At 59.4% G+C, this 57671-nt stretch carries 43 protein-coding genes (1 of these 43 running past the window's edge); 24 read left to right on the plus strand and 19 right to left on the minus strand.

Features of this window, described 5'->3' with window-relative positions; all coding sequences use genetic code 11:
* Positions 1–597 precede the first annotated feature (597 nt).
* Both ACWKWM_RS15270 and ACWKWM_RS15275 read left to right on the plus strand, forming a co-directional pair.
* Positions 598–1707 (plus strand): WD40/YVTN/BNR-like repeat-containing protein, encoded by a 1110-nt coding sequence (locus tag ACWKWM_RS15270; protein WP_483846940.1) that lies wholly within the window; start codon positions 598–600, stop codon positions 1705–1707.
* A gap of 26 nt (positions 1708–1733) precedes the next feature.
* Complete coding sequence (locus ACWKWM_RS15275) at positions 1734–4115, plus strand: efflux RND transporter permease subunit (RefSeq protein ID WP_483846941.1); 2382 nt, start codon at positions 1734–1736, stop codon at positions 4113–4115.
* A gap of 330 nt (positions 4116–4445) precedes the next feature.
* Here ACWKWM_RS15275 and ACWKWM_RS15280 read toward each other — a convergent pair whose 3' ends face one another.
* From ACWKWM_RS15280 to ACWKWM_RS15290, 3 genes are all read right to left on the minus strand, one after another.
* Complete coding sequence (locus ACWKWM_RS15280; RefSeq protein WP_483846942.1) at positions 4446–5639, minus strand: alkaline phosphatase family protein; 1194 nt, start codon at positions 5637–5639, stop codon at positions 4446–4448.
* Between the two features lie 159 nt (positions 5640–5798).
* Complete coding sequence (locus ACWKWM_RS15285; RefSeq protein ID WP_483846943.1) at positions 5799–6521, minus strand: FadR/GntR family transcriptional regulator; 723 nt, start codon at positions 6519–6521, stop codon at positions 5799–5801.
* A 282-nt stretch (positions 6522–6803) separates the two neighbouring features.
* Positions 6804–8543 carry an IlvD/Edd family dehydratase gene (locus ACWKWM_RS15290; protein WP_483846944.1) on the minus strand — a complete coding sequence of 580 codons (1740 nt, stop codon included), beginning with the start codon at positions 8541–8543 and terminating at the stop codon, positions 6804–6806.
* 235 nt (positions 8544–8778) lie between these two features.
* On the opposite strand from ACWKWM_RS15290, the gene ACWKWM_RS15295 reads away from it, so the two are divergent.
* The 8 genes from ACWKWM_RS15295 to ACWKWM_RS15330 all read left to right on the plus strand — a co-directional run bounded on the left by ACWKWM_RS15295 (position 8779) and on the right by ACWKWM_RS15330 (position 15774).
* Positions 8779–10095 carry an MFS transporter gene (locus ACWKWM_RS15295; protein WP_483846945.1) on the plus strand — a complete coding sequence of 439 codons (1317 nt, stop codon included), beginning with the start codon at positions 8779–8781 and terminating at the stop codon, positions 10093–10095.
* A 130-nt stretch (positions 10096–10225) separates the two neighbouring features.
* Positions 10226–11218 (plus strand): AraD1 family protein, encoded by a 993-nt coding sequence (araD1, locus tag ACWKWM_RS15300; protein WP_483846946.1) that lies wholly within the window; start codon positions 10226–10228, stop codon positions 11216–11218.
* 158 nt (positions 11219–11376) lie between these two features.
* Positions 11377–12702, plus strand: coding sequence for an MFS transporter (locus tag ACWKWM_RS15305; protein ID WP_483846947.1), 1326 nt, complete (start codon positions 11377–11379; stop codon positions 12700–12702).
* A gap of 90 nt (positions 12703–12792) precedes the next feature.
* On the plus strand, positions 12793–13080 hold the full coding sequence (locus ACWKWM_RS15310) for a DUF5629 family protein (protein ID WP_483847130.1): 288 nt from the start codon (positions 12793–12795) through the stop codon (positions 13078–13080).
* Between the two features lie 230 nt (positions 13081–13310).
* Positions 13311–14480 (plus strand): lactonase family protein, encoded by a 1170-nt coding sequence (locus ACWKWM_RS15315; RefSeq protein ID WP_483846948.1) that lies wholly within the window; start codon positions 13311–13313, stop codon positions 14478–14480.
* A 173-nt stretch (positions 14481–14653) separates the two neighbouring features.
* A complete protein-coding gene (locus tag ACWKWM_RS15320) occupies positions 14654–14833 on the plus strand; it encodes a hypothetical protein (RefSeq protein ID WP_483846949.1) in 180 nt (59 codons plus the stop codon).
* 522 nt (positions 14834–15355) lie between these two features.
* Entirely contained in the window at positions 15356–15547 is a 192-nt protein-coding gene (locus ACWKWM_RS15325; RefSeq protein ID WP_483846950.1) for a hypothetical protein, read from the plus strand.
* Positions 15544–15774: a hypothetical protein gene (locus ACWKWM_RS15330; protein WP_483846951.1), complete on the plus strand. Its 231-nt coding sequence runs from the start codon at positions 15544–15546 to the stop codon at positions 15772–15774. Before ACWKWM_RS15325 ends, ACWKWM_RS15330 begins: the two co-directional genes overlap by 4 nt.
* Positions 15775–15897: 123 nt before the next feature.
* Here ACWKWM_RS15330 and ACWKWM_RS15335 read toward each other — a convergent pair whose 3' ends face one another.
* The 11 genes from ACWKWM_RS15335 to ACWKWM_RS15385 all read right to left on the minus strand — a co-directional run bounded on the left by ACWKWM_RS15335 (position 15898) and on the right by ACWKWM_RS15385 (position 29616).
* A complete protein-coding gene (locus ACWKWM_RS15335) occupies positions 15898–16518 on the minus strand; it encodes a glutathione S-transferase (RefSeq protein ID WP_483846952.1) in 621 nt (206 codons plus the stop codon).
* Between the two features lie 4 nt (positions 16519–16522).
* The gene (locus tag ACWKWM_RS15340) at positions 16523–17032 is read right to left on the minus strand and encodes a peptidylprolyl isomerase (protein ID WP_483846953.1); all 510 of its coding nucleotides are present in this window, start codon (positions 17030–17032) and stop codon (positions 16523–16525) included.
* A gap of 98 nt (positions 17033–17130) precedes the next feature.
* The gene (locus ACWKWM_RS15345; RefSeq protein WP_483846954.1) at positions 17131–20775 is read right to left on the minus strand and encodes an AAA family ATPase; all 3645 of its coding nucleotides are present in this window, start codon (positions 20773–20775) and stop codon (positions 17131–17133) included.
* Positions 20772–22016, minus strand: coding sequence for an exonuclease SbcCD subunit D C-terminal domain-containing protein (locus ACWKWM_RS15350; protein ID WP_483846955.1), 1245 nt, complete (start codon positions 22014–22016; stop codon positions 20772–20774). Before ACWKWM_RS15350 ends, ACWKWM_RS15345 begins: the two co-directional genes overlap by 4 nt.
* 146 nt (positions 22017–22162) lie before the next feature.
* Complete coding sequence (locus ACWKWM_RS15355; RefSeq protein ID WP_483846956.1) at positions 22163–23845, minus strand: BatD family protein; 1683 nt, start codon at positions 23843–23845, stop codon at positions 22163–22165.
* Entirely contained in the window at positions 23842–25557 is a 1716-nt protein-coding gene (locus ACWKWM_RS15360) for a vWA domain-containing protein (protein WP_483846957.1), read from the minus strand. Before ACWKWM_RS15360 ends, ACWKWM_RS15355 begins: the two co-directional genes overlap by 4 nt.
* A complete protein-coding gene (locus ACWKWM_RS15365) occupies positions 25554–26621 on the minus strand; it encodes a vWA domain-containing protein (protein WP_483846958.1) in 1068 nt (355 codons plus the stop codon). Before ACWKWM_RS15365 ends, ACWKWM_RS15360 begins: the two co-directional genes overlap by 4 nt.
* Complete coding sequence (locus tag ACWKWM_RS15370) at positions 26614–27108, minus strand: DUF4381 domain-containing protein (protein ID WP_483846959.1); 495 nt, start codon at positions 27106–27108, stop codon at positions 26614–26616. The genes ACWKWM_RS15365 and ACWKWM_RS15370 overlap by 8 nt, the downstream gene beginning before the upstream one ends.
* Positions 27105–28049, minus strand: a complete 945-nt coding sequence (locus ACWKWM_RS15375) for a DUF58 domain-containing protein (protein ID WP_483836167.1) — start codon at positions 28047–28049, stop codon at positions 27105–27107. The genes ACWKWM_RS15370 and ACWKWM_RS15375 overlap by 4 nt, the downstream gene beginning before the upstream one ends.
* 3 nt (positions 28050–28052) lie before the next feature.
* Complete coding sequence (locus ACWKWM_RS15380; RefSeq protein ID WP_483836166.1) at positions 28053–29012, minus strand: AAA family ATPase; 960 nt, start codon at positions 29010–29012, stop codon at positions 28053–28055.
* 244 nt (positions 29013–29256) lie between these two features.
* A complete protein-coding gene (locus ACWKWM_RS15385) occupies positions 29257–29616 on the minus strand; it encodes a hypothetical protein (protein ID WP_483846960.1) in 360 nt (119 codons plus the stop codon).
* 569 nt (positions 29617–30185) lie between these two features.
* On the opposite strand from ACWKWM_RS15385, the gene ACWKWM_RS15390 reads away from it, so the two are divergent.
* Entirely contained in the window at positions 30186–35042 is a 4857-nt protein-coding gene (locus tag ACWKWM_RS15390) for an NAD-glutamate dehydrogenase (RefSeq protein WP_483846961.1), read from the plus strand.
* Between the two features lie 1101 nt (positions 35043–36143).
* Here ACWKWM_RS15390 and acnB read toward each other — a convergent pair.
* Positions 36144–38753, minus strand: a complete 2610-nt coding sequence (gene acnB / locus ACWKWM_RS15395; protein ID WP_483846962.1) for a bifunctional aconitate hydratase 2/2-methylisocitrate dehydratase — start codon at positions 38751–38753, stop codon at positions 36144–36146.
* Between the two features lie 402 nt (positions 38754–39155).
* Between acnB and ACWKWM_RS15400 the strand changes: the two genes are divergently transcribed.
* Positions 39156–39635 carry a DUF1289 domain-containing protein gene (locus ACWKWM_RS15400; protein WP_483836162.1) on the plus strand — a complete coding sequence of 160 codons (480 nt, stop codon included), beginning with the start codon at positions 39156–39158 and terminating at the stop codon, positions 39633–39635.
* An 80-nt stretch (positions 39636–39715) separates the two neighbouring features.
* On the opposite strand, the gene ACWKWM_RS15405 is transcribed toward ACWKWM_RS15400, so the two are convergent.
* Positions 39716–40594 (minus strand): universal stress protein, encoded by an 879-nt coding sequence (locus ACWKWM_RS15405; RefSeq protein WP_483846963.1) that lies wholly within the window; start codon positions 40592–40594, stop codon positions 39716–39718.
* A 194-nt stretch (positions 40595–40788) separates the two neighbouring features.
* On the opposite strand from ACWKWM_RS15405, the gene ACWKWM_RS15410 reads away from it, so the two are divergent.
* From ACWKWM_RS15410 to ACWKWM_RS15430, 5 genes are all read left to right on the plus strand, one after another.
* A complete protein-coding gene (locus ACWKWM_RS15410; protein ID WP_483846964.1) occupies positions 40789–41400 on the plus strand; it encodes a MiaE family protein in 612 nt (203 codons plus the stop codon).
* Between the two features lie 324 nt (positions 41401–41724).
* The gene (locus ACWKWM_RS15415; RefSeq protein WP_483846965.1) at positions 41725–42198 is read left to right on the plus strand and encodes a MarR family winged helix-turn-helix transcriptional regulator; all 474 of its coding nucleotides are present in this window, start codon (positions 41725–41727) and stop codon (positions 42196–42198) included.
* A complete protein-coding gene (locus ACWKWM_RS15420) occupies positions 42195–43691 on the plus strand; it encodes an efflux transporter outer membrane subunit (RefSeq protein ID WP_483846966.1) in 1497 nt (498 codons plus the stop codon). Before ACWKWM_RS15415 ends, ACWKWM_RS15420 begins: the two co-directional genes overlap by 4 nt.
* Before the next feature lie 10 nt (positions 43692–43701).
* On the plus strand, positions 43702–44970 hold the full coding sequence (locus ACWKWM_RS15425; RefSeq protein ID WP_483846967.1) for an EmrA/EmrK family multidrug efflux transporter periplasmic adaptor subunit: 1269 nt from the start codon (positions 43702–43704) through the stop codon (positions 44968–44970).
* Between the two features lie 63 nt (positions 44971–45033).
* Positions 45034–46569: a DHA2 family efflux MFS transporter permease subunit gene (locus tag ACWKWM_RS15430; RefSeq protein ID WP_483846968.1), complete on the plus strand. Its 1536-nt coding sequence runs from the start codon at positions 45034–45036 to the stop codon at positions 46567–46569.
* 164 nt (positions 46570–46733) lie between these two features.
* Here ACWKWM_RS15430 and lpxH read toward each other — a convergent pair whose 3' ends face one another.
* Positions 46734–47462 carry a UDP-2,3-diacylglucosamine diphosphatase gene (gene lpxH / locus ACWKWM_RS15435; protein WP_483846969.1) on the minus strand — a complete coding sequence of 243 codons (729 nt, stop codon included), beginning with the start codon at positions 47460–47462 and terminating at the stop codon, positions 46734–46736.
* On the minus strand, positions 47459–47962 hold the full coding sequence (locus ACWKWM_RS15440) for a peptidylprolyl isomerase (protein ID WP_483846970.1): 504 nt from the start codon (positions 47960–47962) through the stop codon (positions 47459–47461). The genes lpxH and ACWKWM_RS15440 overlap by 4 nt, the downstream gene beginning before the upstream one ends.
* Positions 47963–48120: 158 nt before the next feature.
* Between ACWKWM_RS15440 and ACWKWM_RS15445 the strand changes: the two genes are divergently transcribed.
* Together ACWKWM_RS15445 and cysS are read left to right on the plus strand one after the other, a co-directional pair.
* Positions 48121–49815, plus strand: a complete 1695-nt coding sequence (locus ACWKWM_RS15445) for a glutamine--tRNA ligase/YqeY domain fusion protein (protein ID WP_483846971.1) — start codon at positions 48121–48123, stop codon at positions 49813–49815.
* 24 nt (positions 49816–49839) lie between these two features.
* On the plus strand, positions 49840–51222 hold the full coding sequence (gene cysS / locus ACWKWM_RS15450) for a cysteine--tRNA ligase (RefSeq protein WP_483846972.1): 1383 nt from the start codon (positions 49840–49842) through the stop codon (positions 51220–51222).
* A 146-nt stretch (positions 51223–51368) separates the two neighbouring features.
* On the opposite strand, the gene ACWKWM_RS15455 is transcribed toward cysS, so the two are convergent.
* Positions 51369–53219, minus strand: a complete 1851-nt coding sequence (locus tag ACWKWM_RS15455) for a sigma-54-dependent Fis family transcriptional regulator (RefSeq protein WP_483846973.1) — start codon at positions 53217–53219, stop codon at positions 51369–51371.
* A gap of 335 nt (positions 53220–53554) precedes the next feature.
* Between ACWKWM_RS15455 and ACWKWM_RS15460 the strand changes: the two genes are divergently transcribed.
* The 5 genes in view from ACWKWM_RS15460 to ACWKWM_RS15480 are tightly spaced (at most 12 nt apart) and all read left to right on the plus strand, a layout consistent with a single transcriptional unit that may run on beyond the window.
* On the plus strand, positions 53555–54649 hold the full coding sequence (locus tag ACWKWM_RS15460) for an ABC transporter ATP-binding protein (RefSeq protein ID WP_483846974.1): 1095 nt from the start codon (positions 53555–53557) through the stop codon (positions 54647–54649).
* On the plus strand, positions 54649–55767 hold the full coding sequence (locus ACWKWM_RS15465) for an ABC transporter ATP-binding protein (RefSeq protein WP_483846975.1): 1119 nt from the start codon (positions 54649–54651) through the stop codon (positions 55765–55767). The genes ACWKWM_RS15460 and ACWKWM_RS15465 overlap by 1 nt, the downstream gene beginning before the upstream one ends.
* Complete coding sequence (locus ACWKWM_RS15470; RefSeq protein WP_483846976.1) at positions 55760–56626, plus strand: carbohydrate ABC transporter permease; 867 nt, start codon at positions 55760–55762, stop codon at positions 56624–56626. The genes ACWKWM_RS15465 and ACWKWM_RS15470 overlap by 8 nt, the downstream gene beginning before the upstream one ends.
* A gap of 10 nt (positions 56627–56636) precedes the next feature.
* The gene (locus ACWKWM_RS15475) at positions 56637–57455 is read left to right on the plus strand and encodes a carbohydrate ABC transporter permease (protein ID WP_483846977.1); all 819 of its coding nucleotides are present in this window, start codon (positions 56637–56639) and stop codon (positions 57453–57455) included.
* A 12-nt stretch (positions 57456–57467) separates the two neighbouring features.
* Positions 57468–57671: the 5' portion of a DUF2160 domain-containing protein gene (locus ACWKWM_RS15480; RefSeq protein WP_483836146.1), read on the plus strand. 69 nt of this gene lie beyond the right edge of the window; the window shows 204 of its 273 coding nt (coding positions 1–204); the start codon lies at positions 57468–57470; its stop codon lies off the right edge, out of view.

The following is a 57671-nucleotide window of genomic DNA, read 5'->3' on the forward strand; positions in this document are numbered from 1 at the left end:
ACCTGCCGCCTGCTGTTTTCGAAAAGCTGGCGGCCTAATACTCCTACGTGATGGTCCAAAAAAACTGGACCACTACAAGTTGTCTCCTACAGGTTGGGCGTCGGGAGCCAATGTATGTCGCGCGTCACACGCGGTTCTGTAGGAGCGAACTTGTTCGCGAGCGGTCTTGCCTGACATACCGCGTTATCCCACTCGCCAACAAGTTGTCTCCTACAGGTTGGGCGTCGGGAGCCAATGTATGTCGCCCGACACACTCGGCGCTGTAGGAGCGAACTTGTTCGCGAGCGGTCTTGCCTGACTTACCGCGTTATCCCACTCGCCAACAAATTGTCTCCTACAGGGTTGTGTGTCGGGACCGGCTGTATGTCACCCGACAGCCCATTGCGCGGGCTACAGTGTCCATCAGTCCCAGTGATAACACGCCAATCACCGGGTCTTTGCTTAACAAAAGATAACGTCATGTCGCTTGTCATACGTTTCTAACGCTGGCTAGGATGGGTCGCTGTGCAAGGTTTGCCGGTACGCAGGCTAGAGCGCTTGCAGGCCGACGCCGCACTTTGCGCAGAACCTAATAAAAATAAAGGAAGGGGAAGCTCCATGCGTGAGCCAGTCATTCGGCGCACTCGGTCCGATGTCAGTGTGGGTGCTTGCAGCCCCCGGACCATTTACTCCAGCAAACCCCTGAACACACTGCTTTCAATACTCATTTCTGTGACGCTGACAAGCGTCGCAATGTCTGTCCATGCCGCCGAGTCGTCGCCTGCCGATGCCCCGGCCAACGTGGGCGACTCAAACGTCTCCGCTATCGAATCCAGTAAGGCCTCACGCGGTTTGTTGCTGGACGTGACCCATGCTGGCAAGCGTCTGGTGGTGGTGGGCGATCGCGGCCACATTCTCTATTCCGACGACCAGGCCAAGACCTGGACCCAGGCCAAGGTGCCCACCCGCCAATTGCTCACCTCGGTGTACTTCGTCGATGACCAGCACGGTTGGGCGGTGGGCCACGACGCGCAAATCCTCGCCAGCAGCGACGGCGGCGCCACTTGGGTCAAACAATTTGAAGACCTCAAGCGCGAGGCGCCGCTGCTGGATGTCTGGTTCAAGGACACGCAAACCGGCATCGCGGTCGGTGCGTATGGTGCGTTGCTGGAAACCACCGACGGCGGTCAGCACTGGGAAGACATCAGCGAGCGCATCGACAACGAAGACCAGTACCACCTCAATGGCATCGCCCAGGTGAAGGACGCCGGTGTGTTCATCGTCGGTGAAATGGGCAGCATGTTCCGCTCCCCGGACGACGGCCAGACCTGGGAAAAGCTCGAGGGTCCTTACCAAGGCTCGCTGTTCGGCGTAATCGGCACGGCTCAGGCCAACACACTGTTGGCCTACGGACTGCGCGGCAACCTCTATCGCTCCACCGATTTCGGCGACAGCTGGGAACCTGTCGCCCTGCAAGGAGAACGCGGCCCTCTTGAGTTCAGTCTGTCTAACGCCTCGTTGTTGCCAGACGGGTCCCTTGTGCTGGTAGGCAACGGCGGCAGCATCATGCGCAGCACCGATGATGGCTTGACGTTCAAGGTTTCCAACCGCTCTGACCGCCTCTCGCTCAGCGGCGTCGCCGAGGACGAAAAAGGCGATTTGATTCTGGTCGGACAGGGTGGCGTTCACGTCGCTTCGCCAACGGGCGCTGATGTCGCCCAACAATAAGAACGGAAGGCGAGGACGTTTTTCCCATGACAAATCTTCAAATGCCCCAAGAAAAGTCCACATTCCTTGAGCGACTGATCTTCAACAACCGCCCGGTGGTGATCGGCATCTGCCTGGTGGTGAGTATTTTCCTGTTCTGGCAGGCAACGCTGGTCAGGCCTTTCACTAGTTTCGAAAAAATGATTCCGCTGGGGCATCCGTTCATTCAGAAGATGATGGAGCACCGTAACGACCTGGCGAACCTGGGCAACACCGTACGCATTTCTGTCGAAGCCAAGGACGGCGACATCTTTTCCAAGGACTATATGGAGACCCTGCGGCAGATCAACGACGAGGTGTTTTACATCTCAGGCGTCGATCGTTCAGGCCTCAAGTCGCTGTGGAGCCCGAGCGTGCGCTGGACTGAAGTCACCGAAGAGGGTTTTGCCGGTGGCGAGGTAATTCCCCAGAGCTACGACGGCTCCCAGGACAGCCTCGATAAACTGCGCAACAACGTACTCAAGTCTGGCCAGGTCGGGCGTCTGGTGGCCAACAATTTCAAATCCAGCATTGTCGATGTGCCGCTCCAGGAGTTCTACCCGGACCCGGCCGACCAGAGCAAATTGCTGCCGCTGGACTACCGCCAGTTCTCCCATCAACTGGAAGAAAAGATCCGCGATAAATACGAAGCGCAAAACCCCAATGTCGAGATCCACGTGGTCGGTTTCGCCAAGAAGGTCGGCGACCTGATCGATGGCTTGATCATGGTGGTGATGTTCTTCGGCGTGGCGTTCCTGATCACGCTGGTGCTGCTGATCTGGTTCACCCGCTGCATTCGCAGCACGGTGGCGGTGTTGAGCACCACGTTGATCGCGGTGATCTGGCAACTGGGGTTGATGCATGTGGTGGGGTTTGGTCTGGATCCCTACTCGATGCTGGTGCCGTTTCTGATCTTCGCCATCGGGATTTCCCACGGCGTGCAGAAGATCAACGGTATCGCTCTGCAGTCCAGTGACGCCGAGACCCCACTGCTCGCTGCCAAACGCACGTTTCGGCAATTGTTCCTGCCGGGGATGATCGCGATCCTGGCCGATGCCGTGGGCTTCATCACGCTGCTGATCATCGACATCGGCGTGATCCGCGAGCTGGCGATTGGTGCGTCTATTGGTGTTGCGGTGATCGTGTTCACCAACCTGATTCTCTTGCCGGTGGCGATTTCCTACGTCGGCATCAGCAAAAAGGCGGTGGTGCGCAGTAAGCAGGATGCCGTGCGCGAACACCCTTTCTGGCGTCTGCTGTCGAACTTTGCCAGCGCCAAAGTCGCACCGGTATCGATTGTCCTCGCGATCCTCGCCATGGGCGGGGGCCTTTGGTACGGCCACAACCTGAAGATTGGCGACCTCGACCAGGGCGCGCCGGAACTGCGCCCGGATTCGCGCTACAACCAGGACAACGCATTCATCATCAACAATTACTCCACCAGCTCCGACGTGCTGGTGGTGATGGTCAAGACGCCGCCGGAAGGCTGCTCGGCGTACCAGACTTTGTCGGCGATCAACGAACTGTCGTGGAAGATGGAAAACACGCCAGGGGTGCAGTCGGCGATCTCGCTGGTGACGGTGTCCAAGCAAGTGATCAAGGGCATGAACGAGGGCAATCTGAAATGGGAGTCGCTGTCGCGCAACAAGGACGTGCTCAACAGCTCCATCGCCCGCGCCGACGGCCTTTACAACAACACTTGTTCGCTGGCGCCGCTGCTGATTTTCCTCAACGACCACAAGGCCGAAACCCTTGATCGCGCGGTGCATGCGGTGCAGACCTTTGCCGATGAGAACAACAAGGAAGGCCTGGAATTTTTGCTAGCGGCCGGTAACGCCGGGATCGAAGCAGCGACCAACGAGGTGATCAAGTCGGCCGAGCTGACGATTCTGGTGCTGGTGTATCTGTGCGTGGCGGTGATGTGCATGATCACTTTCCGCTCGTGGGCGGCGACGTTGTGCATTGTGTTGCCGCTGGTGCTGACTTCGGTGCTGGGCAACGCGCTGATGGCGTTCATGGGCATCGGCGTGAAAGTTGCGACCTTGCCGGTGGTGGCGCTGGGCGTGGGCATCGGCGTTGACTACGGGATATACATCTACAGCCGTCTGGAGACCTTCTTGCGTGCCGGGCTGCCGTTGCAGGAAGCCTATTACGAGACGCTCAAATCAACGGGCAAAGCGGTTCTGTTCACTGGGTTGTGTCTGGCGATTGGCGTGTGTACGTGGATCTTTTCGGCGATCAAGTTCCAGGCCGACATGGGTCTGATGCTGACCTTCATGTTGCTGTGGAACATGTTCGGCGCGTTGTGGCTGCTGCCGGCGCTGGCGCGGTTCCTGATCAAACCGGAGAAAATGGCGGGCAAGGTGGGGAATTCGCTGTTTTCGCATTAATCCGTAGTACGCCGAACCAGTAGGAGCTGACGAGCAGCGCGAGGCTGCGATGTCAGTGGGTCAGACGATAGGGATTTGCCTGATCCCGCGATCGCAGCCTCGCGTTGCTCGTCAGTTCCTACAGGATTTGCGTGGCGTCCCTGTGCAACCGAGGGGGCTGGATTTGGGGCTGCTGCGCCCCTGGCATCAGAAGCTCAGTTGCTACGCCCTGCGGGCAGATGCCAAGCGCGAATAACACGATCCTGTAGGAGCGAACTTGTTCGCGAGCCGTATTTCCGGAATACCGAGCAGGGCGCCTCGCCAACAAGTTGGCTCCTACAGGGTGGGCGTTTACCGCGCGATCTTCACCCAGCGCGAAACGGGTACGCCATTCATCACTACGGTGTAGTTAAGCGCAGTGACCGATTTGGGTAGCTCTCTATCGATGTATTCGATCTCGCTTCCATCCAACGTGGCGATCAGCTTGCCGGAGCGGTAAACGGTTACTGGCTGCTTGCCAGGCGGCGTGCTCCGCCATTGCAGGGTGACAGCCCTTGCTGAGGTATCGAGACCGGCCGCCATTTGCCGAACCCCCAGCGGTCCGATCAGGGGCATGCCTTCAATGGTGTAATGGGCCGGGTCAGGCTGAACGCCCAGGTGGGTCAGTATCGTCGGGGCGACATCAGCCTGACTGGCATATCCGTATAACCCATCGAAGTCGGCGTTGTCCGGGTCTTTTATTGGCTTGGACAACTGCTCGTTCGGCAGTTTGTTGATGCCGATGAAGGTGGTTTTTTCCTCTTGGGTTTGCCCGCCGTGATCGCGGCCGTCGGGCAGCCTGCGACCGTGATCGGTCGTCACGATCACCAGCCAGTTCTCATCGGGATGGGTGAAACGGCGATGATTCACGAAACCCATGATCTCCTGGATTTGCTCATCGACGGCGTGGATGGAGTCCTGATAATCGGCTGAAAACCCTAGCTCATGGCCCACCCGGTCAGGTTGATCGATGTGGGTAAAGATGAAATCGAAATTGCCTGAGCGCAGGGCTTCGACCGTTTTGCTCACGACGCACGAGTCATCACCGCTGCACCGCGTCGCCTGTTCGACGTGCCCGGCGGCGATGTCATCGGCGAAGTGATCGTTGATCGTGTTCCAGCTGACGATGCTGGCGGTGTGGCGTGTCGGTGCTGATTCGTCGATGCGCTTGAACAGGCTGGCGGCCTTGTTGCGCAGATTGCCGTCGTTGCTGCTGACGTTGTGACGGTCCAGCCAGGTGCCGGTGAGCAGGGTGGTCCAGCCGGGGCCGCTGAGTGTGGCCTGTTCGCTGGCGCCCCCGACAATGCCCCCCGTCCAGGATTTATAAAGATGAAAACTGGCGAGCGCCGGCGCTTGTCCGGCGTCGATGGCGTCCTGCAGTTCTTCCAGTTGCATGCCATCGACGCCGATCAGCAGCGCCTTGTTTTGGCTGAAATCGGCGTGGGCCAGCGAGGATGCTGTCAACAGCAACCACAGGGCTAAGCGGGGACTGAAGGTGCGGTACATGAAAGGAGCCTCATCCAATGAGTGCTGTGGGTGATCGGTACTGCGTCAGTAGCACAACCCGTGCCGTAGGGGGCGGCGCCTGGCGATGTATCGGATATAGCGGACTTTTCGCGATACAGCGCACAAGCCTGAGCCGTTTGATGCTCGAGCGTTGGGTAGTTAGAGCTTCAGGTTTTGCCCCAGCACCACACTCAGGGCATTGCGTGCATCATCCAGTTGCACCAGCGTTGCGTGATGCGCGCCGAGGGCATCGCGGTTTTCGATGGCCGTGAGGATAGCCCTGTGTCGCGGCAATGCCAGTTCGTGCAGATTGGGTCGCTGATTTGAGTGTTTGAGCGCTTCACGCAAGGCCAGCGACAGCATGTTGCACAGGTGCGCCAGCAAATCGTTGTGGGTGGCGTCGGCGATGCGGCTGTGGAAATCCAGGTCCGGTTGCAGCACCTCGTCCACGGTCTGCGCGCCTTCCATGCGGCTGTAGGCTTCGTTGATCAGCGCGATGTCTTCGGCGCTGGCGTGTTGCGCGGCGAGGGCGGCAGCGGCAGGTTCAATGATGCTGCGCACGCTGGTGAGCAGGGCGAAGAATTCATTTTGCGGGGAGCTTTGCATCAGCCAGTGCAGTACGTCCGGATCGAGGATGTGCCATTCGCGCCGGGGTTTGACCACGGTTCCGACCCGGGGCCGCGAATACACCAGCCCTTTGGCGACCAATACCCGAGTAGCTTCACGCAGCACCGGACGGCTGACCGCGTACTCCTCGCACAACAGGGCTTCAGGCGGCAGTTTGTCATCGGGTTTGAAGCGACCCGAAACGATCTGCATGCCGATTTCCTGGACGATGCGCGAGTGCATGCTTTTGCGGTCGGAGGGCTTACGGTAATCCATGGGGCGCGGGGCGATCCTGAGCGGTGAATGCGGCGCATCATAGCGGATTTCTGTGGGAGACAACTTGTTGGCGAGGGGCAACGCGGTGGGTCAGATATAGCGCTCGCGAACAAGTTCGCTCTACAGGGGTGGATGGCTGTCGTCGGTTATCGTCGTTGTTGTGATCCGTCGTGGGAGCGGACCTGTCCGCGAAGGGGCCGGTACAGTCGACACATGTGAGTCTTCTGCACCTTTGTATTCGCGGACAGGTCCGCTCCCACGGGTAGGGCGTACGGCGTTAGATCAATGCGAATGCCGCGGCACTTCAGACCCGCGCATGCCGACCAGGAAGTCGAAGTCGCAGCCTTGGTCCGCCTGCATCACATGGTCGATGTACAGCTGGCGATAGCCACCGATCAGCAATTGCGGCGGCGCTTGCCAATCGGCCAGGCGCGCAGCCAGTTCCGCTTCAGGAATGTCCAGATGCAAACGGCCGGTTGCACAGTCGAGCTCGATGAAATCACCTTCCTGCACCACTGCCAACGGACCACCCGCTGCCGCTTCCGGCGCGACGTGCAAAACAACCGTGCCGTACGCCGTGCCGCTCATGCGCGCATCGGAAATCCGCACCATGTCGGTCACACCCTGAGCCAGCAATTTGGCCGGCAAGCCCATGTTGCCCACTTCGGCCATACCCGGATAACCCTTCGGGCCACAGTTTTTCAGCACCATAACGCTGTTGGCATCCACGTCCAGATCCGGATCGTTGATCCGCGCCTTGTACATGTCGAAGTTCTCGAACACCACCGCGCGCCCGCGATGCTGCATCAGCGCAGGGGTGGCGGCCGACGGCTTGAGCACCGCGCCCAATGGCGCCAGATTCCCACGCAACACACAGATGCCGCCGTCGGCGCGGATCGGGTTGTCCAGAGTGCGGATCACCTCGTCTTCACCGTAGATCGGCGAGTTCTTCACGTTCTCACGCAGGCTCTGGCCGTTGACCGTCAGCGCGTGGGGATGCGGCAGCAGGTTGGCTTCGTCCATGCGTCGCAGCACCGCTGGCAGGCCACCGGCGTAATAGAACTCTTCCATCAGAAAGCGCCCGGAAGGTTGCAGGTCGACAATGGTCGGCGTGCCACGACCGATGCGGGTCCAGTCGTCCAGCTCCAGATCGACACCGATGCGCCCGGCGATGGCCTTCAAATGGATAACCGCGTTGGTCGAACCGCCGATGGCTGCGTTGACCCGAATGGCGTTTTCAAAAGCTTCCTTGGTCAGGATCTTCGACAGGCGCAGGTCCTGTTTCACCATCTCGACGGCGCGCATGCCGGACATATGCGCCAGCACGTAACGCCGCGCATCTACCGCAGGAATCGCCGCGTTGTGGGGCAGGGAAGTGCCCAGTGCTTCAGCCATGCACGCCATGGTCGAAGCAGTGCCCATGGTGTTGCAGGTGCCCGCCGAACGCGACATGCCGGCTTCGGCGGAGAGGAACTCATCCAGGCTGATCTGCCCGGCTTTGTAGGATTCGTGCATCTGCCAGACGATAGTCCCGGCGCCGATGTCCTTACCCTTGTGCTTGCCGTTGAGCATCGGCCCGCCGGTGACGACGATGGCCGGGATGTCGCAACTGGCCGCGCCCATCAGCAGCGCCGGGGTGGTCTTGTCACAACCGGTCAGCAGTACGACGCCGTCAATAGGGTTGCCGCGAATCGCTTCTTCAACGTCCATGCTCGCCAGGTTGCGCGTGAGCATCGCGGTAGGGCGCAGGTTCGATTCGCCGTTGGAGAACACCGGGAATTCCACAGGGAAACCACCGGCCTCGATGACGCCGCGTTTGACGTGTTCGGCGATGGTGCGGAAGTGGGCGTTGCAGGGGGTTAGCTCAGACCAGGTGTTGCAGATGCCGATGATGGGTTTGCCGAACTGGTGGTCGGCGATGCCCTGGTTCTTCATCCAGCTGCGGTACATGAAGCCGTTCTTGTCGGCGGTACCAAACCATTGGGCAGAACGCAGGGTAGGCTTTTTCTCGGAATCAGACATAAATCAGCACTCTTATTTTAAGACTTCATTTGTAAGACTAAAGGCTTTGTGTGCTGACTAAAATAGGCTGAAATTACGCCCAGTGGAAGAGTTGAAACCTTAAATAGTATTACTATATAGTCTGCTCTCATCGAGGGACGATCCTGCCAGGCCATCTACAAGCAGCACGGCGCACACGACGGCAGAGACGATCCCCGACGTTTCCATAACAAAAACAAACGTGGAGAACGCATACATGAGCCAGGAACTCAGGCTTATTCGTCGCATCACCCTGAAATTGATCCCCTTTTTGATCCTGTTGTACCTGATCGCTTATGTCGACCGTTCCGCCGTGGGTTTCGCCAAGCTGCACATGGGCGCAGACGTCGGCATAGGTGATGCGGCTTATGGCCTGGGCGCCGGTCTGTTCTTCATTGGTTACTTCCTCCTCGAAATCCCCAGCAACCTGATGCTCGAACGTTTCGGCGCCCGCCGCTGGTTCGCGCGGATCATGCTGACCTGGGGCGCGATCACCATGGGCATGGCGTTCGTATCTGGACCGACAAGCTTCTATGTGATGCGTTTTTTGTTGGGCGCCGCTGAAGCAGGCTTTTTTCCCGGCGTTCTGTACTACATCACCCAGTGGTTCCCGGTGCGCCATCGCGGCAAAATCCTGGGGCTGTTCATCCTCTCGCAGCCCATCGCCATGATGATCACCGGCCCGATTTCCGGTGGCCTGCTGGGCATGGAAGGCGTTGCTGGCCTGCACGGCTGGCAGTGGCTGTTCTTGTGCATCGGCGCCCCGGCGATTCTGCTGACCTGGCCGGTATTGCGCTGGCTGCCGGACGGTCCGAAGAACGTAAAGTGGATGGACCCGGTCGAGAAAACCTGGCTGGAAGGCGAGCTGAAAAAGGATCTGGAGGAGTACGGCCAGACCCGCCACGGCAATCCACTGCATGCGCTCAAAGACAAACGCGTGCTGTTGCTGGCGCTGTTCTATCTTCCGGTGACGCTGAGCATTTATGGCTTGGGCCTGTGGCTGCCGACGCTGATCAAACAGTTTGGCGGTAGCGATCTGACGACCGGGTTCGTGTCTTCGATTCCCTACATCTTCGGCATCATCGGTCTGCTGATCGTGCCGCGCAGTTCTGATCGACTGAATGATCGCTACGGCCACTTGGCGGTGCTGTATGTGATCGGCGCGATTGGCCTGTTCTTCAGCGCCTATCTGACGGTGCCAGCTCTGCAACTGGGCGCGTTGTGCCTGGTGGCGTTCTCGTTGTTTTCCTGCACGGCGGTGTTCTGGACGTTGCCGGGGCGATTCTTTGCGGGCGCCAGTGCGGCGGCGGGAATTGCCTTGATCAACTCGGTGGGGAATCTGGGCGGCTACATTGGTCCGTTTGTGATCGGCTGGCTGAAAGAGATCACCGGCAACCTGGCGAGCGGCTTGTATTTCCTCTCGGGGGTGATGGTGTTCGGGTTGATTCTGACCGGCATCGTGTACCGCGTCCTCGAGCGCAAGCATGTGCTGCCCGAATCGAAATTCGCCGCGAGTGCGCGCAGTAATTCTTGATTTATTGGGCTCTGTGGGAGCGGACCTGTCCGCGAAGACGGTGGTAAATCCGACGCATCTTTTGTGTCAGGAGCATCGCATTCGCGGACAGGTCCGCTCCCACGGGCCGAGACCCCAAAGGAGCCTGGTTATGCATTTAGTACAGTTCGAATTGAGCAACGGTGAACGTCGTGTCGGTCTGGTAGACGGTGCGCTGGTTCGCGAAATCCAGGGCGCGACCAGCACCCGGGAGCTGGCCCTGAGCGCCATCGAAAAGAAAACCTCCCTGGCCCAACAGGTCGACAGCCTCGGCTTGGGCGACAGCCACGATTACTCGCAACTGCGCGCCGACCTGCGCATTCTGCCGCCGCTGGATCACCCCGATCCTGCTCACGTGCTGGTCAGTGGCACGGGCCTGACACACCTGGGCAGCGCGTCTGCCCGGGACAAAATGCATCAGCATGCCGGTGACGAAGCGGCGATGACCGACACCATGCGCATCTTCAAATGGGGCCTGGAAGGCGGCAAGCCCGAAGCGGGCACGGCGGGCGTGCAACCGGAGTGGTTCTACAAAGGCGACGGTAGCATCGTCATCCGGCCGGGCGAAGCCTTCCCGCAGCCGCCGTTCTCCGAAGACGCCGGCGAAGAGCCTGAACTGAGCGGGCTCTACGTCATCGGCCATGACGGCAAGCCATACCGCCTGGGTTATGCCATCGGCAACGAGTTTTCCGATCACGTCATGGAGCGCAAAAACTATCTGTACCTGGCCCACTCGAAACTGCGCGCGTGCAGCTTCGGCCCGGAATTACGCGTCGGTGAGCTGCCGCAGAACCTGGCCGGCACCAGCCGCATTCTGCGTAACGGCGAAGTGTTGTGGGAGAAGGAGTTTCTGAGCGGCGAGGCCAACATGTGCCACAGCCTGGAAAACCTTGAGTACCACCACTTCAAATACGCGCAGTTTTTGCGTGCGGGGGATGTGCACGTGCATTTCTTCGGTACTGCCACATTGTCGTTTGCCGATGGCATCAAGACCCAGCCGGGAGACCGGTTCGAGATCAGTCAGGCCGAGTTTGGCGCGCCGTTGGTTAACGGTATTGCGCAAACTGATGCTGTGTTTGAGCCGGGTGGGATTACACAGCTCTGAGATCTGATGCCGCACATGTTGGAGCGAGGCTTGCCCGCGAAGTCCAGAACGCGGAGTGTCAGGCGAAACGGGGCCTCAGCTTCGCGGGCAAGCCTCGCTCCAACAGAAACACCCTGCACAACCCCGACACCCAATAAAAACAATCCGAGGTGCGCCCCATGACCGCAAACGCCATACCGGTCGAACACGTCGATACCGGCACGTTCGAAGCCGCCATCTATCGCAAGGTGAGCTGGCGCATCGTGCCGTTGTTCATCCTGTGTTTTCTGTTCGCCTACCTGGACCGCGTCAATATCAGCTTCGCCAAGCTGCAAATGGCCAGTGATCTGGGTTTCAGTGAAACGGTCTATGGCTTGGGCGCGAGCCTGTTTTTCGTTGGCTACTTCCTGTTTGAAGTGCCGAGCAACATCCTCCTGCACAAGATCGGCGCGCGGGTCTGGATCGCCCGGATCATGGTGTCCTGGGGTATTGCCTCGTCCTGCATGATGTTCGTGCAGACCGAGTTCTGGTTCTACACCCTGCGTTTTCTGATCGGCGTGATGGAGGCCGGGTTTGTGCCGGGGGTGCTGTATTTCTTCACCCAGTGGTACCCGAGCACCCGTCGTGCGCGGGTCAATTCCTACTTCAAAAGCTCGATTCCGCTGTGCGGGATTGTCGGTGGCCCGCTGGCCGGGCTGATCCTCGGGCACATGGACGGCGTCATGGGTTTGGCCGGTTGGCGCTGGCTGTTTCTGCTCGAAGGCGTGCCGTCGATCCTGATCGGTGGCGTGGTGTTCTGGCTGGTCAAAGACCGCATTCAGGACGCGACCTGGCTCAGCGCACAGGAAAAGCAAGTCGTGCTGGACCGCATGGCCAAGGAAAAACAGCCTGAGACGCCGCAGCGCTTCAGAGACGTCTGGAAAGAACCGACCACCTACGTGATGTCGGCGATTTACCTGTGTCTGGTGATGGCCCTGACCGGTCTGCTGTTCTGGATGCCGCAACTGATCAAGAGCGCAGGCGTGCTCGATACCCTGAACATCGGGCTGTTGACCGTGATTCCCTATGTGGTGGCCGTGATTGGCAACCTGCTGATAGGTGCCAGCTCCGACCGTCACGCCGAACGTCGCTGGCACCTGGCCGGTTGCGCGACGTTGACAGCGGCGGGGTACCTGGTCTGCGCGCTGTTTCCGGGGCAATTGCTGCCGCTGATGATCGGCATGAGCATGACCATGACCGGCATGATCGCCTGGATGCCGATCTTCTGGACCATCCCTCCGCGCTTCCTCACAGGACTTGCCGCAGCGGCAGGCATTGCGCTGATTAACTCTCTCGGCCAGTTGGGCGGCATCATCGCGCCGTTCATGGTCGGCCGGATCAAGGACCTCACCGGCACCGCGACGCCTGCGCTGTACGCCTTGTGCGCCGTGAGTATGCTGGCGGTGGCGCTGATTGTCTGGGGTGTTCCGCAACGCTTTTATGCGCGCGAGACCACCCACGATTGAGGGTAAGCAAACGTCTGTCAAAAGCGCCCGCAGCACGTGCGGGCCTCTTTTCGCCTATCATTCGCCCTTTCACCTACGCGAATGAATGCCATGACCACCACCCCTGAAAACCTGCTCGCTGCCCTGCAAACCGCTGACATGCTGGAAATTGACGGGCTGCACGCCTATGAGTTCTTCTTTGAGGAGGAGCAGCTGAACATCGAAAGCATGGACGGCCGTGAGCGCAAGGTGTGGCGCTTCTCCCTGGCACAGATCGAGGCGGCGAGCTTTGATAATGCGCTGCAGAGCTGGGTGATCAATGACGGCAAGGCAGATCACCGAATCATCGCGATGAGCGCGATCGCTGCGCGTGATGAGGATGATCAAGAGCAGGCGTAACGTGCTTATTTAGAGGCCCGCTTCTAAAGACAATACAAATCCTGTTGGAGCGAGGCTCGCCCGCGAAGCTAACGATGCGCAGTGTCAGTTAAAACCGAGGTGCCAGCTTCGCGGGCAAGCCTCGCTCCAACAGGGTCCGAGGCAACTCCGGACCGCCACCCGCTGTCATACCAACGACGTCCGAGTTCAGCAATGAATCAACGGCAAACAATTAACAAAGAGAACTGCCCATGACTCGTAAAATTCTGCCGTGGCTGGTAATGGCCAGCAGCATCAGCGCATTTCCCCTTCAGGCAAAAACCATGACTGACTACGACGTGCTGGTGGGTGCCTACACCGCCGGCGCCAGCGAAGGCATTTATCGCTTTGGCTTTGACACTACCACCGGCAAGCTTGACCCCACACCGCGCCAGGTGATCAAAAGCGAAAACCCGTCGTGGCTGACGCTCTCCAAAGACCAGCGCCATCTGTTTGCCGTCAACGAGAACGGCCCAGGTCAGACCGACACCGTAGGCAAGGTCAGTAGCTTTTCCATCGATCCCAAGACCCACGTCGTCTCGTTCATCAATGTGATTGAAAGCAAGAGCGAAGAACCGACCCATTCGAGCCTGAGCGCTGATGAGCGCTTTCTGTTCGTCGCCAATTACGCCGTCAACCCTCAACCGGGTGGTTCGCTGGCGGTATTGCCGGTGGGTAAGGACGGCAAGTTGTCACCGGTGGCGCAAACCAGCATCCACCCGGCCAGCAAGGTGAATCCGGAACGCCAGGCTTCGTCCCACGTGCATTCGGCGGTGCCTTCACCCGACGGCAAATACTTGATCGCCAGCGATCTGGGTGCCGACAAATTGTTCGTGTTCACGTACGACGGGAAAAAGACCCAGCCCTTGCAGCCGGCGAAAACACCTTCCGTCGATATGCCGGCTGGTAGCGGACCTCGGCACTTGCTGTTCAGCAAAGACGGCAAACATGCCTGGCTGACCACGGAAATGAATGCGCAGGTCACCGTGTTCGACTACCACGACGGTGTGTTCAAGCGCACGCAACAGGTCGAGTTGGCTAACAAGGAAGGTCAGGACCAGCGCGCTGCAGGTGGGTTGCACACCTCGCCAGACGGCAAATTCCTGTACGTCGCCAATCGCGGTGCGGTGAATGAACTGCTGGTATTCAGCATTGATCAGGCCACCGGGCAGTTGAAGGAAATTCAACGTCGCTCGGTTGAAGGTAAGGAGCCGCGCGAGTTCAGCTTCGACCCAAGCGGTCACTTCGTGTTGATCGCCAACCAGAAAAGCAACCAGATCGTGACTGTGGGCGTAGACCCGAAAACCGGCCTCTTGGGTGATACCGTGCAGAAACTGGACTTCGATTCGCCGTCCGATTTCCGTTTTCTGACCTCCAAGTGAATGCGTGAAATTCGCTCCAGCCCTTCATTTGTACGGGCTGGAGCGATGTATTAATTGAAATGATAAGGGCTAGTGCTACAAAGCATTTCTGATGTCGCCCCCTCGGGCGTACTTTCAATTCACGGCCAAGACGGTCAAGACTTGAAACGCAACACTCCACCGAGGTACACATCATGAACTTCAATATCTTCTCCATCATCGCCGCGTCTGCCATCTCCGCCACTGTTGCACTGCCTGCCAGCGCCAGCGTCGATGTCGCCGACAAAAAAGCCAACTCAACCCAGACTTACACACCGAAGTATCTGCAACAAAGCGCCAACTTCTACGCAGCACTGGATCACAAAACTCAGTAATGAACAGAACTCCCGACGACAATCCATTCCCCGTTAGCGTCATCCACGATACCGGGGAATGGATTTTTAAGAACCGACTTTGAATACTGTGCTCGCAGCTGCTGTTTAAACGCTTTCGCGAGCAACTTCGTCTTGAACAGGTTGATGCGACCCTCTGACCCATACGTGTCAGGCCATGCATCAAGTGTCAGACGAGCTTGCTCGCGAAAGCGTTGATTCCCTCCCTTTAATCCCCGTCTGCTGAATAAGCGATGGGGATTTTTTTATGCCCATTCATTTAGATAACCCGACTCTCTGTAGGAGCCAACTTGTTGGCGAGCAGGTTGTATGCAGTGTGTCAGCTACAGCGCCTCGCGAAAAAGTTCGCTCCTACAGACCGTGATCCCCACACGCTATCGCCCTAATACATTCCTTAAATAATCAACCCAATCGATCCTCGCTATAAATCGCCATCGTTATTTATTAATACCGGATTACATCATCCTGTCGGCCATGAAACAGGATTAACCCGGAGCGACACACATGGCCACTGCCATTCTTCATTCACTTAAACAAGGCGCGTACTTCGCGCTTTCTCTTTACGTTGTTTTCATCGCAGTGGTCACCATCACCAGCATGAATCCACAACTCACCGCACCCCGTTCGGTGACTGCTCAATCGACAGTGGTTGAGTCATCGCGCGCCAACGTCAATGCGCAGGGGCGTGCAGCATGAAAGGCCTCAACTTTTGGGTGTTGGTGTTCTTCGCCGTGATCAACAACGGTTGCTCATTGCTGGGCGTTGGACAGGGTTCGGTAGGCGGCGTGGCGCGCAGTATCGAATTCCGCTACGAAGTGGCGCAGGACATTGCGATGCAGAAGGCGCAAAAGCTGATCGCTGGCAATCCACCGCATAAATACGGTGAGGCGTTTACAGGGGTGTTTCAGATTGGTGTGGTTTAACGCACTACATGTTGGAGCGAGGCTTGCCCGCGAAGTCCAAAACGTGGAGTGTCAGGCGAAACCGTGGCCTCAGCTTCGCGGGCAAGCTTCGCTCCAACAGATGACGAATTCCCTGACGATGGGTCAGATTTTTTGCATTGCCTGAATAAACAACGCCGACTCCAAAAACCGCTGCAACCACTCGCGCAACTTCGGATACGGACTCTGCCAGAACCACTCAGGATCGACGAAACAGAACTGTCGCACGAACGGTGCCAGGGCGACATCGGCCAGGGTCAGGTGATCGGACACCAGAAACAGCTGTGACCCAAGTCGGTCTTCCAGTTCGCTCAGAAAAACTTCCCCACGCTGTCGGTATTCCACTTGCGAGAACTCGGGATAGCGCACGGCGTATTTGTATTGATCCAGTGATGTTTTGAATGGGCCATCATTGCGCGCGATCAGATCGGCAATGAGCAGCCGGGCAACTTCATCATCTGCCATAAGCCAATCATCCGGATCGCTCTGCGCCAAAGCCCAGCGCATGATGTCCAGGCTTTGTTCCAGTACCTGATCACCCAGCACCAGAACCGGCACCGTGCCTTTGGGTGAACGCTCAAGCATTTCGACGGGCTTGGCTTTGAGGCTGACTTCGACGATCTCCACTGCGCAACCGGCGTACCTTACGGCCATGCGCGCACGCATGGCGTAAGGACAGCGGCGAAACGAGTAGAGCGTCGGTGTCGCGCTGGCGAGCACCGACACTGAATCAGGCTTCGGTCAGCTCGCCGCAATCGGCGATGGTGACTTTCTTGCTGGTGCGGCCGGATTGCGAACCCAGGGCCTCAATGGCGCGAACCACTTCCATGCCTTCGACAACTTTACCGAACACCACGTGCTTGCCATCCAGCCAGCTGGTGACGATGGTGGTGATGAAGAATTGGCTGCCGTTGGTATTCGGGCCAGCGTTGGCCATGGACAGGTCGCCTGGCTCTGTGTGCTTGAGGGTGAAGTTCTCATCGGCAAACTTGTTGCCGTAGATAGACTTGCCGCCAGTACCGTTGTGGGCGGTGAAATCGCCGCCTTGCAGCATGAAATCGTTGATCACGCGGTGGAACGACGAGCCTTTGTAGGTCAGGCCATCGCCTTTTTCGCCAGTGCACAGCGCGCGGAAGTTTTCAGCGGTTTTCGGCACCACGTCGTTGCGCAGTTCCATGACGATGCGGCCCATAGGCTCGTCGTTGGCAGTGATGTCGAAAAATACTTTGGAGTTGGACATGGAATTACCTTCTTCTCTGGTTCAGCGCGACGAGTCGCGCAGTGGGTATAGCGTTGCACAGAACACCGTCTGGCATTACGTGCGTGAAAAAATTCGAATTATCCGTTATTGACCTCAACCGTGCTCAAGCCATTGCCCTGACGACGCACTTGAATCTGCACCGGAATGCGCTCGTGCATCTCCTGCACATGGGAAATCACCCCGACTTTGCGCCCTTGGGCCTGCAAGCCGTCGAGTGCGTCCATTGCCAGTTGCAGGGATTCGGGGTCGAGACTGCCGAAGCCTTCGTCGATGAACAGCGACTCGATCTTGAGCGTGCTTGACGCCATCGATGCCAATCCAAGGGCCAGCGCCAGCGACACCAAAAACGTCTCGCCGCCCGATAACGAATGCACAGAGCGCAGCTCGTCGCCCATCTCGGTATCCATCACCAGCAAACCGAGCATGCTGCCGCCGCGTTTCAGGCGATAGCGCCGCACCAGTTGCTTGAGCTGTGCGTTGGCGTGATGCACCAGCAGGTCGAGATTGTAAGCCTGGGCGATCTTGCGGAACGTGTCGCCGGTCGCCGAGCCGATGAGTGCACTGACGCGGCCCCAGCGTTGATATTCAGCCGCCGCCAGCGCAATGCGCGCCTGCAACTCACTGTTGGCGTTACGGCGACGCTCGTCTTCACTCAGTTGAGCGCGCAGTTCGGCGCATTGTTGCTCATGGCCGGCCGCCAGGTTTTGCGCCTCCAGCAGCGCGCTTGCCAACTGCGGCGCATCGGTCAGGTCGGTGTGTTGCGCCTGATGTTGCTGCACCTGCTTTTCCCGCTCCTGAACCAGTACCCGCGCCTGCTCCAGAGATTTCTCACTGTGCTGCAATTGCTGGCGAAGCTGACTGACCGCCTCATCGGTGTAACCAAGTAAGGCGTCCAGCGCCGCGTCATCGAGTTCGCTGTGGGCAGCGCGCCATTCGAGAATAAGCCGATCCAGTTCGGCCACTTCCTGTTCCAGCCCTTGCAACCGTTGGCGCTCGGCGTCCAGCTCTGCTGCAATTTTGATCAGTTCACCACGGGCTTGCTGTAACGCTTCACTGGCACCGTTCTGAGCCGTGCGCGCCTGTTCGACTGCCTGCTCAAGATGCTGCTGCCATTGATCAGCGCTGGCCTGTTCGCCCAGCAACTGCGCCAAACGTTGCTGCCCGGCCAGATGCTGCGCCTGGCTGGTTTCCAGGCGCTGCTTGAGTTGCTCGTGCAAGTGCTGGCGATTGAGCTGCGCGATGTGCTCCAGATCGATCTTCTTGGCGCGCTCGCTGTGTTCCTGCTGCTCGTCCTTTTGCTGGTCGAGCTGCTGAAGACGCAGGGCGATGTCGTTGTCCAGCTGCATGAAACTTTCGGTGGCTGACTCGCGCCACGACGGCAGGCTTTCGGCAGGCAACAGTGCTTCGAACTCCTGCAACGCGGCTTCGAACCCCTGGTTGTCCAGCGAGATATTGCGCTGCTGATCGTCCAGCAGCTTCATCGCCTGTGCGCTGGCATCGCGAGCGGTTTGCACATGCTGCTGCAACCCCTCGGCTTGTTGCTGGACCTTGAGCAACTGGGTCTGGCGCTGCTCGCTGACGAGAATTTCCTGCGCCAGTGTGTGCAGGCGCTCGGTCAGCCAGTCGCCGCGCTGATGCTCGGGCTGCTCCAGCAGGCGTGGGTATAACGGATGCGCTTCAAGCTGCGGCGTGAGTGTTTCCAGTTGCTCGGCCAGTTGTTCAAGCTGCGGCTTGGCCTGCTTGAGCTGGTTGTTGAGCTCGGTCACTTCAACGCGCAATTCGGTGAGCCTGTCGCTGAGCTGGCTGACCTTGAGGCGCGCGGCGGCTTCCTCGCTGTCGTCATGGCCAGACAGCGCTTGCAACAGCGTCTCGGACTGGTGATAAGGATGCTCTTGGCTGCCACATACCGGGCAGGGTTGCTGATCGATCAGTTGGTCGCGCAGTTGTTCGACGCTGGCGCTGCGGGCAAGGCGCTGACGTTGCAGCAGTTCGACAGTGACAGTCAGCGCCTGTGCCGCTGCGTCGTGTTCGGTCTTGAGCTGCAACCCCAAGGCGATGCTTTGCGCGCGGCGGTCGGTGGCTTGTTGTTGCTGAAGCTGAAGATTGCGCAATCTGGAGTCGAGGTCCTGATGGCGCTGCCATAGGCGATCCAGCGAGTCACTGGCGCTGTGCTGCTGACGGTTGTCCTGGAGCAACTGGCTCAGACGCTGTATTTCTTCGTTGACGGCGTCGGCCTTGACCTGCGCGTCGCGATACAGCTCATCCAGTGCGCTGCGGCGTTCAGTCAGTTGTTGTTCGGCGCGGGTAGCGTTCTGTTCCAGCAACGGCAGTTCTTCGCGACCTTTTTTCAGGCGTGCGCTGAGGGCGACGGTTTGCTGCAAACGGCCGCGATAAGCGGGCCACGCCTGGCTCAACGGTGCGAGTACGGCGCTGTGTTCCAGTTGGGTGGCGATCGACTGCAAGCGCTGGTCGAGCGTGCGTTGTTGCTCGAGCATGCGATCCAGCGCAGCCTGACCTTCAGCGCTCGTTTGTTCAGCGGCGCGGCACTGCTTGGTGACTTCCTGCAACGCCGTGTTCAGGTGCGTAAGGTTGCTTTGCTGCTCAAAGGCCTGGCGCAGCAGCGGCGCCGCCGCAGCCTGCTGCGCTTGAGCCGTTTGCAGACTGGTTTGCGCGGCGAGCAGCGTGTCGTCCAGCGCTGTCTGGCGGGTTTGCAGCTCGGTTTGGCGCAGCGTGTGTTGTTCAATCAGCATGGTGAGCGGGGTGATCTGCCCATCGAGTTTTTTGCGCAGCGCGAATAGGTGACGCTGAGGCGCGAGGCGTTCCAGCTGTCCCAGCATCTGCCGCTGGTTGCCTTGCGCGTCCCAATCCTGCTGGGCGCTGTTCAACTGTTCGGACGCACTCAGGTGCGCATCCTGCAGGCGTTGCAGCTCGGTCAGCCATTGCTGCTTGAGTTCCAGTTGACGCTGCTCGGCTTGCTGGTTTTTGAGCTGCTGCTGGGCGTCGTTGAAACGCTGTTCAAGCTCGGCGCGTTGTTCGGCTTCCATGGGAATGACGCCCGTCGCCAACAGGTTCAGGTCATCGCAGGCCTTTTTCGCTTCGCTGGCCTTGCTGTAGGCGCGGCGGCCGAGCTGGCTATAAATAGCGGTGTCAGTGAGCTTTTCCAGCAGTTCGCTGCGCTCGCGGTCATCGGCCTTTAGGAAGGCGCTGAACTCACTCTGCGCCAGCATCACGGCGCGGGTGAACTGCTCGAAATTCAGGCCCAGACGCGCTTCGAGCAGCGGCTTGTAGTCGGTCTTGTTCTGGCTGAGGATTTGCTCGCTGTCCAGGTCGGTCAGGGTCTGGCGGCTGGCTTGCAGCTTTTTGCTGGCGTTGTCGCGGGCGCGGTTGGTTTCCCAGCGCGCTCGATAACGACGCTTGTCGATGCCGACGAAATCTACCTCGGCGTAGCCGCTGCCGGTGCCACGTCGCAGCAGGTTGCGCGGGTCGCTGGTGCCGATGTCGCCGTCGATCTCCGGGACTTTGGACTGGCCGACGTTGTTCAGGCGCGGAATCGCTCCGAACAGCGCCAGGCACAAGGCGTCCAGCAGCGTGCTTTTGCCGGCGCCGGTAGGTCCGGTGATGGCGAATAACCCAGCGCTGGCCAAAGGTTCGGCGGTGAAATCCAGCTCGAAAGGGCCTGCCAGCGAAGCGAGGTTTTTCAGGCGAATGGCGAGAATCTTCATGGCTGTTCGCTCTCCAGTTGCACGTCCTGCAACAGCTCGGCGAAGTCTTTGAGCGTCTGTTCGTCGACCTCGTTGCCATAGCTGTCGAGCCAGGCGCGGCTGAACAACTCCTGCGGGCTGAGTTGATCCAGTTCGATCAAGCCTTCGCCATCGTCGTCGCGGCCATTAGCGCCTTTGCCTGCGTATTCGGCGGCGATCCGCACCAAGCGTACGGCTTTGCCTTGCAGGGCGAGTTCGATCTGATTACGCAGGTCCGGTTGTGGCTCGTCCAGACGCACACGCACTTCAAGCCAGGGTTGGCGGTCGATGTCGGCGAGCAGGTCGATGTCCGGGAGGTCTTTGAGCTGTATCAGCAGCTCGGCCAGCGGCGCAGGGCCGACACGTTGCAGGTTGACCGCACGTGGGATCAGCAGGGTGTCGACGCTGGTGAGTGTGTCGCCCTTGCAATTGATCTCAAGGATTTGATGTTGGTAGCCGATTTCCGAAAACGACAACGGAATCGGCGAGCCGCTGTAGCGAATGCGCTCTTCACCGTTGACCCGTTGCGGCTTGTGCAAATGGCCTAGGGCGACGTAGGTGATGCTCTCGCCAAACAGACTGGCGGGCAGGGCTTCGGCGTTGCCAATGATCAGGCTGCGCTCGGACTCCTCCGACACCGAGCCGCCAGCCATGTGCGCGTGACTCACGGCGATCAACGCTTGACCCGGTTCACGCTTGAGGTTGGCGGCTTCGATCAGCAACTCATGCACCCGGCCGATGCCGCGCAGGTAGTTGTCACCCAGCGTCGGGCCAGTGACTTCGGCAGGACGCAGGAAGGGCAGGGCCAGGCACCATGCGCGGGTTTTGCCCTTGGCGTCGGGCAACGGCAGTAGCAGGCGCTCGACGTCGAGAGTGCCGTCGTCCAGCCACAACACCCGGCCCAGCGCGTGGGTGCGCAGACGGCGCATCAATGGCGCGGGCAACTCGATGCGTGAACCGGAATCGTGGTTGCCGGCAATCATCACGATGGTCAGTTTGGGCTGTTGCTCGTGGGCGTTGACGATGAAGTCGTACAGGCGTTCCTGGGCTTTGACCGGCGGGTTGACGGTGTCGAAGATGTCTCCAGCAATCAACAGCACATCCGGGGCGCGCTCAGCCAGACGCGCCAGCAACCAGGTGAGGAAGCTTGCGTGTTCGAAGTCGCGCTCCTGGCCGTGGAGGTTTTGGCCAAGGTGCCAGTCGGAGGTGTGGAACAAACGCATTGGGGGTCCTTGTTTGAGTGCGATAGGGCAACTGATTCTGTAGGGCCAACTTGTCGGCGAGAGGGTCAGCGCGGTGTGTCAGTCATATTGCATCGCGAACAAGTTCGCTCCTACGGGGGCCGCGTCGGCCCAACTGGTAGGGTTCATCACTTCGGATACAACGGCGGCAGGCTGTTGTCGCCGCTGGTGTCCTGCGGGCGTTCGATGGCGGGCAGCGCTTTGACCGCGCGCCAGAGGTCTTCTCCCAGCCAGAGTTTTTCGGTTTCGCTGTACAGCACGCCGTTGAGGCCATCCAGTGCATCGGACAGCGGCACAAATCGAGCGGCCATGTCGGCCAGGGTTTCCGGTTGCTGGCGCGCCCAGGCATCGAGTGCCTGCCGGGTCGCGTGGGGATCGTTGGCCAGACTGGCGCGCTTGAGATCATCCAGCACCGAGCGCGGGCTGGGACCTGCCTGCGCCACTCGGGCCAGGGCCGGTTGCCAGCGCGCACGCCACCACAGCCCGAAGCCCAGCAATGTAGTGAAACTCAGCAGCACCGTCGCCAATTGCCACGGCCATACCGGCGGGCCCATGACAATCAAGCCGCCGTTGTCGCTGACCGGGGTGTCCACTTCCAGCGCCGGATTGCTGCTGACCTGCAAGGTGCGCGCGGGCAACGAGGTGTGTTCCAGATGATCTTCATGGGTGTTCCACCACACCAGGTCCACAGCAGGTACATCGATAGCGCCAGAGCGAGTGGGAACCAGCGCTTCACGCTCCTCGCGGGTGCCGATCAGGCCGCGCTCGCTGGCCAGGTTCGCCAATTTCGGCTGATCAGGGTAACGGCGCAGCGCGCTGACTTCAGTGGCGGGCAGCGGGGGCAGCTGCGCGCTGGACAGCCCTTCGACTTTCAGCGTCAGCGTTCGCGTGAGTGAGTCGCCGACCTGGGTTTTTCCGGGTTCCGGGCTCCAGCTTTCGCTCAGGTTGATGCCACGTGCAGGCAGCCACGGTGTGTTGGGCGGGTAGTTGGCGGGCTGGGCCTTGACCTGCAGCGACATCGGCGCTGACGTCACCCGCAACACCTTGCCCGGCTTGGGGCCGAACGGATTGATATCGTTGTTTTGTCCCGGCTGGGTATTCGGCGCGGGCGGGTCCTGAACCAGCGTGGCGCTGAACACTTGCGGCGGGATCACCAGTTCGCCGCTTTGCTGGGGGTAGAGTGCATAGCGCATCTCGATCACGCCGTGGCGAACGTTATTGATCAGCTTTTCATAGGTCCGGGTTTCGCCCAGTTTCTCGATCCGCGCCTCGGGCACTTGCAGCGGGCTCAGGTTGCTGTCGTCGAACAGCGAAACCGAATGGTAGATCCGCAACGTCAGGACAGCCTGGGCCTGGACGTAGACCGCGTCCTGATCGAGTGTGATTTCAATGAACACTGGCGCGAGCTTTTCTTCCTGTGGACTGGCGGGTGGGGCAACGTCCACGACTTGCAACGTGATCGGCTGGCTTTTCATTTCGCCCAGTTGCAGTTCGGGGATGACCACCGAACCACTGCGCCTGGGCATCAGGGTGATGAGCCAGCGAGTCGTTGCCTGGGTGGTGCCGTCCAGCGTGGTCGAGCGGTTGACCTGACGCGTGCCCTGTACGTCGAAATCTGTACTGAGCACGCTGATGTCCGGCTTGCCGAACAGCGTCGGGTCGTTGGATTCCAGTGTCAGCTCGACGGTTTCCCCGGTGTTCAGACGCGTGCGGTCCGTGCTTGCGAGCAACGCAGGCGCCGTCGCAGCCTGGGTCGACAACGCGACCAGGCACAGCAGCCAACCGATGACCAAGCGGGTTACACGACTCATGGGGTCTTTTCCTGATGCTGCTGTTGTTCATACCAGAATTTGCGCCGCAGCAGCTCACCCGGTTCGTCCGGGATCTGCCGCAGCCATTGCTCGAGTGCCTGCTGTTGCTCGCCGCTGAGGGCACTGTCGGCAGGTTTCATCGGCGGGCGAGTGGTCTCGTCTTCATCCAGTGGCGAGCCGGGCGCTTCGTTGCCGCCGGACACTTGCTGCTGACTGCCGGGGCTGTTCTCCTCCCCGGCCTGGGGCGGCGTCTGTTGATTGTTGTGTTCATCGACGGCGCCGCTGCGTGGATTGTCGCCGTCATCGTCGCCTTCAGTCTTGTCCTTGCCGGTGTCTTCGACCGGCGGCTGCTGGTTCTGCTCAAGGAGTTTTTGTACCAGCGCGCGGTTGGCCGTGGCTGCCGGGAACTCGGGTTGACGGTCCAGCGCCTGATCGTACGCGTCCAGCGCGGCTTCCAGTTCGCCACTTTTGGCCAAGGCATTGGCGCGGTTGTAGTGGTCGGTGGCGCTGTTGCCCTGAGCAAAGCGCTGGGCGGCGCCCGCGTAATCGCCCGCCTCATACAGCGCGATGCCTTGCCATTGCGGGTCTTCGAAACGCCGCGCAGCCTGAACCGGGCGGTGCCGCTCGAGCAGGCGTTGACCTTGTTGATCAGGGCGCAGCCAAAGGTCCTTGAAGTCGAACGCATAGCTGTTTTGCGGAATCATGAACAGCAACGGAAGGCACAACACCCAACCCCGGCGCCCGGCACAGGCCGCCAGCAGCAACAATGGCAGCAGCAGCCAGTAACCCTGATCAGCCCAGGTGTCGAGTTGAACAATCTGCCCATCGCTGCGGATGTTTTTCGGGCTGTCCAGCAAGCCCAGGTCGCGCAGGTCCTGATCATCCATACGCAGCGAACTGTAGCGACCGTCGAACTGCTCGGCGAAATCCTTGAGGCTGGCGCTGTCCAGGCGCGGCAGCAGAATGGCGCCTTGAGCGTCCTTGAGGAAACCGCCTTTGTCTTGCGCCACGGGTGCGCCTTCAGCAGTGCCTACGCCCATGATCAGCAACGGTTGCGGGTGGCCGCTCATGGCCAGACGAATACCCTGGCGTTCCTGCTCGGTGAGCGATGAGCCAATCAGCAACAGACGGCCTTGGCCCAGCGCGCCTTGCTTGAGCAAGTCCAGGGCTTTTTTCACGGCCAGATCCGCGCGTTGACCGCTCTCGGGCATGATCGACGGCTTGATCGCGTCCAGCAGGTTTTTGCTGGTCGCCAGATCGTCCGACAGCGGCACCAGCGTATGGGCGCTGCCGGCGTAAACGATGATCGCGGTTTGCGAATCGCTACGCGCCTGCAGCAAGTCCATCAGCTTGCGCCGGGCCTGCTCCAGTCGTGTCGGCGGGCTGTCAGTGGCGAGCATTTCCGGGGTCAGTTCCAGCATCACCACCAGCGGGTCCACCGGTTTCTGGCTGGTCTGTTCCACCCTCTGCCAGCCGGGACCGAGTAGTGCCAGCAGGCCCAAGGCCCAACCGAAACCCATGGCAATCCACGGCAGTTTGCTTTCGCGCCCGCTGCCGCCGTTGAGCAGGACCGAATGAAAGGCAACAGGCAAGATCATCTGCCAGCGCCCGATGCGTTTTTGCCGATTCCACAGACGCCACAGCAACCAGCAGAGCAACGGCAGGATCAGCAACCACCAGGGGCGAAACCAGTGCGGCCAGAGCGCGATCATCGACGCCTCCCCAGCCGCTTGAAACGTTGACGCCATGGCTGGCCGGCGTTGAGGGCGGGTTGGCGTGCCAGAAACCGATAGAACGGGTTGTTGGGCCAACGCTCATGAATCACCAGCAACACGCTCCACAGCAGCGCAGCGCCCAGCGGCCAGTGATAGAGCTCGAGGGCGGGGCGGGCTTGCGTGGGTTGCTGCTTGGCCGGTTCCAGCTGGTCGAGGATGTCGCCAATCTTTTCCAGCTGGGCACCGTCGCGGGCGCGGAAGTACTGCCCGCCGGTGATGTCGGCCAATTCTTTGAGCGACAGTTCGTCCAGATCCAGACTCGGATTCAGGCCGAGCACACTGGCCACGCCCTTATCCGGGTCAGCCCCGATGCCGATCGGGTAGATTTTCACGCCTTCCTGGGCGGCCAGTCGCGCCGCCGTGGCAGGATCGATCTGCCCGCCGTTGTTGGCGCCATCGGTGATCAATATCAGCACGCGGCTTTGCGCCGGACGCAGCCGCAGGCGCTTGAGGGCCAGGCCGATGGCGTCGCCGATGGCGGTGTTCTTCCCGGCGATGCCGATGCGTGCTTCGTCCAGCCAGACCCGGACCGTGTGCCGGTCAAAGGTCAGCGGCGCTTGCAGGTAGGCCTGACTGCCGAACAGGATCAGCCCGATCCGGTCACCCTGACGCTGTTCAAGGAAATCGCCCATCAGCAGCTTGACCAGCGCAAGGCGGCTGACCTCATCGTTTTTCCAGATCATGTCCGGATAATCCATGGAGCCGGAGACGTCCACGGCCACCAGCAAATCTCGCCCGCTGGCGGCAATCGGTAAAGGATCGCCCAGCCATTGCGGGCGTGCGGCCGCCATTAACAGCAACAACCATAGGCAGACGAAAGGCAACTGCCGACGCCAGCCCGGCAGATTGGCGCGTGCACGGCGCCCGGCCATGCCTTCGAGTTCGTTGAGAAAACTGACTTTCAGCGCCGCTTCGCCACTGTCTGCTGGCGGCAGCACAAAGCGCATGATCCACGGCAGCGGCAGGGCCAGAAAGACCCACGGCCAGGCGAATTCAAACATGCTTGCGAATCCAGGTGTCGACCGACTGCGTCAGGCCGTTGATGGCCTTGTCGTCAAGTTTGCACTCCGGCTTGTAGGCGCCTTCGACAAGAATCATCCAGCGCGTCAGCCCCGCCGCAGGGCAGCGGTTGTCCAGAAACGCCAGCCATTTGCGGCCGTTCAAGGTGTGGCTCTGGCTGTAGGGGTAATGATTGCGGCAAAGGCGTTTGAGTAAACCGTTGATTTGCTGCAGCCAGGCTCCGGCGGGCGCGCCGTCGTAGGGTTTTGGCATGCGCGCCAGTTCTTCCAGCGCGGCCTGGCGCAGTGGGTCCAGGGGTTGCTCGCCGTTGGCACGGGGAGCTTTGCGCGGCAGCAGATGCCGGCCGCGCCAGGCGCCATAGGCCAATGCCGGGATCAGAATCAGCAGCAGCCACCAACCGGGCGCGGGCGGCCAGATGCCCACGGCTTCGGGAGCGATCAGGGGATGCAACTGATCCAGCGGGTTCATTTCTGTTTTACCGGATGCTGCGCGTTGAGGTACTCGCGCAGCTGCTCGACCATTTCACGCTGTGTGCTCAGTGGCATCAGCAACACCCGCAGTTTTTGCGCCAGCCGCTCCCAGCGTGCAAGGCGTGCTTCGCCTTGGGCGCGGTAGGTCTGGCGCAGGTCCGGGTTGAGCGTATCGAGCTCCAGCTGCGCACCGCGCTCGGCAAAACGCAGCAGGCCGGCAGCGGGCAGGGCGTGATCCAGCGGGTCGGATATCGGCAGCAGCAGCAGGTCGCAATGCTTGGACAGCAACGACAGTTGTTGCTCGGCCGAGTCAGACAACGCGCGCTCATCGCACAAAATGATCGCCAGACTGCCCGGGCGGAGCACCTCGCGTGCACGCCGCAGGGCAATGCCGAAGGTGTCGCGGTCGGCCACGGCTTCGGTGTGCAGCGACTGGTTGACCCGCACCAGCCGGTTGAGCAGCTGCAACAGGCTCTGTTTGCTGCGACGCGGTTTGATTTCGTAGTGTTCGTTATCGCCGAACACCAGACCGCCGACCCGGTCGTTATGCGCAAGCGCAGCCCAGCCCACCAGCGCCGCAGCCTGGGCGGCCATCACCGATTTGAACATCAGCCCAGAGCCGAAAAACAGTCGGCGGCTTTGCTCGACCATGATGAAGATCGGGCGCTCGCGTTCTTCGTGAAACAGTTTGGTGTGCGGTTCCTGGGTACGCGCCGTGACGCGCCAGTCGATGGTGCGCACGTCATCGCCCGCCTGATAGACGCGCACCTGATCGAAATCCACGCCACGGCCGCGCAGCTTGGAGTGGTGCAAGCCAATCAGAGGGCTGCGACGGCTAGGGGTGGAAAACAGCTGAACTTCCCGCACGCGATGACGCATTTCGATCAGCTCGGCGAGGCTGACGCGAATACCCGGTTGGGAAATCAGATAGGGCTGCATGGATCAGGCGACGGCCACGACATCGAGTACGCGTTGAATCACTTTGTCCTGATCGACGCCCGCCGCTTCCGCTTCGAACGACAGGATGACCCGGTGACGCAGGACATCGAACAGCACTGCCTGAATGTCTTCGGGGCTGACAAAGTCGCGACCCGCCAGCCAGGCGTGGGCCCGGGCGCAGCGATCAAGGGAGATCGAGCCGCGCGGGCTGGCGCCGTAGGCGATCCATTCGGCCAGTTCAGGATCGAACTTGGCGGGCGTGCGCGTCGCCATCACCAGTTGCACGAGGTATTCCTCGACGGCGTCGGCCATGTACAGATTAAGGATTTCCTTACGCGCGGCAAAAATCGCCTGCTGGCTCACTCGGCGTTCGGGTTTGGTTTCGCCATTGAGCGCTTCGCCTCGTGCCTGGGCGAGAATCTTGCGTTCCACCGATGCGTCGGGGAAACCAATCTTGACGTGCATCAGAAAACGGTCGAGCTGCGCTTCAGGCAGGGGATAGGTGCCTTCCTGCTCGATGGGGTTTTGTGTCGCCATCACCAGAAACAGAGGCGACAGATCGTAGGTGCTGCGTCCGACGCTCACTTGACGCTCGGCCATGGCTTCGAGCAATGCCGATTGCACTTTGGCCGGGGCGCGGTTGATTTCGTCTGCCAGCACCAGATTGTGGAAGATCGGCCCCTGTTGGAAGACGAAGCTGCCGGTTTCCGGGCGATAGATCTCGGTGCCGGTGATGTCGGCGGGTAACAGATCGGGGGTGAATTGAATGCGATGAAATTGTGCTTCGATGCCTTCGGCCAGCTCTTTGATCGCCTTGGTCTTGGCCAGACCCGGGGCGCCTTCGACCAGCATGTGACCATCGGCGAGCAGGGCGATCAGCAGCCGTTCAACCAGTTTCTCCTGCCCGAGAATCTGAGTTGAGAGAAAGGTTCGCAGCGCGATCAACGCTTCACGATGTTCCATCGATGACGGTTCCTGGCAGAGTTCGCAGCAGCGCCAAAACGGCACCGAAGCTGGGGGCGTTACTTTAATCCATCCGGGGGCTGGCGACTAACGGCGAAGGGGGTTTTTGCGGGAATTTCAGGGAATGCCTACGTAAAACTGTGAAATGGTCTGTAGGAGCCAACTTGTTGGCGAGCGCGGCTTCGGGGTGTGCCAGATGTTTCGGCTCGCGAACAAGTTCGCTCCTACAGAGGGGGCGCGGGGGTTACCCGACTTCACTCACAAACGTGCCGACGCCCTGCAGGATGATGCGCAGGGTGCTGGCCAGTTCGGCCAATTCGTTCGCTGGGGTGCTGTGGGCAATCTCGAAAGAGGTTTCACCGCCAAACGGCCCGGCGTCAGCTGCATCTATCTCCAGCAGCAGTCGGTCGGCGCCGAAGGTCACGATCAGCTTTGAATCCACATGAATGGTGTCGTCCCGCACCGTGATGTCCACTTCGTCTTCGTCCGGAAAGCGCGCCAGCATGAACAAATCGCCGTTCGCTCCATGGCAACACGCCAGCGCCATGTCATCTTCTTCCTCGTCGCAGGGGTTATAGATGAAGCTGTCGGTGGTCATGTGCATGGGACTATTCCTTGAGAGCGGGGGCTGAACGCGATTTTGCCAGTGTTCGCAGATTTTTGCCTGTGCGCCGAGCACGGACCTGTAGGAGCCAACTCGTTGGCGAAGGCAGGCGCCTTGGTGTGTCAGGCCCAACGCAGTTCTGTAGGAGCCAACTTGTTGGCGAAGGGGATTGCGCCGGTGTGTCAGGCAGAACGCTTCGCGAACAAGTTCGCTCCTACAGGTGAGGGGGTGCATCGCCACGCCAGCCTGTTTTGCAACATTCGGTAGCAAGCCGATGTCCGAATATGTCGCAGCACCGCAAGCAGCTTCAAGGCTGCTGTCGTTAAGCTGCGCAGCAGATGAACCGGTGTAGAGTCGAGCCTGCCTGGGCGACGCTCTACCGAGGAACATTTGGGTCAACAAGATGTGACGACGCACACACGACAAGCGTTAGTACTTGAGCAAAGCGATACGCTCTGCTCGCTGTCACGTTTTGCTGACTATCATCGAACAGGCGCAAACGCGACACTCGACCCGGCACCACGCATCTCTCCTAAGACCGTATAAAAAGCCCAAGCGGAGTACCAAAGATGGCGTTCTTCACCGCAGCCAGCAAGTCCGACTTTCAGCACCAACTGCAAGCGGCACTGGCCCAGCACATCAACGAGCAGGCACTGCCACAAGTGGCGCTGTTCGCTGAGCAATTCTTCGGCATCATTTCCCTGGACGAACTGACCCAGCGTCGGCTCTCCGATCTGGCAGGTTGCACGCTCTCTGCCTGGCGCTTGCTTGAGCGCTTCGAACATTCCAGCCCGCAAGTGCGGGTCTACAACCCTGATTACGAGCGCCACGGCTGGCAGTCCACCCACACCGCCGTTGAAGTGCTGCACCACGATCTGCCCTTTTTGGTAGATTCGGTCCGCACCGAGCTCAACCGCCGCGGCTACAGCATCCACACCCTGCAAACCACCGTATTGAGTGTGCGCCGCGATACCAAAGGTCAGCTGGTCGAACTGCTGCCCAAGGGCACCACCGGCGAAGATGTCCTGCAAGAATCGCTGATGTACCTGGAAATCGACCGCTGCGCCAATGCGGCCGAGTTGAACGTACTGGCCCGCGAACTTGAGCAAGTGCTGGGCGAAGTGCGGGTAGCGGTGGAAGATTTCGAACCGATGAAAGCCAAGCTCAACGAGCTGCTGGCCGGTATCGACACCACCCAGTACAACGTCGATGCAGAAGAAAAAACCGAGATCAAAGCCTTTCTGGAGTGGCTGGAAAACAACCACTTCACCTTCCTCGGCTACGAAGAATTCCAGGTCAGCGGTGACGGAGACGGCGGTCAGCTGACCTACGATCCTGCCTCATTCCTTGGCCTGACCAAGCTGCTGCGTGCAGGGCTGACGGCTGAAGACCTGCAGATCGAAGGCTACGCGGTCAACTACCTCAACGAGCCGACGCTGTTGTCGTTCGCCAAAGCGGCGCACCCGAGTCGTGTACACCGTCCGGCCTACCCCGATTACGTGTCGATTCGTCAGATCGACGCCGATGGCAAAGTGATCAAAGAGTGCCGCTTCATGGGCCTGTACACCTCCTCGGTGTATGGCGAGAGCGTGCGAGAAATCCCGTACATCCGCCGCAAGGTGGCTGAAGTCGAGCGTCGTTCGGGCTTCCACCCCAAAGCACACTTGGGCAAAGAGCTGGCGCAGGTGGTTGAAGTCCTGCCTCGTGACGATCTGTTCCAGACCCCGGTCGACGAGCTGTTCAGCACCGTGATGTCGATCGTGCAGATCCAGGAGCGCAACAAGATCCGCGTGTTCCTGCGCAAAGACCCGTACGGCCGTTTCTGCTACTGCCTGGCTTACGTACCGCGCGACGTCTATTCCACCGAAGTGCGCCAGAAAATCCAGCAAGTGCTGATGGAGCGCCTCAAGGCCAGCGACTGCGAGTTCTGGACCTTCTTCTCTGAATCCGTGCTGGCGCGTGTGCAACTGATCCTGCGCGTGGACCCAAAAGTCACGCTGGACATCGATCCGCAGCAACTGGAAAACGAAGTCATCCAGGCGTGCCGGTCGTGGAAAGACGACTACGCCAGCCTGGTCGTGGAAAGCTTCGGCGAAGCCCACGGCACCAGCGTTTTGGCCGACTACCCGAAAGGCTTCCCGGCCGGTTATCGCGAGCGTTTTGCCGCGCATTCGGCTGTGGTCGACATGCAGCACCTGCTCAATCTGAGTGAAGCCAAGCCGCTGGTGATGAGTTTTTATCAGCCGCTGTCTGGCGACAAGGCGCAGTTGCATTGCAAGCTGTACCACGCTGATACGCCGCTGGCGCTGTCCGACGTGTTGCCGATTCTGGAAAACCTCGGCCTGCGGGTACTGGGTGAATTCCCGTACCGGCTGCGACACAAGAGTGGTCGCGAGTTCTGGATTCACGACTTCGCGTTCACGGCCGGCGAAGGTCTGAACCTCGACATCCAGCAACTCAACGACACGCTGCAGGACGCCTTCGTGCACATCGTGCGTGGCGATGCCGAGAACGACGCGTTCAACCGCTTGGTGCTGACGGCCGGCTTGCCGTGGCGTGACGTGGCGCTGCTGCGCGCTTATGCGCGTTACCTCAAGCAGATTCGTCTGGGCTTCGACCTCGGTTATATCGCCAGCACGCTGAACAATCACACTGACATCGCTCGAGAGCTGACGCGTCTGTTCAAGACCCGTTTCTACCTGGCGCGCAAGCTGACCAGTGAAGACCTCGAAGACAAGCAGCAGCGTCTGGAACAGGCGATTCTGACCGCACTTGATGACGTTCAGGTGCTTAATGAAGACCGCATCCTGCGTCGCTATCTCGACCTGATCAAGGCCACTCAGCGCACCAACTTCTACCAGACTGACGCCAACGGCCAGAACAAGAGCTACTTCAGCTTCAAGTTCAATCCGCGTCTGATCCCCGAACTGCCGAAACCGGTACCGAAGTTTGAAATCTTCGTCTACTCGCCGCGTGTCGAAGGCGTGCATCTGCGCTTCGGTAACGTCGCCCGTGGCGGTTTGCGCTGGTCCGACCGTGAAGAAGACTACCGCACCGAAGTGCTGGGTCTGGTCAAAGCCCAGCACGTGAAAAACTCGGTCATCGTGCCGGTGGGCGCGAAAGGTGGATTCCTGCCACGTCGCTTGCCGCTGGGTGGCAGCCGCGACGATATTCAGGCAGAAGGCATCGCCTGCTACCGCATCTTCATTTCCGGTTTGCTGGACATCACCGACAACCTGAAAGAAGGCGAACTGGTGCCGCCGGTCAACGTCGTGCGTCACGACGACGATGATCCGTACCTTGTTGTGGCGGCCGACAAAGGCACCGCGACCTTCTCCGACATCGCCAACGGCATTGCCATCGATTACGGCTTCTGGCTGGGGGACGCGTTTGCTTCGGGTGGTTCGGCGGGCTACGACCACAAGAAAATGGGCATCACCGCCAAGGGCGCTTGGGTCGGGGTGCAACGTCACTTCCGTGAGCGCGGCATCAACGTTCAACAGGACACCACCACCGTTATCGGCATCGGCGACATGGCGGGCGACGTATTCGGCAACGGCCTGTTGATGTCCGACAAACTGCAAATGGTCGCAGCGTTCAACCACTTGCACATCTTCATCGATCCTAATCCGGACCCGGCCACCAGTTTCGCCGAGCGTCGTCGCCTGTATGACCTGCCGCGTTCAGCCTGGACCGACTATGACACCAGCCTGATGTCCGAAGGCGGCGGTATCTTCCCGCGCAGCCTGAAAAGCATCAGCATCACGCCGCAGATGAAAGAACGTTTCGACATTCAGGCCGACAAGCTGACGCCGACCGAACTGATGCACGCGTTGCTCAAGGCGCCGGTTGATCTGCTGTGGAACGGCGGCATCGGCACCTACGTCAAAGCCACATCGGAAAGCCACGCGGATGTCGGCGACAAAGCCAACGACGCGCTGCGGGTCAACGGCAACCAGTTGCGCTGCAAAGTGGTGGGCGAGGGCGGTAACCTGGGCATGACCCAACTGGGCCGAGTGGAATTCGGTCTGCTGGGCGGCGCCACCAACACCGACTTCATCGACAACGCGGCCGGTGTGGACTGCTCCGACCACGAAGTGAACATCAAGATCCTGCTCAACGAAGTGGTGCAGGCCGGCGACATGACCGAGAAGCAGCGCAACCTGCTGCTCGAAAGCATGACCGACGAAGTGGGCAATCTGGTACTCGGCAACAACTACAAGCAGACCCAGGCGCTGTCGCTGGCCGCCCGTCGTGCCTACGAGCGGATTGCCGAATACCGCCGTCTGATGAGCGATCTGGAATCTCGCGGCAAGCTGGACCGCGCCATTGAGTTCCTGCCGCCAGAAGATCAGATCGCCGAGCGCGTGGCCGAGAAGAAGGGCCTGACTCGCGCCGAGCTGTCGGTACTGATTTCCTACAGCAAGATCGACCTCAACGAAGCGCTGCTCGAATCCCGCGTGCCGGACGATGATTACCTGGCTCGCGATATGGAGACCGCATTCCCGCCGTCATTGGGCGCGAAGTACTCGGAGTCCATGCGTCGTCACCGCTTGAAGCGCGAAATCGTCAGTACCCAGATCGCCAACGATCTGGTCAACCACATGGGCATCACCTTCGTGCAGCGGCTCAAAGAGTCGACCGGCATGAGTGCCGCCAACGTGGCCGGTGCCTACGTGATCGTGCGCGACATCTTCCACTTGCCGCACTGGTTCCGTCAGATCGAGGCGCTGGACTACAAGGTCCCTGCTGAAATCCAGCTGACCCTGATGGACGAGCTGATGCGTCTGGGCCGTCGCGCCACGCGCTGGTTTCTGCGCAGCCGTCGCAACGAACTGGACGCAGGCCGCGATGTGGCGCACTTCGGTCCGCACATTGCAGCGTTGGGTCTGAAGCTCGACGAGCTGCTGGAAGGTCCGACCCGTGAAGTCTGGCAGGCGCGCTACAAGGAGTACGTCGAAGCTGGCGTGCCTGAGTTGCTGGCACGGATGGTCGCGGGCACCAGCCATTTGTACACGCTGCTGCCGATCATCGAAGCCTCCGACGTCACCGGGCAGAATGCTGCGGACGTGGCGAAGGTGTACTTCGCGGTGGGCAGTTCGCTGGACGTGACGTGGTATCTGCAACAGATCAGTTCTTTACCGGTGGAAAACAACTGGCAGGCGTTGGCCCGCGAGGCTTTCCGCGACGATATCGACTGGCAGCAGCGGGCGATTACGGTGTCGGTGCTGCAAATGCCCAATGGTCCTGCGGATGTCGAGGAGCGCCTGGATGTCTGGCTGGAGCAGCATCTGCCGATGGTCGAGCGCTGGCGCGCGATGCTGGTTGAGTTGCGGGCGGCGAGCGGTAATGACTACGCGATGTATGCCGTGGCCAACCGTGAACTGCTTGATCTGGCCATGAGTGGGCAGACGGCTGTGGTTTGATGGTTTAGCTGAGCTGTTGTGTAAGAAGAGCCCTGCATCGAGAGATGTGGGGTTTTTTTATGAGTGTTCTTAGGGTGGACGCTAACTTGCAGGCCGCGTGATTCCTGTGGGAGCAATCGGAGTTACGACGGTCTGGGCCGCATCCGGACGATGCGGTGTGTTGGGTGTACCGGGATGGTGTGTATATCCGTTATCTGTGTGTGCTGTTGTTATGGTTGCGCCCTTACGGCGCGTCACTTTTGCCAAACGCCGCAAAAGTAACCAAAAGGTCTTGCTCCGGTGTCCGGCCCTCCTTCGTCGGGTTCCCTCGCTCCGGCATTGCTCCGCCGGAACGCGCCGAACGGGCATTCATGCCCTAGCGGCGCTCGCACGACATCCATGTCGTGCGCCCGGCTACGCAACGCCTGCACTCGGCCTTCCAAAGTCGCACTTTGTGGCGTCTGTGGAATCTCGGCACGACACAGGATGATCGCTCCCACGCTCCGCGTGGTAGCGCCTCTCATGACGCTCCGCGTCATTGGACGCGGAGCGTCCGGAGCTGCATTCCCACGCGGAGCGTGAGGAACGATCAGTGTTGCGTCGCGATCCCTGCCTTTGCCTTTGCCTTTGCCTTTGCCTTTGCCTTTGCCTTTGCCTTTGCCTTTGCCTTTGCCTTTGCCTTTGCTTTTGCCTTTGATCTCCATCCACGCCAGTCCAGACACCACAAAACGCGACTTGGGTGCAGGCCGAACGCAGGTGGCGCGTAGTGGGCAGCGCCGCATGGATGCCGCGCTAGCCGCCCCCGGCCATGGATGGCCGATGGCGGCGTGCCCACGGAGCGTCGCCGAAGTGAGGGAACCCGACGAAGTCGGGCCAAACCGGGAGGAAGACCTTTTGGTTACTTTTGGGGCCGTTTGCCAAAAGTGACCCGCCGTAAGGGCGGAACCGATATCAGCACCACCCAGATAACGGATATACACACGATCCCGGTACGCCAGACCCACCGTATCGTCCGGATGCGGCCCAGACCGTCGTAACCTCCGAATGCTCCTACAGGGTTGTGTAATCCGATCATAAAAAAACCCCGCCGAAGCGGGGTTCTTAAAACGCAGATTTCAGCGATTAAGCCTGAACAACCGGGATATTGGCGTTCGCTGCTGCTTCACGGAACTCAGCAATCTGGTCGAAAGACAGGTAGCGGTAAACATCGGCCGCCATGCTGTCGATCTTGCCAGCGTATTCCATGTACTCCTCGACGGTCGGCAAGCGACCCAGGATCGAGGCAACGGACGCCAACTCAGCCGAGGCCAGATAAACGTTCGCGCCGTCACCCAAACGGTTCGGGAAGTTACGCGTGGACGTCGACACCACCGTGGAGTTCGGTTCTACCCGAGCCTGGTTACCCATGCACAGCGAGCAGCCCGGCATTTCCATGCGCGCGCCAGCTTTGCCGTAGATGCCGTAGTAGCCTTCTTCGGTCAATTGATGAGCATCCATCTTGGTCGGCGGCGACAGCCACAGACGCGTTGGAAGCTGACCCTTGACCTGATCGAGCAACTTGCCCGCAGCACGGAAGTGACCGATGTTGGTCATGCACGAACCGATGAACACTTCGTCGATCTTCTCGCCAGCAACGCTGGACAGCAGACGGGCGTCGTCCGGATCGTTTGGCGCGCAGAGCACAGGCTCTTTGATGTCGGCCAGATCGATCTCGATGATTTCTTCGTACTCGGCGTCAGCGTCAGCAACCATGAGTTCCGGATTGGCAACCCAGGCTTCCATTGCTTGTGCACGACGCTCCAGCGTACGTGGATCGCCGTAACCCTGTTCGATCATCCAGCGCAGCAGAGTGATGTTCGAATTCAGGTATTCGGTGATCGACTCTTTGGACAGCTTGATGGTGCAACCTGCAGCGGAACGCTCGGCCGAGGCGTCGGACAGTTCGAATGCCTGTTCGATGCTCAGGTTATCCAGGCCTTCGATTTCCAGGATGCGGCCGGAGAAGGCGTTTTTCTTGCCCTTCTTCTCAACAGTCAGCAAGCCCTTCTGGATCGCGAAGTAAGGAATCGCGTGAACCAGGTCGCGCAGGGTGATGCCAGGTTGCATTTCGCCCTTGAAGCGAACCAGGATCGACTCCGGCATGTCCAGCGGCATGACGCCAGTGGCCGCGGCGAACGCTACCAGACCGGAACCGGCCGGGAACGAAATGCCCATCGGGAACCGGGTGTGCGAGTCGCCGCCGGTGCCGACGGTGTCAGGCAGCAGCATGCGGTTCAGCCAGCTGTGGATGATGCCATCGCCCGGACGCAGGGAAACGCCGCCGCGGGTCATGATGAAGTCAGGCAGCGTGTGGTGGGTCGTCACGTCGATCGGCTTTGGATAGGCCGCGGTGTGGCAGAACGACTGCATCACCAGATCGGTGGAGAAACCCAGGCACGCCAGGTCTTTCAATTCGTCACGGGTCATGGGACCGGTGGTGTCTTGAGAACCAACGGTGGTCATCTTCGGTTCGCAGTAGGTGCCGGGACGCACACCTTTGCCTTCCGGCAGACCGCAGGCTTTGCCGACCATTTTCTGCGCCAGGGTGAAGCCTTTGCCGGTATCGACAGGCGCTTCTGGCAGCTTGAACAGATCGGTTGGGCCCAGGCCCAGTTCAGCGCGCGCCTTGTCGGTCAGGCCGCGACCGATGATCAGCGGGATACGGCCGCCAGCGCGAACTTCGTCGAGCAGCACCGGGGTCTTGAGTTCGAAGGTGGTGATGACTTCTTCGCTGTCGTGCTTGCAGACTTTGCCAGCGTACGGGTAGACGTCGATCACGTCGCCCATGTTGATGTTGGTCACATCGAATTCGATTGGCAGAGCGCCGGCATCTTCCATGGTGTTGTAGAAGATGGGAGCGATCTTGCTGCCGAAGCAGAAGCCGCCAGCGCGTTTGTTCGGCACGTTGGGAACGTCGTCGCCGAAGAACCACAGCACCGAGTTGGTGGCCGATTTACGCGAAGAGCCGGTACCGACCACATCGCCTACGTAGGCGATCGGGAAGCCTTGGCCGCGCATTTCTTCGATTTGCTTCATCGGGCCGATGGAGCCCTGCACGTCAGGCACGATGCCTTCGCGTGCCATTTTCAGCATGGCCAGCGCGTGCAGCGGGATATCAGGGCGCGACCAGGCATCTGGAGCCGGCGACAGGTCGTCGGTATTGGTTTCGCCGGTGACTTTGAATACGCGCAGGCTGATTTTGTCAGCCAGGGTCGGACGCTTGCGGAACCACTCGCCATCGGCCCAGGACTGCAGCACGCCTTGAGCGATGGTGTTGCCATTTTTGGCTTTTTCAGCGACGTCGTGGAACGCATCGAACATCAGCAGGGTGTGCTTGAGTTGCTCGGCGGCAACCTGGCCCAACGCAGCGTCGTCCAGCAGATCGACCATGGTCACGATGTTGTAGCCGCCCTGCATGGTGCCGAGCAGTTCTACAGCGTGTTTGCGGTCCAGCAGAGGGGAGGTGACTTCGCCCTTGGCCAGAGCGGACAGGAAACCGGCTTTGACGTAGGCAGCTTCGTCAACGCCAGGTGGAACGCGATTGGTGATCAGATCAAGCAGGAACGCTTCTTCGCCAGCCGGTGGATTTTTCAGCAGCTCGACCAGGCCTGCAGTTTGTTCGGCGTTAAGCGGCTGGGGCACGATACCCAGAGCGGCACGCTCTTCGATGTGTTTACGGTAGGCTTCAAGCACAGTATTACCCTCATCAGTGGTCCCAAATGGGTGTCCGGGACGCTCATCCAGAAAAAGTCCGCATCGCTCTGTAAAACTTTTTGAGTTTTTGGGCAGGAAGCTGACGATTTCCAACGGAAGCTGTTTTCAAAGTTTTACGCCTGCGGATCGGTTTGGGAGGAGGGGACGCAGGCAAGCCTGCGTCTGAACCGACTGCGGGGTAGGCTTTCGTTAAAAAGCCCTGACTGTGCTCGTGACGCTTTGAAAACAGCTTCCAACGGACATTGGCGCCTTAAAAGGCCCGATGATTCTACGGCAAAAAAAATTTAAAGGTAAGTTAGCCCCTACATCTTCGGGGGTGTACCTCGTTAGACAAAGGGCTAACATGCCGGCTTGTTTCGTCCGCTGCCGTGTTTGTGTGCCATGTCCAATCAAACCATCAAGACCCCTTGCGTCGGCCTCTGCTCCACCGTTTACGGGGATCTGGTGTGCCGTGGCTGCAAGCGTTTCCACCATGAAGTCATCCATTGGAACGGCTACGATGAAGCCGCCAAGCGTGCGGTATGGTTGCGTCTGGAGCAGTTGCTGGTGCAGGTGATGACCGCCAAGCTTGAGGTGTTCGATAAGGACAAACTGCGCCAGCAACTGGAACAGCGCAAAATCCGCTTCGTGCCACATCAATCCGAATATTGCTGGGCTTACCAATTGATCGCCCGTGGCGCACGGGTGATCAATCAGCTGGAAGCGTACGGCATGGTGCTGATGCCGGAGTTTCGGGACTGGACGCTGCCGGAACTGCGCGACGCCATTGATCGGGAATTCTTCCTGTTGTCTGAAGCGCACTACGAACGCTACATCGCCCCGGGGTTTTTGCAGGATGCGATGGGCGAGCAAGCCCTGTAGGAGCGAATTCATTCGCGAGGGGCCTGAACCGTCGACGCATCTCCATTGCCTGCTTCACCGCCTCGCGAATGAATTCGCTCCTACAGGTTGTGCGCCCACTCCCGAGCCAAATGCGCTTTTACCTCCTCGCTTTTAATCACCAACACATCGCTTTCCAGTGAATCGAGCACCACTTCCGCGGTGTTGCCGATCAAAGCGCCAGAAATGCCGGTACGCCCAACGGTCCCGATAACCGTCAATACCGCCTGCAGATGATGGGCGGTGAACGGGATCAACACGTCAGCCGGCCCTTCGGCAATGTGCAGATGGGCATCATCAATGTCGAATTCAGCCTGAAACCTCAGGCACTGCTCGCGGTATTTGCTCTCCACATGATCAGGCATTTGATACACCGGGTCTGCGGCCGATAGCATCGGCGAGGGGTGCGCTGTGATCACATGCAACTCGCCGCCGGCCATCTCGGCGATCTCAAAGCCACGGCTGACAATCGTGTAGTGCAGTGCGGTGTGCTCGCCATCCGGATTGCCTACATCGACGGCTGCGAGTACCGCGCCGCCTTTCCATGAGCGGTCGGTCTTGACCATCAGCACCGGGCACGGGCAGTAGCGCAGCAGCTTCCAGTCGGCTGGCGTGAGCAGGGCTTTTTTCAGCGGGTTATCCGCAAAGTGCTGCTTGATCACCAGATCCGAACCTTCTTTTTGCTGCACCTTGATGATGGTCTGGTGGACGCTTTCATCCCAGGCCTGCTCGGCGGTCACGTTGAAGTCCTCGGCCTGCAGGTTGTGTTTGAGCGAGGTCAGCAGCGCCGAATGGTCTTGTCGTTTATCGCAGATCAGTAAATGCAGGTCGGCGATGAGGGAATTGGCAATCAGGCAAGCACGGCGCATGGCCAGACTGTCTACCTTGTCCGTTTCGGCAGTGGGTTCGATCACCACCAGGATCCGCTTGATCGACGACATGATCATTCCTCCAGAACGCTTTGCCTTGCTGAGTCAAGCCATCTTGGCCCTAAGATCCTACGTTCATTAACTATAGATGCCTGCCGTCAATCGGGGCGTTGATCTGCATCAGTGCTTTTCTTGCCGTCAACACTGGTCCTGTGCCGCAGCCCTCGTATAATGCCGGGCCCTGCCTACCCAGCCATTGTGAACTCATGCAGATCTATCCAGACGTCGACGCTTTCCTGCTTTGCCCCACTCCTGACAGCTGGGTGCAGGCGGCTTTGCGCAACCTGGATATCCTGTTGATCGACCACGCCAACAATGAGAAGAAGGCGGCCGGGGCGGCGTTTCAGTTTATGTTTCAGTACAACGACAAGTTCGATCTGCTGAGCAAAATGTCGCGTCTGGCCCGTGAAGAGCTGCGTCACTTCGAACAAGTGATCGGCATCATCAAGAAACGAAACATCCCCATGGCCAACATCAGTTCGGCGCGTTACGCCGGTTCGTTGCGCAAGCTGGTGCGTACCCACAATCCTTATCGCCTGACCGACGCGCTGGTGGTCGGCGCCATCGTTGAGGCCCGTTCGTGCGAGCGTTTCGCCGCGCTGGTGCCGCATCTGGACGAGGATCTGGCCAAGTTCTACGCCAGCCTGCTCAAGTCCGAGGCCCGGCATTTTCAGGACTACCTCAAGCTGGCGTACACCTACGGCGACGAAGCCGATGTCAACGCCAAGATCGAAGAAATCCGCCTCGCCGAGCGCGAACTGATCGAAAGCCCGGACGTGGACTTTCGGTTTCATAGCGGTGTGCCGATCACCGTCTGACTCGAGCCAGGCTTCTGCCGAAGGCGTAGGAGTCCGGCTTGCCGACGATGGGCTGCGAAGCAGCCCCAAATAATTTAATTTTTGAAGATCAAGTCACCGCTTCGTCTTGTTTGCTGCCGGTTTCCGTCAGATCGCCTGCAAGCAAGGCTCCTACCGCCTTCGGCCAGAATCAAAAGCCATTCCCCGTCGCCCGTAAATTTTTACAAGGTCTCGAAATTACGCTCGTCCGAAAATCCAAATGTTAAATAATGTTTCATTGAAGAGTTAGCTGCCTAGGCAGTAATATCTCACCAACTCACTGCCTAGGCAGATACTTGGTGACTTATGCCGCACTTCACGCCTGAAACTTTTCATTCCAGCTTGCTCGGCATGTTGCTTGGCCGTACCGAACAGCTCAAAAACCGCATTCTTGACACCCATCTCGCCCCCTACGGCGTCACTGCTCCGCAGTTCAAAGTGCTGGTCATGGTGGCTCAGTTTGGCGCCGATACGCCGGCCGATTTGTGCCGCATGCTGTCCCTCGACAGCGGTTCCATGACGCGGATGCTGGACCGTCTTGAACAGAAGGATCTGATTGCCCGGACGCGTTCCGAAGCCGATCGGCGCCAAGTGCGACTGGTGTTGACTCAGGACGGCCAACAGCTGTCGGACCTGCTGCCCCAGATCGGCGCCAAAGCCATGAACGAAATGGTGGGCGTGCTGGAAAGCGAAGAGTTGGCGGTGCTGGAAAAGATCCTCACCAAGATTCTGGTGGCCTCCGCAGATCCTATTACTCTGGCGCGGATCGCAGCAAAATGAACACATCTCGCAAACAGGGCTCAGCGTTGCGCACCTCATTAAGTCTGGTGCTGGTTGCCATGATCATGGCCGGATGCGCCAACTCCAAGGGCCTGAATACCGAAGGCGTCACGCTGGATGCCAAAAGCCTGCACGCCGAAAACAATTTGCAGGGTATCGCCTTGTCTCCCGCTGCCTGGCCGGCCCGTGACTGGTGGAAATCCCTGGGCGATTCACAGCTCAACGGCTTGATCACCGAAGCCCTGCGCGACAGCCCGGATATGCAAGTAGCCGCCGCCCGCACTCATCAAGCCAACGCTCAAGCCTACGCGGCCAACGCCGAGCGCATGCCCACCGTTGATGCCGATGCCGGGATCACTCGCTCGCGTCTTGATCGCGAGCAGGATCCGACCGGGCAGGGCGGCCGCTACGGCACGGTGCGCACCCTGTCGGGAGTGTTCAATTACAACTTCGATCTGTGGGGCGGCCAACGTGCAGCCTGGGAAGCGGCACTGGGTCAGGCCCGCGCTTCGCAGATCGATCAGCAAGCCGCGCAATTGACCGTCGCCGCCGATGTCGCCCGCGCTTACAGCGATTTGGGCCAGGCTTACATCGTGCGCGATTTGGCGGCCGAAGACCTCAAACGCACCTCGCAAATGCTCGAACTGGGGCGTCGCCGCCTGACGTCCGGGATCGACAGCGAATATCAATACCAGCAAACCGAAAGCCTGGCCGCAGGCTCGCAAGAGTCTTTGGTCGACGCTGAAAAACGCCTGCGTTCGGCGAAGATCCAGCTGGCGGTGCTGATGGGCAAAGGCCCTGATCGGGGAGATGAACTGAGCCGGCCCAACGTTCTGAAACCAGCGGTGGTCGCGTTACCGTCTTCACTGCCGGCAGAACTGCTGGGCCGCCGCCCTGATCTGGTCGCCGCGCGTTGGCGGGTAGAAGCAGCGAGCAAAGACATCGTTGCCAGCAAAACCAACTTCTACCCCAACCTCAACTTGAGCGCCTCGGCGGGCGTGGAGTCGTTGTTGGGTGACGCGATGTTTGGCTCTGCCAGCCGCTTCTTTAATGTCGGGCCAACGATATCGCTTCCGCTTTTCGATGGCGGTCGCCGCCGTGCCGACCTTGATGCGCGGGACGCCGATTACGACCTTGCCGTGGCCCAGTACAACAAAAGTCTGGTGCGGGCCTTAGGTGATGTCAGCGACAACATTGGTCAGCTGCGCTCGATCAGCGCTCAGATCGACGCGCGCCAGCACGCCACCGACGTCATCAAGCAGTCCTATGGCACCGGCGTGCAGCGCTACGCCTCGGGCATCGGCAATTACGTCGATGTGCTGACCATCGAACAACAACTTCTGCAATCGCAACGTCAATTGGCGGATCTCAACGCCGAACGCATCGATCTGTCGATCCAGTTGATGCAGGCACTGGGGGGAGGTTTTGCGCCAAGCGCTCCCGGCGAACACACCGCCCCGACTGCCCAGTCCACTGCGTCGCTGACCCAATAAGGTATTTGTCATGGCCACTGCCCCCGAAAACAACGGTTCACAAAATCCTGCAGCACCCGAACAAAAAGACGCCAACGCGTCAGCACCAGAGAAAGACCCGAAAGCCGCCGACAGCGAACCCAAAGCCAACCCGCGTAAGCGCAAGCTGCTGCTCATCGGCCTGGTGCTGATCGTCATCCTCGGCGGTCTGGGCGTCTGGGGTTGGTACGAGTTTTACGGGCGCTGGTACGAAAGCACCGACGACGCCTACGTCAACGGCAACGTGGTTGAAATCACCCCGCAAGTGACCGGCACGGTGGTCAGCATCGGTGCCGACGATGGCGACCTGGTGCGTGAAGGTCAGGTGCTGATTCAGTTCGATCCGAGCGACGCCGAAGTCGCGCAACAAAGCGCCGAGGCCAATCTGGGTCGTACCGTGCGTCAGGTTCGCGGGCTCTACAGCAACGTCGATGGCATGAAAGCGCAACTGGCGGCCCAGCGCGCGGAAGTGCAGAAAGCGCAGGACAACTACAACCGTCGGCGCAATCTGGCGGCGGGCGGGGCGATTTCCCAAGAAGAGCTGTCCCACGCCAAGGATGATTTGACCAGCGCGCAAAACGCTCTGAACAACATCCAGCAGCAACTGGCCACCAGCACCGCGTTGGTGGATGACACGCAGGTGTCGTCGCATCCGGACGTGAAGGCGGCCGCCGCGCAGCTTCGTCAGGCTTATCTGAATAGCGCGCGCAGCACCTTGATCGCCCCGGTCACCGGTTACGTTGCCAAGCGCACGGTGCAGCTGGGCCAACGGGTTCAGCCGGGGACTGCTTTGATGGCCGTCATCCCGCTCAATCAACTGTGGATCGACGCCAACTTCAAGGAAACTCAGCTCGGCCAGATGCGCATCGGCCAGCCGGTAGACATCGAGGCGGATCTGTACGGCAGCGACGTGAGGTACAACGGCACGGTGGACAGCGTTGGCGCCGGCACCGGCAGCGCGTTTGCCTTGCTGCCTGCGCAAAACGCCACCGGTAACTGGATCAAGATCGTGCAACGGGTGCCGGTGCGCATTCACATCAATCCGGATCAACTGGCGCAGAACCCCTTGCGCATCGGTCTGTCGACGGTCGTAGACGTGAATTTGCACGACCAGAGCGGCCCGGTGCTGGCCCAGCAGCCGCCGAAACAAGCGTCGTTCAGCACCAATGTCTATGAGAAGCAGCTGGCGGATGCCGACACGTTGATCGCCCGCCTGATCCACGAAAACAGCGCAGCCACCGGCAAGACCGTGCAGCGTTGATTCGCCAGTCCCTGCGCTCCGGGCGGTTGCCTGGAGCGACTTTAAAGCTTCAAAGGATTTGCGATGAGTAACGACGCTCCCGCTTCTTTCACGCCGCCCAGCCTGCTGTTGAGCACTATTGGCCTGTCGCTGGCGACCTTCATGCAGGTGCTCGATACCACGATTGCCAACGTCGCTCTGCCGACGATTTCCGGCAACCTGGGCGTGAGTTCGGACCAGGGCACCTGGGTCATCACCTCGTTCGCGGTCAGTAACGCCATCGCATTGCCGTTGACCGGCTGGCTGAGCCGGCGGTTCGGCGAAGTGAAGCTTTTTATCTGGGCGACGCTGCTGTTCGTGATCGCCTCCTTTTTGTGCGGGATTTCCACCTCTATGCCTGAACTCGTCGGGTTCCGGGTGCTTCAAGGCTTGGTGGCAGGTCCGCTTTACCCGATGGCGCAGACACTCCTGATCGCGGTCTACCCGCCTGCGAAAAGGGGGATGGCCCTGGCACTGCTGGCGATGGTTACGGTGGCGGCGCCCATTGCCGGGCCGATTCTCGGCGGCTGGATCACCGACAGTTATGCCTGGCCCTGGATCTTTTTCATCAACGTGCCCATCGGCGTGTTCGCGGCGATCGTGGTCCGCACGCAGATGGCGGCGCGGCCTGTGACCATCACCCGACAACCGATGGACTATATCGGGCTGATTACTCTGATCATCGGCGTCGGGGCCCTGCAGGTTGTGCTCGACAAGGGCAATGACCTGGACTGGTTCGCGTCCAACTTCATCATCATCGGCACCGTTATCTCGGCTATCGGGCTGGCCGCGTTCGTGATCTGGGAGCTGACTGACGAGCATCCGGTGGTGAACTTGAGGCTGTTCTCTTTCCGCAATTTCCGCGTCGGCACCATTTGTCTGGTGCTGGGCTATTCCGGGTTTTTCGGGATCAACCTGATCCTGCCCCAATGGCTGCAGACGCAAATGGGGTATACGGCGACTTACGCCGGATTGGCTGTCGCACCGCTGGGCATATTGCCGGTTCTGATGTCGCCATTCGTGGGTAAATACGCGCCCAGATTCGACCTGCGCTTGCTGGCCGGGCTCGCGTTTTTCGGCATTGGCCTGAGCTGCTTCATGCGCGCGAACTTCACCAGTCAGGTGGATTTTGAGCACATCGCCATGGTCCAGCTGTTCATGGGCGCGGGGATTGCGCTGTTCTTCATGCCGACGCTGAGCATCCTGCTGTCGGATTTGCCGCCCTCGCAGATCGCTGATGGATCGGGGCTGGCGACGTTCCTGCGTAACCTGGGCGGCAGTTTTGCGGCGTCGCTGACCACCTGGATCTGGATTCGCCGGGCGGAACAGCATCACGCCTATCTCACCGAAAGCGTGAGTGTCTATGATCCGGCGACCCGGCACGCGCTGGACACCATGGGCGGTGCGAGCAACCAGGCTTACGCCCAGCTCGACGGCCTCGTCACCAGTCAGGCGTACATGATGTCCACGGTGGATTACTTCTACATGATGGGCTGGATATTCTTCGCGCTGATCCTGGTGGTGTGGATGGCCAAGCCACCGTTCAGCGCCAAGGCTGCGCCGGGTGGGGGCGGGCATTGAGGTCGGCGCTGGTGCACGTCCTTTAAAGGCTGTGTAGGAGCGAACTTGTTCGCGATTCAGGTGAACCCTTGTTGGAGCGAGGCTTGCCCGCGAAGAGGTCGTGTCAGTCGACGAATCAGTCTCTGACGCACCGCCTTCGCGGGCAAGCCTCGCTCCAACAAAGATCAGTCGTTCACAAAATCAAACGCGCTGAGCGCAAATCCCTGCTCGTCCACCTGCAACGTCCAGCCTTGCTTGTCCCAGTCGCCCAGCACGATGCGCTGGGCCGTGTCTTCACCGATTTGCAGCTTATGAATCGCCGGCCGATGGGTGTGGCCATGAATCAGGGTTTTCACGCCGAACTCGCTCATGATCCGCGGCACTTCTTCCGGGGTCACGTCGACAATGTCGTTGGCCTTCATGCGAGTTTGCGTCTTGCTTTCGCTGCGCAGTTTGCGCGCCAGTTTATGCCGCGTGCCCAAGGGCAGATGGCGCAGGACCCATAACATGACCGGGTTACGCAGGTAACGGCGCATGCGCTGATAGGCTTCGTCGCGAGTGCACAGGCTGTCACCGTGCATCAGCAGCACTGGTTCGCCGTTGAACTGCACCACACTCGGATCGGGCAACAAGGTGCAACCCGCCGCCTTGCAAAACGCTTTACCGAGCATGAAGTCGCGATTGCCGTGCATGAGAAATATCTGCGTGCCGCTGTCGCTCAAGACGCGCAGGGCTTCACAGATCGAACGCTGGAAGGGCGACATCGCGTCATCGCCAATCCAGGCTTCAAAAAAATCGCCAAGAATGTACAGCGATTCGGCCTCACGGGCGCGGCCTTCCAGCAGATCCAGAAACGCCCGGGTAATGTCCGGGCGTTGCTCTTCCAGATGCAGATCGGAGATCAGCAATATCACCCAACGATCTCGGCTTTCTCGATGATCACATCTTCGGCGGGCACGTCCTGATGACCGGCTTTGGACGTGGTGGCGACAGCTTTGATCTTGTCGACGATCTCGGTGCCTTCGATGACTTCGCCGAATACCGCATAGCCCCAGCCCTGCACGGTCTTGGCGCTGTGGTTAAGGAAGCTATTGTCAGCGACGTTGATAAAAAACTGCGCGGAGGCTGAATGCGGCTCCATGGTGCGGGCCATGGCCACGCTGTACTTCTTGTTCGGCAGGCCGTTGTCGGCTTCGTTCTGAATGCTTGGGCGCTTGTCTTTCTTCTCTTTCATGCCCGGCTCAAAACCACCGCCCTGGACCATGAAGTTGCCGATAACGCGGTGGAAAATGGTGTTTTCGTAATGGCCGGCTTTGACGTATTCGATGAAGTTGGCGACGGTCAATGGCGCTTTTTCAGCGTTCAGTTGCACAACGATGTCGCCGTGATTGGTGGTCAGTTTGACGTTGGACATGGGTCGTTCGCTCTTTTCAATTCGTATTGGACGGTTCTTTGCACAAGCCACTGCAGTTTTGTCACTGCGTGCTGTCAGGGGCTTGACAGGTTCGGCTATGATAAGCGCTTTGATTTAGTCGGCCTACCCTGGCCGCGACAAGTACGTTCAAGGATCCTATGAGCAAGCCCACTGACGCCGCTGCGAATTCAAAGGCAGGCCCTGCAATTCCAACCAACTTCCTGCGCCCGATCGTTCAGGCAGACCTGGACTCGGGCAAGCACACCCAGATCGTGACCCGCTTTCCGCCGGAGCCCAACGGCTACCTGCACATCGGTCACGCCAAGTCGATCTGCGTCAACTTCGGTCTGGCTCAGGAATTCGGCGGTGTGACGCATCTGCGCTTCGATGACACCAACCCGGCCAAGGAAGACCAGGAATACATCGACGCCATCGAAAGCGACGTCAAGTGGTTGGGCTTCGAGTGGTCAGGCGAGGTGCGTTATGCCTCGCAGTACTTCGATCAATTGCACGACTGGGCGGTCGAGCTGATCAAATCGGGCAAGGCTTATGTCGATGACCTGACCCCCGAACAGGCCCGCGAATACCGTGGCACCCTGACTGAGCCGGGCAAGAACAGCCCGTTCCGCGAGCGCAGCGTCGAGGAAAACCTGGACCTGTTCGCCCGCATGAAGGCCGGTGAGTTCGAAGACGGCGCCCGCGTGCTGCGCGCCAAGATCGACATGGCGTCGCCGAACATGAACCTGCGCGATCCTATTCTTTACCGCATTCGTCATGCCCATCACCACCAGACCGGTGACAAGTGGTGCATCTACCCGATCTACGACTTCACCCACGGTCAGTCCGACGCCATCGAAGGCATCACGCACTCAATCTGCACCCTGGAGTTCGAAAGCCATCGTCCGTTGTACGACTGGTTCCTCGACAACCTGCCGGTGCCGAGCAAACCGCGTCAGTACGAATTCTCGCGGCTGAACCTGAACTACACCATCACCAGCAAGCGCAAGCTCAAGCAACTGGTCGATGAAAAGCACGTACATGGCTGGGACGACCCGCGCATGTCGACGCTGTCGGGTTTCCGCCGCCGTGGCTATACGCCTGAATCGATCCGCAATTTCTGCGACATGATCGGCACCAACCGTTCCGACGGCGTGGTTGACTTCGGCATGCTCGAATTCAGCATCCGTCAGGACCTGGATCACAACGCGCCGCGTGCCATGTGCGTACTGCGTCCGTTGAAAGTCGTGATAACTAACTACCCGGAAGGCCAGGTCGATCACCTCGAACTGCCGCGTCATCCGCAAAAAGAAGAACTGGGCGTACGCAAGCTGCCGTTCTCCCGCGAAATCTACATCGACCGTGATGACTTCATGGAAGAGCCGCCAAAAGGCTACAAGCGTCTGGAGCCAAACGGCGAAGTGCGCCTGCGTGGCAGCTACGTGATCCGCGCCGACGAAGCGATCAAGGACGCCGATGGCAACATCGTCGAACTGCGTTGCTCGTACGACCCGGAAACCCTGGGCAAAAACCCCGAAGGCCGCAAGGTCAAGGGCGTTGTGCACTGGGTGCCGGCCGCTGAAAGCATCGAGTGTGAAGTGCGTCTGTACGATCGCCTGTTCCGCTCGGCCAACCCGGAAAAAGCCGAAGACGGTGCAACCTTTCTGGACAACATCAACCCGGATTCACTGCAAGTGCTGACCGGTTGTCGCGCCGAGCCGTCGTTGGGCGAAGCTCAACCGGAAGACCGTTTCCAGTTCGAACGCGAGGGTTATTTCTGCGCGGACATCAAGGACTCGAAACCCGGTCAGCCGGTATTCAATCGCACAGTCACGCTGCGCGATTCGTGGACTTGATGCTGTATCGGTAAGGGGCAGACAGTGCTTTCGATTTTCAACACGCTCACCAAGAGCAAAGAAGTGTTCAAGCCGCTGGACGGCAACAAGGTGCGCCTGTACGTCTGCGGGATGACCGTGTACGACTACTGCCACCTGGGCCACGGCCGCAGCATGGTGGCCTTCGATCTGGTGACCCGCTGGTTGCGTTTCAGCGGCTACGACCTGACCTACGTGCGCAACATCACCGACATCGACGACAAGATCATCAATCGCGCCCGTGAAAACGGCGAAGCGTTCGATGCCCTGACCGCGCGCATGATCGACGCAATGCACGAGGACGAAGCGCGCCTGAACATCCTCAAGCCGGACATGGAGCCGCGTGCCACTGATTACATCGGCGGCATGCACGACATGATCCAGAGTCTGATCGACAAGGGCTATGCCTACGCGCCGGGCAATGGTGACGTGTACTACCGCGTCGGAAAATTCCTCGGCTACGGCAAGCTCTCGCGCAAGAAGATCGAAGATCTGCGCATCGGCGCGCGTATCGAAGTCGACGAGTCCAAGGACGATCCGCTGGATTTCGTGCTGTGGAAAGGCGTCAAGCCGGGCGAGCCAAGCTGGGAATCGCCCTGGGGGCCGGGGCGTCCGGGCTGGCACATCGAGTGCTCGGTGATGTCCACCTGCTGCCTGGGTGAGACGTTCGACATTCATGGCGGCGGCAGCGACCTTGAGTTTCCGCACCATGAAAACGAAATCGCCCAGAGCGAAGCGGCCACCGGCAAGACCTACGCCAATGCCTGGATGCACTGCGGCATGATCCGCATCAATGGCGAGAAGATGTCCAAGTCCTTGAACAACTTCTTCACCATTCGCGACGTGCTTGAAAAGTATCAGCCAGAAGTGGTGCGTTACCTGCTGGTGTCGAGCCACTACCGCAGCGCGATCAACTATTCCGAAGACAGCCTGAAGGAATCAAAGTCGGCGCTGGAGCGTTTTTACCACGCGCTGCGTGGCTTGCCGGTTGCTGAGCCTGCGGGTGGCGAGGCGTTCGTCGAGCGTTTCACGGCGGCGATGAATGATGACTTTGGTACGCCGGAAGCCTGCGCGGTGCTGTTCGAGATGGTGCGCGAAATCAATCGTCTTCGTGAGACCGACCTCAACGCTGCGGCTGGTCTGGCTGCGCGCTTGAAGCAACTGGCCAGTGTCTTGGGTGTTTTGCAGCTGGAGTCTGACTACTTTCTGCGCGCAGGCGCCGAAGGGCGAGTGGATGCGGCCGAAGTGGAAGCGCTGATTCAGGCGCGTCTGCAAGCACGCACCGACAAGAACTGGGCCGAATCAGACCGCATCCGTGACCAGCTCACGGCCATGGGCGTGGTGCTGGAAGACGGGAAGGGCGTGACGACGTGGCGTTTGGCTGACTAGTCAGGCTACTGAATCTCTGCCGCATCTGACGGCCCCTTCGCGGACAGGTCCGCTCCCACAGGTTGAATTGCATTCCAACCGTGGGAGCGGACCTGTCCGCGAAGACGTCAAACCAGTCGCTGACGGCTTCCAAGCGATCCAATCAATCAAAACCCCTGCTCACGCAGCCGCTTATAAAGCGTATTCCTGCTCACTCCCAACCGCTTGGCCAGGTGCGAGATATTCCCGCCGCTCTCCTGCAACAACTCATTTAAATCCTCCGCCGAAGCCAGAATCGCCTTGGCGTTCAGCGCTTCAACGGGCTGCGACAATTCGCTGTCCATTTCCAGATCGGCGAAAAAATCCTCCGGCAGATGCTCGGCAGAAATCACATCGTCATCCGCCAACGCCAGTGCCACCTGAATGACATTACTCAACTGACGCAAATTACCCGGCCACGGGTGACGTTCGAACAGCGCCATGACCTGCGCATCAAAACCGGCCGTCTGTTGGGGCTCGCGGTGTTGCTCCCAGAGGGTGTGCACCAGCGCGATTTTGTCGGTTCGTTCACGCAAGGGGGGCAATTCAAGATTCAGGCCGCTGATGCGGTAATACAAATCCTGGCGGAAATGCCCGCTCTGCACCTGTTCCCGCAGTGAACAGTGGGTCGCAGAAATCACCCGGATGTCCACCGGATACAGCTCACTGCTGCCAAGTGGCTGCACGCAGCGCTCCTGCAAAACCCGCAACAGCCGCGCCTGAACCGGCAACGGCATGTCGCCAATCTCATCGAGAAACAACGTGCCCTTATCCGCCTTGCGAATCAGCCCGATGCTGCCTTTGTGGTGAGCGCCAGTGAACGCACCTTTCTCGTAACCGAACAGTTCGGCCTCCACCAGTTCAGACGGGATTGCCGCGCAATTGACGGCAATCAGCGGCTGCTGCGCGCGGGAGCTGGCCTGGTGCAGGGCTTTGACGAACACCTCTTTGCCCACGCCGGTTTCGCCGTGGATCAACAGCGGCACATTTTTTTCCAGCAATCGCTGCGCCTGGCGCGCCGCTTTGGCGACTTTTTCGTCGCCAAAGCCCAGAGCTGCCAATCCAGCGGATTCGCCGACGCTCGGTTTCCTCGCAGCAGGTACAGTGCGCAGTTGCACAACCTGAGCTTTGGGCCGTTTCAGCAGGCAATGAAAACGGTTATGCCCCGACGCCTGAAGCGCGAACGGCTGACCTTCCGGTTGATCGAGCAACTGGGAAACCGGCGCCTTGAACAGGTCCTCAATGTTCACCCGCAACAGGCTAACGCCCAGCAGATTGTCCGCGCGGCGGTTGGCGCAGAGGATCTGGCCGCTTTCGTCGAACACCAATAAACCCGCCCACTGACTGTCGAGGTTGTTCAGTCCGGTGTTGAAGGTGAGCTGAAAGTAACTGTGTTGGAACTGGTCGAGGATCAGCCGGTTTTCGATGGTCTGGCTCATCATCTTCACCATCCCCAACGTGTGGGACGGCGGCAGGAAGCTGTCGCTGGAGACGTCGAGCACGGCAATCATGCGGCGGCTGGCGTCGAAAATCGGCGCGGCGGAACCGGTCATGAAACGGTTGGCCTTGAGAAAGTGCTCATCGTGTTCAATGTGCACAGCCTGTTCGCAGGCCAGCGCCGTGCCAATCGCGTTGGTGCCGGTGGCTTGCTCGACCCAGGTTGCGCCCGGCACGAAACCCAGGCTCTGCGCCGGTTCAACGAAGCGCTTGGTGCCCCAGGAATTCAGCACCTGGCCCTGTTGGTCGGCGAGCAGGATCAGACAATTGGAGTTACTGAGGATGTTTTCGTAGAACGGCAAAACTTGCTGGTGGGTGGTCTGCACCAGCGAGTGGTGGCGCTCCAGCAATTGAGTGACCTGCTGCTCGGGCAATTGGCCGAACGCCGGACGCGACTGGTGGTCCAGACCGAACTCACGGCAGCGTGCCCATGAATCCTGAATGATGGTGTCGTGATTGCTGGGGATGCCAGGTAGGGCCATGGGTAGGAGTCCGAGAGCTTATTATTTTTTTAGCTTTCTTTTCTGTCAGCGGCTTGCATGAGCATCCGTGCTCGGAACGTTCATCCATTGTTGTTCAGGATTGTTCAAAGTCAATGTTCATTTTGTTCAGGTGTTCAGTGTTTACTGTTCATTTTTGTTCAGCAACGAATATCAAAATTACACATGACAGACGCCGGAGGCTCTAGCCCGGGGTTCATGGCTCAGCGAGGGTGACTGCAGCCCGCTTGGCACGATTGTCGCTATCCAACATTCGGGTCGACGAACGTTGCGACTTGAAATGCATAACTCTAATAAGAACTGAGAAAGGGCACGCCATGTCTCTCACGCTTGAGCACGTCAGCCGCGCAGTCGACGGTCAGATCTGGATCGATGATGCTTCGCTGAGCTTCGAACCTGGCTCATTCAACGTATTGCTGGGGCGCACCTTATCAGGCAAAACCAGCCTGATGCGCCTGATGGCCGGGCTGGACAAGCCGGACAGCGGCCGAGTACTGATGAATGGCAAAGATGTCACCAAGGTTGCGGTGCGTCATCGCAACGTTTCGATGGTGTACCAACAATTCATCAACTATCCGAGCATGACCGTTTTCGACAACATCGCCTCCCCACTGCGTCAGGCCGGTGTCTCGAAAGAGGAAATCCAGAGCAAGGTTCTGGAAACCGCAAAAATGCTGCGGATTGAAAAATTCCTCACCCGTTACCCCCTCGAACTCTCCGGTGGTCAGCAGCAGCGCACGGCCATGGCTCGCGCGCTGGTCAAGGACGCCGAGCTGATTCTGTTCGATGAGCCTCTGGTTAACCTGGACTACAAGCTGCGCGAAGAGCTGCGCCAAGAGATGCGCCTGCTGTTCGAAGCGCGCCACACCATCGCCATCTACGCCACCACCGAACCCAACGAAGCGCTGGCGCTGGGCGGCACAACCACCATTCTCCACGAAGGCCGGGTGATTCAGAGCGGCAGGACGCCGGAGGTGTATCACCAGCCGAAAACCGTGCTGGCCGCCGAGCTGTTCTCCGAGCCGCCGATCAATCTGATGCCGGGGCGTATAGAAGGCAACGAAGTCAGCTTCGCCAATTTCGTGCACTTCCCGCTCAACGTCGATCTGCGCAACATCGGCGATGGCGACTACCGCTTTGGCGTGCGTCCGAGCCACCTGAGCCTTGTGCCGTCCAACGACGACGATCTGGAATTGGCGGTGACCGTTGAACTGGCTGAAATCAGCGGTTCGGAAACCTTCCTTCATGTGCGCAATGAGCATTTCTCACTGGTGCTGCATTTGCCGGGCGTGCACGCCTATGACGTTGATGCGTCGATCCGCGTGTATATCCCGACGCACAAATTATTCGTGTTCGATCAGCAGGGCCGCCTGATTCAGGCACCGGGCCTGCGCATGGCGAGGGTTGCCTGATGGCTGAGATTCGCTTGCAAAACCTCGCCCATAGTTACAGCGCCACGCCGAGCGGGCCTGAAGATTATGCGATTCGCGAGATGAGCCACATCTGGGAGCAGGGCGGGGCGTACGCGCTGCTGGGTCCTTCCGGCTGTGGGAAATCGACCCTGCTCAATATCATCTCCGGCCTGCTCAGTCCGTCTGAAGGCCAGGTAATGTTCGACTCCACAGTCGTCAACACCATGTCTCCCGAGCAGCGCAATATCGCGCAGGTTTTCCAGTTTCCGGTGGTCTACGACACCATGACGGTGTACGACAACCTGGCGTTCCCGCTGCGCAATCAGGGCATGGACGAAAAGAAGATTCAGACAAAAGTCGGGGAAATCGCTGACGTCCTGGACCTGCAACCGCTGCTGAAAAAGAAAGCCAAGAACCTCACCGCCGATGAGAAGCAGAAAGTCTCAATGGGCCGTGGACTGGTTCGAGATGACGTATCGGCGATCCTGTTCGACGAACCGCTGACCGTGATCGACCCGCATCTGAAGTGGAAACTGCGACGCAAGCTCAAGCAGATCCACGAGCAGTTCAACATCACGATGGTCTACGTCACCCACGATCAGCTCGAAGCCTCGACCTTCGCCGACAAAATCGCGGTGATGTTCGGCGGCCAGATCGTGCAGTTCGGTACTCCGCGCGAATTGTTCGAAAAACCCAGGCACACCTTTGTCGGTTACTTCATCGGCAGCCCCGGCATGAACCTGATCGAAGTCACCCCGCAACCGGGTGGCGTAGGGTTCGGCGACATACATTTGCCGCTGTCTGAAGGCTTGCAGCAACGCCTGGCTTCGACCCAGTGGAGCAGCCTGAAAGTCGGCATTCGTCCGGAGTTCGTGCACCTCTGGGACGGTCCTTACGACGACGCGATGTGCGCCGACGTGACCTACGTCGAGGATCTGGGCACCTACAAGATTCTCACCCTGAAACTGGCCGGCCAGTTGCTCAAGGTCCGCATTCCCGAAGACAAACCGGTGCCGCAAGGCCAGGCCTGGATCAGCTTTCCCGGTCAGTGGCTGATGCTGTATGCCGACGATTATCTGCTCGAAGCCAATGCGCAGAGCGAGGTGCCCCATGAGTAAGGTGCAGAACAACAAGGCCTGGTGGTTGGTGATGCCAGTGTTCTTGCTGGTGGCGTTCAGCGCCATCATTCCGATGATGACCGTGGTCAACTATTCGGTGCAGGACATCTTCGACCAGTCCAGCCGCTACTTCGTCGGCACCGACTGGTTCAAGCAAGTACTGCAGGACCCGCGTCTCCATGACTCGCTGCTGCGCCAGTTCATCTATTCGGCCTGTGTGCTGCTTATCGAAATCCCGCTGGGAATTGGTATCGCGCTGACCATGCCGACCAAGGGGCGCTGGTCGTCGCTGTGCCTGATCGTCATGACTATTCCACTGCTGATCCCCTTTAACGTGGTCGGCACCATCTGGCAGATCTTCGGCCGTGGCGATATCGGCCTGCTGGGCTGGTTTCTCAATAACGTGCTGGGCATCAGTTACAACTACGCAGCCAACGCGTCGGACGCCTGGGTGACGGTGCTGATCATTGACGTCTGGCACTGGACCTCGCTGGTGGCGCTGCTCGCCTATTCCGGCTTACGGGCGATTCCGGATGTGTATTACCAGGCGGCGCGCATCGATCGGGCGTCGAGCTGGGCGGTGTTCCGTCACATTCAGCTGCCGAAGATGAAGAGCGTGCTGCTGATCGCGGTAATGCTGCGCTTCATGGACAGCTTCATGATCTACACCGAGCCGTTCGTGCTCACCGGCGGCGGGCCGGGTAACTCGACCACCTTCCTCAGCCAGACCCTGACTACCATGGCACTGGGTCAATTCGACCTGGGCCCGGCGGCGGCATTCTCGCTGGTGTACTTCCTGATCATTCTGTTGGTGTCGTGGGTGTTTTATACCGCCATGACCCACGGCGAAAAGAATTGAGGAGCGGCCGATGAGCACGCGCGAAAGTGGTTCCTGGAAAAAAATCTTGCCGTTGTGGATTTACCTGGTGTTTCTGCTGTTGCCGATCTACTGGCTGGTGAACATGTCGTTCAAGACCAACACCGAAATCCTCGGGGGCCTGACGCTGTTTCCGCAGGACTTCACATGGGCCAACTATAAGGTGATCTTTACCGACGAAAGCTGGTACAGCGGCTACATTAACTCGCTGTACTACGTGTGCCTGAATACCGTGATATCGCTGAGCGTGGCGTTGCCAGCGGCTTATGCGTTTTCACGCTATCGTTTCCTCGGTGACAAGCACCTGTTCTTCTGGTTGCTGACCAATCGCATGGCGCCGCCGGCCGTGTTCCTGCTGCCGTTTTTCCAGCTGTACTCGTCCATTGGCCTGTTCGATACCCACATTGCCGTTGCACTGGCGCACTGCCTGTTCAACGTGCCCTTGGCGGTGTGGATTCTCGAAGGCTTCATGTCCGGTGTGCCAAAGGAAATTGACGAAACCGCTTACATCGACGGCTACAGTTTTCCAAAGTTTTTCGTGAAGATCTTCATCCCTTTGATTGGCTCCGGCATCGGCGTGACAGCGTTCTTCTGCTTCATGTTTTCGTGGGTCGAGCTGTTGCTGGCGCGCACGCTGACTTCGGTCAACGCCAAGCCCATCGCGGCAGTGATGACCCGCACGGTGTCGGCATCGGGTATCGATTGGGGGGTGCTGGCAGCGGCGGGGGTGTTGACCATTCTGCCGGGCATGCTGGTGATCTGGTTCGTTCGCAATCACGTGGTCAAGGGCTTTGCTCTTGGTCGTGTCTGAGGAGTCGAAAAAATGGAATGGATGGCCTGGACACTGCCCACCGCAATTTTCTTTGGCAGCATCGCCGCGATATTGGTCGGCATGACTGCCTGGGAATTGCGCTCGGCGAGCATTGAACGGCGCGGTTTCTTGCCGATTTCCACCACCCGTGGCGATCGGTTGTTCATCGGTTTACTCGGCAGCGCCTACCTGCATTTGCTGGTGATTGGCGCGACC

The sequence above is a fragment of the Pseudomonas rosaeacicularis genome, from assembly GCF_057128745.1.

What these genes read in the sequence shown, in the direction of transcription:
- ACWKWM_RS15270 (WP_483846940.1), top strand. Translation starts at nt 598, where the DNA reads ATGCGTGAGCCAGTCATTCGGCGCACTCGGTCCGATGTCAGTGTGGGT.
- ACWKWM_RS15275 (WP_483846941.1), top strand. Translation starts at nt 1,734, where the DNA reads ATGACAAATCTTCAAATGCCCCAAGAAAAGTCCACATTCCTTGAGCGA.
- ACWKWM_RS15280 (WP_483846942.1), bottom strand. Translation starts at nt 5,639, where the DNA reads ATGTACCGCACCTTCAGTCCCCGCTTAGCCCTGTGGTTGCTGTTGACA.
- ACWKWM_RS15285 (WP_483846943.1), bottom strand. Translation starts at nt 6,521, where the DNA reads ATGGATTACCGTAAGCCCTCCGACCGCAAAAGCATGCACTCGCGCATC.
- ACWKWM_RS15290 (WP_483846944.1), bottom strand. Translation starts at nt 8,543, where the DNA reads ATGTCTGATTCCGAGAAAAAGCCTACCCTGCGTTCTGCCCAATGGTTT.
- ACWKWM_RS15295 (WP_483846945.1), top strand. Translation starts at nt 8,779, where the DNA reads ATGAGCCAGGAACTCAGGCTTATTCGTCGCATCACCCTGAAATTGATC.
- araD1 (WP_483846946.1), top strand. Translation starts at nt 10,226, where the DNA reads ATGCATTTAGTACAGTTCGAATTGAGCAACGGTGAACGTCGTGTCGGT.
- ACWKWM_RS15305 (WP_483846947.1), top strand. Translation starts at nt 11,377, where the DNA reads ATGACCGCAAACGCCATACCGGTCGAACACGTCGATACCGGCACGTTC.
- ACWKWM_RS15310 (WP_483847130.1), top strand. Translation starts at nt 12,793, where the DNA reads ATGACCACCACCCCTGAAAACCTGCTCGCTGCCCTGCAAACCGCTGAC.
- ACWKWM_RS15315 (WP_483846948.1), top strand. Translation starts at nt 13,311, where the DNA reads ATGACTCGTAAAATTCTGCCGTGGCTGGTAATGGCCAGCAGCATCAGC.
- ACWKWM_RS15320 (WP_483846949.1), top strand. Translation starts at nt 14,654, where the DNA reads ATGAACTTCAATATCTTCTCCATCATCGCCGCGTCTGCCATCTCCGCC.
- ACWKWM_RS15325 (WP_483846950.1), top strand. Translation starts at nt 15,356, where the DNA reads ATGGCCACTGCCATTCTTCATTCACTTAAACAAGGCGCGTACTTCGCG.
- ACWKWM_RS15330 (WP_483846951.1), top strand. Translation starts at nt 15,544, where the DNA reads ATGAAAGGCCTCAACTTTTGGGTGTTGGTGTTCTTCGCCGTGATCAAC.
- ACWKWM_RS15340 (WP_483846953.1), bottom strand. Translation starts at nt 17,032, where the DNA reads ATGTCCAACTCCAAAGTATTTTTCGACATCACTGCCAACGACGAGCCT.
- ACWKWM_RS15345 (WP_483846954.1), bottom strand. Translation starts at nt 20,775, where the DNA reads ATGAAGATTCTCGCCATTCGCCTGAAAAACCTCGCTTCGCTGGCAGGC.
- ACWKWM_RS15350 (WP_483846955.1), bottom strand. Translation starts at nt 22,016, where the DNA reads ATGCGTTTGTTCCACACCTCCGACTGGCACCTTGGCCAAAACCTCCAC.
- ACWKWM_RS15355 (WP_483846956.1), bottom strand. Translation starts at nt 23,845, where the DNA reads ATGAGTCGTGTAACCCGCTTGGTCATCGGTTGGCTGCTGTGCCTGGTC.
- ACWKWM_RS15360 (WP_483846957.1), bottom strand. Translation starts at nt 25,557, where the DNA reads ATGATCGCGCTCTGGCCGCACTGGTTTCGCCCCTGGTGGTTGCTGATC.
- ACWKWM_RS15365 (WP_483846958.1), bottom strand. Translation starts at nt 26,621, where the DNA reads ATGTTTGAATTCGCCTGGCCGTGGGTCTTTCTGGCCCTGCCGCTGCCG.
- ACWKWM_RS15370 (WP_483846959.1), bottom strand. Translation starts at nt 27,108, where the DNA reads ATGAACCCGCTGGATCAGTTGCATCCCCTGATCGCTCCCGAAGCCGTG.
- ACWKWM_RS15375 (WP_483836167.1), bottom strand. Translation starts at nt 28,049, where the DNA reads ATGCAGCCCTATCTGATTTCCCAACCGGGTATTCGCGTCAGCCTCGCC.
- ACWKWM_RS15380 (WP_483836166.1), bottom strand. Translation starts at nt 29,012, where the DNA reads ATGGAACATCGTGAAGCGTTGATCGCGCTGCGAACCTTTCTCTCAACT.
- ACWKWM_RS15385 (WP_483846960.1), bottom strand. Translation starts at nt 29,616, where the DNA reads ATGCACATGACCACCGACAGCTTCATCTATAACCCCTGCGACGAGGAA.
- ACWKWM_RS15390 (WP_483846961.1), top strand. Translation starts at nt 30,186, where the DNA reads ATGGCGTTCTTCACCGCAGCCAGCAAGTCCGACTTTCAGCACCAACTG.
- ACWKWM_RS15400 (WP_483836162.1), top strand. Translation starts at nt 39,156, where the DNA reads ATGTCCAATCAAACCATCAAGACCCCTTGCGTCGGCCTCTGCTCCACC.
- ACWKWM_RS15405 (WP_483846963.1), bottom strand. Translation starts at nt 40,594, where the DNA reads ATGTCGTCGATCAAGCGGATCCTGGTGGTGATCGAACCCACTGCCGAA.
- ACWKWM_RS15410 (WP_483846964.1), top strand. Translation starts at nt 40,789, where the DNA reads ATGCAGATCTATCCAGACGTCGACGCTTTCCTGCTTTGCCCCACTCCT.
- ACWKWM_RS15415 (WP_483846965.1), top strand. Translation starts at nt 41,725, where the DNA reads ATGCCGCACTTCACGCCTGAAACTTTTCATTCCAGCTTGCTCGGCATG.
- ACWKWM_RS15420 (WP_483846966.1), top strand. Translation starts at nt 42,195, where the DNA reads ATGAACACATCTCGCAAACAGGGCTCAGCGTTGCGCACCTCATTAAGT.
- ACWKWM_RS15425 (WP_483846967.1), top strand. Translation starts at nt 43,702, where the DNA reads ATGGCCACTGCCCCCGAAAACAACGGTTCACAAAATCCTGCAGCACCC.
- ACWKWM_RS15430 (WP_483846968.1), top strand. Translation starts at nt 45,034, where the DNA reads ATGAGTAACGACGCTCCCGCTTCTTTCACGCCGCCCAGCCTGCTGTTG.
- ACWKWM_RS15440 (WP_483846970.1), bottom strand. Translation starts at nt 47,962, where the DNA reads ATGTCCAACGTCAAACTGACCACCAATCACGGCGACATCGTTGTGCAA.
- ACWKWM_RS15445 (WP_483846971.1), top strand. Translation starts at nt 48,121, where the DNA reads ATGAGCAAGCCCACTGACGCCGCTGCGAATTCAAAGGCAGGCCCTGCA.
- ACWKWM_RS15455 (WP_483846973.1), bottom strand. Translation starts at nt 53,219, where the DNA reads ATGGCCCTACCTGGCATCCCCAGCAATCACGACACCATCATTCAGGAT.
- ACWKWM_RS15460 (WP_483846974.1), top strand. Translation starts at nt 53,555, where the DNA reads ATGTCTCTCACGCTTGAGCACGTCAGCCGCGCAGTCGACGGTCAGATC.
- ACWKWM_RS15465 (WP_483846975.1), top strand. Translation starts at nt 54,649, where the DNA reads ATGGCTGAGATTCGCTTGCAAAACCTCGCCCATAGTTACAGCGCCACG.
- ACWKWM_RS15470 (WP_483846976.1), top strand. Translation starts at nt 55,760, where the DNA reads ATGAGTAAGGTGCAGAACAACAAGGCCTGGTGGTTGGTGATGCCAGTG.
- ACWKWM_RS15475 (WP_483846977.1), top strand. Translation starts at nt 56,637, where the DNA reads ATGAGCACGCGCGAAAGTGGTTCCTGGAAAAAAATCTTGCCGTTGTGG.